The organism is Nocardia sp. NPDC004278 (assembly GCF_053602975.1).
The window spans coordinates 228,169-285,839 of record NZ_JBSGEQ010000007.1; the positions used below are offsets into that span (position 1 = coordinate 228,169).

The following is a 57,671-nucleotide window of genomic DNA, read 5'->3' on the forward strand; positions in this document are numbered from 1 at the left end:
CGGCGGGCTGGTGTATCTGTCCACGGTGCTCGGTGGGTGGGTCGCCGACCGGCTGATCGGCATGGAGCGCACCGTCTTCTACGGCGGCGTCGTGGTGATGGCCGGACATATCGCGCTGGCGATCCTGCCGGGACTGTCCGGTGTCGGGGTCGGGTTGGTCCTGGTCGCCCTCGGCAGCGGCGGACTGAAGGCCAATGCGTCCTCGCTGCTCGGCACCCTCTACCGACCGGGTGATCCGCGCTTCGACGGCGGATTCACGCTGTTCTATCTCGGCATCAACCTCGGCGCGTTCACCGGACCGCTGCTGACCGGTCTGCTGCAGCGGCATTGGGGCTTCCACTACGGCTTCGGCGCGGCCGCGGTCGGTATGGCGGTCGGGCTCACCCAGTACGTGGTGTTCCGGCGCAACCTCGGCACCGCGGGCCGACATGTGCCCAATCCGCTGCCGCGCAGTGCCGTCGGGCCGGTCGCCGGGATCGTGGCCGGTGCGGCCATCGTGATCGCGCTGGCGCTGGTCAGCGGGCTGGTGACGCTGGACAACCTCTCCGAGGTCACCACCGGTGTCATCATCGCGGCCGCGCTCGCCTACTTCGTGATCATGCTGACCAGCGCCAGGGTTACGCCGATCGAGCGCAGTCGGGTTCGCGCGTTCATTCCGCTGTTCATCGCGAACGCGGTCTTCTGGTCGCTGTTCCAGCAGATCTTCACCGTGCTCGCGGTCTACTCCGACGAGCGGATGAACTGGCGCATCTTCGGCTGGACCCCGCCGTCGAACTGGATCGGCTCGGTCGAGCCGGTGTGGATCATCTGCCTGTCGCCGCTGTTCGCGCTGATGTGGACCAAACTCGGCAATCGCGCGCCGAGCACACCGCGCAAATTCGCCCTCGGCGTCATCGGCATGGGCCTGGCGTTCTGGTTGTTCGTGCTGTTCTCGGGCAGCAGCGGAAAATCCGTCCCGGCGCTCGCGGTGCTGCTCATCATGGGTGCTTTCGCGGTTTCGGAGCTGCTGCTCTCACCGATCGGCCTCTCGGTGACCACCCAGCTGGCCCCCGGGGCGTTTCGCGCGCAGATGATGGCCCTGTACTTCTTCTCTGTTGGCATCGGCACATCCATGTCCGGTACCTTGGCTCGGTTCTATGACGCGGAACACGAATTCGCTTACTTCGGTATCACCGGAGCTGTGGCGATCTGTGCCGGTTCGATCGTCGTCGCACTCACACCATGGGTGAGCAGACATATGGCCGGTGTGCACTGAACAAATCGGCGGAGAACCCGTCATTCGACAAGCAAGGAGATAGTGTGGCGACCCCAGGAACTCGATGGGGCGGTCTGTTCCGCACCAAATCGGTCGAGCAGTCCATCCGGGACACCGACGAACCCGATTTGAAACTGCGCAAGGACCTGACCGCCTGGGATCTCACCATCTTCGGTGTCGCCGTGGTCGTCGGCGCTGGCATCTTCACGCTCACCGCGCGCACCGCGGGCAATGTGGCCGGACCCTCGGTCTCCCTCGCGTTCGTCTTCGCCGCCGTCGCCTGCGGTTTGACCGCGCTGTGCTACGCCGAATTCGCCTCTACCGTGCCGGTCGCGGGCAGCGCGTACACCTTCTCCTATGCCACCTTCGGTGAGCTCGTCGCCTGGATCATCGGCTGGGACCTGATCCTGGAGTTCGCGCTCGCGGTTTCGGTGGTCGCCAAGGGCTGGTCGCAATACCTCGGTGAGGTGATGGGGTCGCATTCGCCGATCCTGCATCTGGGGCCGATCGACTTCGACTGGGGTGCGGTACTCCTCATCGCCGCGCTCGCGGTGCTGCTCGCGGTCGGCACCAAGGTGTCTTCGCGCGTTTCGGCGGTGGCCGTTGCCATCAAGCTGAGCGTTATCGCGTTGGTGCTCGTGGTCGGCGCCACCTATTTCGACAAGTCGAATCTGACGCCATATATCCCGCCGTCGCAGCAGGGGGCGGAAGGCGAGGGGCTGCGGCAGTCGCTGCTGTCCTACTTCACCGGTGCCGGGCACAGCACGTTCGGCTGGTACGGCCTGCTTGCCGCGGCCAGCCTGGTGTTCTTCGCGTTCATCGGCTTCGATGTGGTCGCGACCACCGCGGAGGAGACCAAGGATCCGCAGCGCGCATTGCCCCGTGGCATCCTCGGCTCACTGCTCATCGTCACCATTCTCTACGTCGCGGTATCGCTGATCCTCACCGGAATGGTGCCCTACACCGCGCTGTCGGGCGATAAGGCAACGCTGGCAACGGCTTTCGCACTGCACGGCGCCACCTGGACCAAGAACATCATCTCCATCGGCGCGCTCGCCGGACTCACCACGGTCGTCATGGTGATGTTCCTCGGGCAGACCCGCGTGCTGTTCGCGATGTCGCGCGATGGGCTGTTGCCGCGGCGCCTCGCGCACACCGGCAAGCACGGCACACCGGTCCGGCTCACCGTGATCGTCGGGATCGTCTGCGCCCTGCTCGCCGGTTTCGTGGACTTCGGCACCCTCGAAGAGATGGTCAATATCGGCACCCTCTTCGCCTTCGTGCTGGTCTCCATCGGCGTGCTGATCCTGCGTCGCACCCGCCCCGAACTACCGCGCGGCTTCCGTGTCCCATTGGTCCCGCTGATCCCGATCCTCGGCGTCCTGGCCTGCCTGTGGCTGATGCTCAACCTCTCGGTCGAAACCTGGCTGCGCTTCGTGATCTGGATGGGACTGGGCCTGGTCGTCTACTTCGCCTACGGCCGCCGACACTCCGTTCTCGCAAACGCCCCCGAGCCGGATCCGGCCGACTGCCCGCCGCCGTCCAGCTCGGTCACCACGCGGGAGTAGCTGCCTCCCGAGAGATCTGTGCCCCGAGCGGCCACAGGACCAATCATCTATCCGCCCCGCCGCGAACACTCTGATGACACCGGATATGGACTTGCCTGCAGCGGGAATTCCGGTACGCCAGTACGAGTCGGTACGCTAGCCGGGCGCCCCTATAGCCCAATTGGCAGAGGCAGCAGACTTAAAATCTGCAAAGTGTCGGTTCGAGTCCGACTGGGGGCACGAGATGTCTCCGGCATGCACGCAGGTCGAAATGGATTTCGGCGGTGTCGCCAGCTGCGTCGACCAGCAGCAGATCGATCGGCAGCCAGTCCGGGATGATGGCGAAGGCCAGGGGCGTGCCGGTCGTGCATCCCCGGCGAGCGATGACCAGTGTCACGACGGTTGCTGGCGCGGCGGTGAGCAGCAGCCAGCCGAGGACCCGTAATGCCGAAGAGTGCCGGATGCATCGCCGGCAAACCGGTCAGTTTCCGCGCCGGACGTGGAATCTGCTGACCTGGCTGTTCGGCTGCCGTCGAGTTCCTCGCACGCGCTGTTCGGCCGCCTCATCGGTGCCGCCATCGCCGCACTGGGTTAGGGCGACGGCGACGTCCGGTGTGCTGCGCGCCGTCCTCGGCAATTGCCCGCGCCCCACGACATGCATTCGCGTAGGTCGATCCGGAGGGGCGTGCCCTGACCCGGGTGAAAGCCGATAGCGACGTCGACTCGGAGCTTCTTCCGCCAGGTTTCGCGGCACCTCACTCGAGTCAGCCGCGTTGCCGACGTTCGCGAAAGTATTCGTGGTCGGCCGGTTTGCGTGTCGAGGATGTGGGGTGGGAGGGTAGCCGCGGCGCGGACCGTTCCGGGCTCGTCCATAGCCGTAAACGGGGATTTAGCAGCGTAAATTCCGTGGCTCCCGGCGCCGCGAAAATCCTGCGGTTTCCCGGTGTTGTCAGGTCAAAAACTGAGCACAGTTAACTGCTAGCATTACTCTGGTTCGAGAATCTCAACGGCGGGTTGGAACCCTGGATCTCCCGCCGGATGCGATGTCTACCTGGTGTTGGAGTATTCGGAGCGGGTCGCGCAGTTGTTCGGATTTCAAGGACGATTGTGGGGTGATGGAACTGTCGGTAGCTTAATCTGACTGATCATGGTAAGTATTAGCCAATGTGTTGCCGATCTACTGACCTGAAGTGCTCCTTCGAGCTCTGATGACATGTCCAACCGCGTTATAGCTACCCTGACAGCGCGGCGAGCGTCTGCGCTGCATTTGCTGCTGGATGCCGAATCGTACTCGAAACTTGTGACTTTAGTCCCTGGGATTGTGCCACGGGCGACTTCACGATGGACGGATGACCGAGAGGTCCGACCGGTTGGAGCGTCGCGCATGCGTCGGCGAAATCGGGTGCCGATGTCACGCCGACGCTTCCCTGGGCATGCAGTCTGGTTGTCGTCACTATGTTGCAAAACTTCAACAAGCTGATATCGGCAACTTCACGGCAATAGCTGAGCTTCTGCAATGAGTGGTATCAGCGGAGGTCGAAATGGACCAATCGAAGAGCGGCGACGATGGCAGTCCGGACTCGTCGAAATCGTTGCAAACCGGCCCATTCAGTTTTTCCGGAAACCCGGATTCGGGTAACGGTTCCAGCGCGCGCTCCAATGGTGATGGGTCCGCGCGACGGCCGTCATTCGTGCTTCCGCTGACCGCTGCACAGCGGGGAATCTGGTTTGCCCAGCACCTCGCGGAATCGTCGCCGATATCGGTGGCCCAATACGTCGAGATCACCGGCGAGTTGGACACGGAGTTGCTTGCCGAGGCCTGCAGAACCGCCGGTCGCGAGTTCGGATCCGGACATATGCACCTGATCGAGGTCGACGGAGAGCCACGTCAGTTCGTCGACGAGGACCACGGCGGTCAGGTGTCGGTCCTGGACTTGCGCCGGCACGCCGATCCGGTTGCGACTGCGCACAGACTTATGGTTCAGGATTATTCTGCTCCGCTGGACCTGCTGCATGACGACCTGATGACGAGCATTGTGTTCCAGGTCGGCGAGGGTCATTTCCTGTGGTACCAACGCGCGCACCATATCGCGCTCGACGGATTTGCCGCGGTAACCATGGTGCACCGGATAACCGAGCTGTACAACGCTTGGGTGCGGTCCGAGGACGCGGCGCCGTGCACGGCGCAGGACCTGGGGGACATCGTCGAGCAAGATCTGGCGTACCGAGGTTCGGAGCGATTCGACAACGACCGCAAGTACTGGCTGGAGCACCTGGCAGGCGCGCCTCCCGTCGTCAGCCTGGCCGGGCGGGTGGGCAAGCCGACCATTCATCCGGCGCTGGTCAGCGCCGAACTTTCCGACGACACCGCGCAGTTGCTGGAAAGCGTCGCGGTCGAGTACGGCCCGAGCGTGACTCCGATCATCGTCGCGGCGTTCGCCGCCTATCTCGCGCGGATGACCGGAAGCGATGAAGTATTGCTGAGCCTGCCGGTTTCGGGTCGGCACTCCGCCGGGCTGCGCCGTTCCGGGGGGATGGTGGCAAATGTGGTCCCGCTGCGAGTGCAGGTCGCCGGCCGCAGCGTCGGTGAACTGATCGCCGCCGTGTCGAGCGAGCTGACGAGTGCTCTTCGGCGGCAGCGCTATCGCCAAGAGGACATATTCCATGACATGGGGATTGCGCGCGACGAGACGGCATCCTTCGGGCCGGCCGTGAACCTGATGATGATCGAGAACGAGGTTGTGCTCGGCAATACGACAGGCTGCCTGAACGTCCTCACCTCGGGCCCGACCGGCGACCTTTTCGTCAATATCTATCCGGGTGCGGGCAAAGACAGTACCCATATCGACTTCCAGGGAAATCCGAATGCCTACAGCTCCGACGAGCTCGCTGGTCACCACCGCCGGTTCCTCATGTTTCTGCGCGAGTTCCTCGCCGGGGGTAAGGGATGTCCGATCAGCAGACTGCCGCTGGTCGAAGTGCAGGAACGGTCTGCGCTGCTGCCGGTGCGGGGGCCGAGCGGGGTCGAAACACGGCTGCTTGCGGAGATTCTGACCGAGAGTGCGCACCGGAATCGTCGTGCGTGCGCGATCGCCTCGGCCGGGCAGACGATGACGTACGGCGAGCTGGACACCAGATCCTCCCAGCTGGCCCGGGATCTGATAGCTCTGGGGTGTGGCCCGGACACGGCGGTGGCGATCATGCTGCCCCGCTCGGTCGAATCGGTCGTGGCGACATGGGCGGTCGCGAAATGCGGTGCCGCCTTCGTGCAGTTGTCCCCCGAGTATCCGTCGAAGCGGATAGACCACGTGATCGCCGATAGTGGCGCAACAGTGGCGATCACGGTCGACGCCCTGCGCGGGCGACTCCCGCAGGAGATACACCGTGTGGTTCTCGACGACCCCGCGACCCGGTGGGAATCCGACACCGCGGGCGGGCCGATTTCCGACGATGACCGTATCCGCCCACTGCGGCCGTCCAACGTCGCCTACATCACCTACACCTCCGGATCCACCGGAACGCCGAAAGGCGTCCAGGTCACCCACACCGGCCTCGCGAATCTCATTGCCGACCGCGCCGCCACGTACGGCATCGACACGACATCGCGCGTGTCCTATGCCCTCTCGCCCAGTTTCGACGCCTCCCTCGAGCAGTTTCTGACCTGCTTCGCGAACGGATCCACGCTGGTGATCGTGCCGCCCGAGGTGACCGGCGGTGAGCCGCTGACGCAACTGCTGGCCGACGAGCACGTGACACACCTGACGCTGACGCCCACGGTGCTGGCAACCGTGGACCCGCATCCGATGACCGATCTGCGGGTAGTCGTGGTCGGGGGCGACGTATGTCCACCGCACGTCATCGAGCGGTGGACACCGCTGTTGTCCATGTACAACGAATACGGTCCGACCGAAACCACCGTGACCGCCGTCTCCGCCATGGTGAAACCCGGCCGCGCCCACACAGTCGGTGGCCCCATCAGCGGCGTCTCGGCGATGGTGCTGGACCGCACGCTGCAACCGGTGCCCAAGGGCACCGTGGGCGAGTTGTATCTCGCCGGACCGGGATTGGCCCGTGGATACAGCCACCTGTTCGTCGAAACCGCCGCCCGGTTCGTCGCCGATCCCTACGGTGCTACCGGCGAGCGGATGTACCGCACCGGCGATATCGCGCGCTGGGCCGGCGACAACGCCGAAATGACGCTGGAATTGATGGGGCGCAGCGACTTCCAGGTCAAGATCCGCGGATACCGGATCGAACCGGGTGAAATCGACGCCGCGCTCACCACCCACGAGGACGTGGACCTTTCGGTCACGGTGCCGGTGCAGAACAACGCCGACACGACCGTGCTGGCGTCCTATGTCGTCCCGGTCAGCGGCCACCGGATCGATCCGCTGGAACTCCAGCGCTTCGCCCGCGCTTCGCTGCCGCCGCATATGGTTCCGGCAGTGATCCTCTCGCTGGACAGCTTCCCGGTGAACGCCGTCGGCAAGCTCGATCGCAGCGCCTTGCCGAGGCCCGAGTTCGGGACCGCGCCGGTCGGTCGGGCGCCGGCCACCGCCCGGGAAAAGACGGTCGCAAGGCTGTTCGCCGAGGTGCTCGGCGTGCCTCTGGTCGGGGCGGACGACAGCTTCTTCGCCCTGGGGGGCGACAGCATTCTGTCGATCCGGCTGGTGGCGCGGGCCAAGGCCGAGGGCCTGAGTTTCTCCACACAGGATGTGTTCGTGCACAAGACCGTCGCGGGCCTGGCGGCCACGGCGACGGAAGTCCGCGATACCCCCGAATTGGCCGAGTTGCCCGGTGGCGGTGGAGGGCCGATGCCGTTGTCGCCGATCATGCACGCAATGGTCGATCGAGGTCATTACGACCGATTTGCGCAGGCCGCGCTCGTGCAGCTGCCCGAGCGGGTCGATCGAGCGGGTCTCGTGCGCGCATTGGGATCTCTGCTGGACCGTCACGACATGCTGCGTGCGGTACTGCGCGGCGGCGGTTCGGTTGAAAGGTACGTCGAGGTGCTCGATCGGGAAGCGGTCGATCCGGACGCCGCGCTCGTCGATGTTCGGCTCGATCGACGTGACGCCGTCGAAGTCGACCGGCACCTGCAGAAGGCCGCGGATCGATTGGACCCCGGCAGCGGTGTGCTCGTTCAGGCCGTCTGGATTCACGATTGCGACGGCTCGGGACCCGACCTGATGTGGCTGGTGATCCACCATCTCGCCGTCGACGCGGTGTCGTGGCGCATCATTCTCGCCGACCTCGCGCAGGCCTGGTCGCAGATTTCCGACGGCGGCGAACCGCATTTCGGCCCGGTCACCACCTCATTCCGACGGTGGGCGCACGGCCTGGTCGAGCGGGCGCCGGGCAGGCGGTCGGCGGAGCTCGACCTGTGGAAAGACGTACTCGAGCGAGGTGATCAGCCACTCGGATCGCGTCATCTGGTCCCGGATCGTGACATCGGGGCCACCGCGGGCCGGATACAGCAGCGCATCCCGGCGGCGGTTGCCCATACGGTTCTCACCGCCATTCCGGACCGCTTCCACTGCAGTGCCAACGATCCGCTGCTGGCGGCCCTGGTACTGGCGCTCGGTGAGTGGCGGCGCAGGCGCGGTACGGCGGCGGCCGCCGGAGAGCTGATCTCGGTGGAGGGACATGGTCGCGAGGAGCGGGCCGTACCCGGCGCCGATCTCAGCGCCACCGTGGGCTGGTTCACCACACGCTTCCCGGTCCGGATCGAATGGGAGAGTGTCGACCTCGATGACGCACTGTCCGGCGGCATCAGCGCGGGACTGGCGATAAAGCAGGTGAAGGAGCAGCTGCGCGCGGTGCCCGGTAACGGCATCGGCTATCAGATGCTGCGTCATCTAGATCCCCGGGGGAGCGCCGAGCTCGCCGACCTGCCCGAACCCGAGATCAGTTTCAACTACCTCGGGCGGGTGGGTGTCGGTGAACGCTCGGGGCCCTGGGCACCCACCACCGAATTCACCGCACTGACCGCGACGAGCGATCCGGGGATGGCGCTGGCCGCCGCGCTCGATATCAACGCGATAGCCGAGGAAGGTCGCGACGGCCTCGAAATCCACGCGACCTGGGAGTTCGCCTCACAGGTGTTGCGTGGCGAGGAGGTCGACGAACTCGCCGGGCTGTGGGTTCGCGCCCTGGGGGCGCTTGCCGATCACGTCCGATCCGACACCACACCCGGCTTCACCCCATCCGACTTCCCGCTCGTCGCGGTACCGCAGGACGATATCGACAACTGGCTGCGGGAATACCCGTCGATGACCGATGTGTGGCCCCTCACCGCCCTGCAGTCCGGGCTGCTGTTCCACACGGTCTACGACCGGGACGGCGAGGACGGCTACATCGTGCAGGCGGCGCTGACATTTGCCGGGCAGGTGGATGGGGAGCGGATGCGACGGGCCGCGCAGGTGCTCATCGACCGGCACGACAGCCTGCGGACCGCGTTCGTCGAAAGTGCCGATGGGCCACGTCAGATCGTATTGCGCGACACCAGGGTCGATTGGGGCGAGTCGAGTGTCGGCGATATTAGCGATGTCGGGCAGCAGGCGCAGGCACTTCGGCGACTCGCAACGGCGGCTGCGGCTGCGTTCGATCCGGCCCGCCCGCCGCTGGTGCGTTTTCACCTCGTGCGCACCGGCGTCGAGATGTTCCAGCTGCTGGTCACCAACCACCACCTCGTGCTGGACGGCTGGTCGATGCCGCTGCTGATCCACGAATTGCTCTCGTTGTACACATCCGATGGCGATACCGCCGAGCTCGCACCCCCGCGTTCGTATCGAGAGTATCTGCAGTGGCTACAGATTCAGGATCGCGACGCCGCAACCGCCGCGTGGCGGGAGATGCTCGCCGGAATCGACAGTCCGACCCGGGTCACCAGCGGGTCCGATCGGACGATCACCGCGGACGCCGGTGCAGTCGGCCTGAATCTGGACGCCGCGACCACCGCCGCGATTCTCGATCTGGGCCGCTCGCACGGCGTCACTGCCAACACGGCCCTACAGGTGGCGTGGGCATTGCTGGTGGCCGTCCTGACCGGACGGTCGGACGTGGTGTTCGGCAATACGCTGTCGCAGCGCCCGCCGCAGCTTCCGGATGTCGAGCGCATGGTGGGGCTTCTCGTCAACACGCTGCCCGTCCGAGTCCGGCTCCAACCCGACGAAACCGTCGGCGACCTGCTCGTCCGCGTGCAATCCGAGCAGGCCGCAATGCTGGACTACCAGCACATCGGCTTGGCGGAGTTGCAACGGGCCACCGGTATCACCGATATGTTCGACACCGCGACGGTGCTCGAGTCCTATCCGCTGGACCGGGAACTGTTGGCGCGCAATCTGTCCGACGCCGGATTGCGGCTCGTCGGGATCGACGCCCACGATGCCACGCCGTATCCGCTGAGTTTGCAAGTGACCCCGCCGCGGTCGAGTCGCGACGGCCGAGCCGATGCCGACGAGCCCGGCACCTTCACGGTGACGGTGAAATTCGCCACCGATCGATTCGAACCGGACGATGCCCGCACGCTGCTCGAACGATTCGAGCTGCTGCTCACCCAGATCGTCAATGATCCCGCCAGGAAGGTCGCCGCGATCTCCTCCTGCTGGAATTCCGAACGGGCGGAACTACTTTCGGTTGGCAGCGAGGATGCGGCCGCGGAGTTCGTGCTCCGCGACATCCTGTGGGGGACCGCGCGCAGGTATCCGGATGCCGTGGCTGTCCGGTGCGATGACACCGCGTGGACCTATCGTGAGCTGGAGCGTCGCGCCGACGGGTTGGCTCGCCTGCTGTCCGACCACGGTGCCCACGCCGAGTCGATCGTCGCATTGGCCGTTCCCCGTTCGGCCGAACTGATCGTTGCGATCTGGGCGGTCGCGAAGACAGGTGCCGCCTTCCTGCCATTGGATCCCGGTAACCCCGCCGTGCGGATCGCGGAGTTGTTGTCCGACTCGCGGACCGGTCTGGGCGTAACGACCAGCGCTGTGGCACCGCAGCTTCCGGATACTGTCGACTGGTTGATCCTGGACGCTTCGGATTCGGACGCTCGGGAGGGTCTACCTCGTCCGTCCGATATCCCGGCCGAGGCCGACCGGCTGTCGGCCGACAATGCGGCATACGTGATCTATACCTCCGGATCGACCGGCAAACCGAAGGCGGTCCAGCTCAGCCATCGCGGTCTGGCCGACCTGGTCGCCGCGCAAGTCGACGCCTTCGGTGTGGATACGAATTCGGTGGTGTTGCAGGTCGCTTCGCCAGGATTCGACGCCTGCCTGTCGGAGTTGCTGTTGGCGCACAGCAATGGCGCCTGTCTCGTCGTGGCGCCACCGGAGGTGTATGCCGGGGCCGACCTCGAGGAATTGCTCGGGTCGCAGCAGGTTTCACACGCGATCATCACCCCGTCCGTGCTGAACACCCTGGATCCGTCCCGGACGCCGTCATTGACATCGCTGGCGGTCGTCGGCGAAGCGACCGGGCCGGACACCGTCGAGCGGTGGGGCCGCGGGCGACGGCTGATGAATCACTACGGACCGACCGAGTGCACGATCTGGGCCACGGGGTCGGATGTCCTGGTACCCGGCGAGCCGGTGACGATCGGTGGCCCGATCCGAGGCGCGTCCGCGGTGGTTCTCGATATGTGGCTGCGACCGGTGCCGATCGGTGTCGCGGGCGAACTCTATATCGGTGGGCCCGGACTTGCCCGCGGGTACGTCGATCGACCGGGCGTGACGGCGTCGCGCTTTGTTGCGGATCCGCGATCCACCCGCGGCGAGCGGATCTACCGCACCGGTGATTCCGTGCGCTGGGTGCGCGGACGCGCCGGGTTGGCCCTGGAATATTTGGGCCGCTGCGATCAGCAGGTCAAGATTCACGGCCTGCGGATCGAGCCGGGGGAAGTCGATGCCCATATCGCGCGACATCCGGGGGTGGCGAGCGTCGCCACTGTTGCGGTGAAAGCGCCTGCGGGCGAACCGGTTCTGGTGTCCTATGTCGTCTTCGCGCCGGGCGCTGCCGTCGATGTGGCGGCACTCGGCGACGATCTCGCGGGCAGGCTACCCCGCTATATGAATCCCGCGGCGATCGTGCGGCTCGATGAGATGCCGCGCACGCCTACCGGAAAGATCGATCGGAAAGCATTGCAGCGGCGCACCTTCGATTCCGACACCGCGGGCGGCAGACCGCCGTCGACGCAGCTGGAGCAGGTCGTGGCGAAGCTCTTCGCCGATGTGCTGCATATCGACACGGTGTCTGCCGATAGCAACTTCTTCGCGCTGGGCGGGGACAGCATCGTCTCGATGCGGCTGGTGGCGCTGGCGAGATCCGCCGGGCTGACGCTCACGCCGCGAGATGTATTCGAAGGCAAGACAGTTGCCGCCCTCGCCGAACTGGCGGGCGGCGACGCGCCTGCCGCGACCATCGAGGAACCCCCTCGACTCCCGACGGCCGATCGCGCCGCGGATCTTCCGCTCGTCGCACTCACCCAACAGGACATCGATCGGCTCGAGCGGCAGTACCGTGGCCTGTCCGACGTATGGCCGTTGTCGCCCACGCAATCCGGGATGCACTTCCACTCGACGTTCGACCCGGATGCCGGGGACAACTACACCGTCCAGACGATGATCGGATTTTCCGGTGCGGTCGACGCCGAGCGCCTGCGACGTGCGGCTCAGGCCGTGGTCGACCGGCACGATATCCTGCGGGCCGCCTTTGTGCAGACCTCGGCCGGGCCGTGCCAGATCGTGCTGGACCATGCCGAGATCCCGTTCCGGGAGATCGATCTCGCCGGTGGTGGCAATGCGGAACCCCCGGCCGATCCGGAATCGATTGCCGCAGCGGACGCGGCGGCGGGGTTCGACCTATCGGCTCCTCCGCTCCTGCGCTTCACGCTGATCCGCCTCGATGCGGTGTCCTTCCGGCTGCTCGTCACGAATCACCATGTGATCCTGGATGGCTGGTCGATGCCGTTGCTGATGCGGGAACTGCTCGACTACTACGGATCTCCCGCACATATCGACTCCGCCGGATCTGCTCCCTCCTACCGCGACTATCTGTCCTGGCTGGGTCGGCAGGACGGCGCCGCATCCAAAGCGGCATGGGCGCAAGCCTTTTCGGATGTCGACGCACCCACCCGGGTGTCCCGCGCGGCTGGCGCGGCGGGTTCCGTATCCGCCGCCGAGGTGGTGGCCGAGCTGACCGCCGATCGTTTCGGAGAACTCCGTCGAATGGCGGCGGAGGCTGCCGTCACCATCAATACCGCGGTCACCGCGGCCTGGGCCCTGAATCTACGGCTACTGACCGGTGATACCGATGTGATCTTCGGCTCCTCGGTGTCGGGCCGACCCCCGGAGTTGCCGCTGGTCGATCAGACGCTCGGCATGTTCCTGAATACGATTCCCGTGCGAGTCCCGCTCGAACCCACAATGACGGTACGCGCATTGCTGACCCGCATTCAGGCGCAGCACGCCCGCATGCTGGAGCATCACCATATCGGCCTATCCGAGATTCACCGCAGCGTCGGCCTGCCCGAACTCTTCGACACCGCCATTACCTTCCAGTCGTTCCCCGTCGACCGGGCGGCACTGCAGCAACTCGTCGATTCGGCGGGCCTGCAGGTGGACGAACTCAGCGGTGTGGACGCAACGCCATACCCGCTGAGCCTGGCCGTGGAACCGACACAGTCCGAGGACGGCGACGCACAGGGACTGCGGATCACCCTCCGATTCCACGACCACGCGTTCGACACCGCGTCGGCGCGCCGCATCCTCGACCGCTTCGTCGAGTTGCTGTGCCGAATCGGCGCAAACGCCGACCTGCGGCTGGTCGAGCTGCCGCTCGACGAGGAAGCGGGACCCACATGGCCGGTTTCGGGTGCGGAAGCCACGATCCCGGACACGTTGGACCGGATACTCACCGCTTCCGTTGTCGCCGACCCCGACGCGATCGCCGTGCGGTGCGGTACCGCCGCGATGACCTATCGGCAGCTCGACGAGCGATCCGCTCGTCTGGCTCGGGTCCTGCTGCGGCACGGCGCTCGGCGGGGACAGGTCGTTGCCGCCGTGCTTCCGCGATCCCTGGCGGCGACGGTCACCGTGTGGGCCGTGGCGAAGACCGGTGCCGCATTCCTGCCGATCGATCCGACCCTGCCATCGGAGCGGATCGAATTTCTGCTGTCGGACTCGGAAACCGTGCTCGGGCTGACCGATACGTCCGCCAGGAAGCATCTTCCCGACGGCATCGACTGGCTGGTCCTCGACGAGGAGCAAACGCTCGACGCCGTGGACTCGGTTCCGGCCACGCCGATCACCGATGCCGAACGCGGCGGACCGATCCGGCGGGATCAGATCGCCTACGTGAGCTACACCTCCGGATCGACCGGAACGCCCAAGGGCGTACTCGTCAGCCATCGTGGCCTGGCCGATATCGTCGCGGCGCAGCGGCGAATACTCGGTATCGACCCGATGTCGGTGGTGCTGCAGGTCGCCTCGCCGAGTTTCGACGCCTCGGTATTCGAGTTATTGATGGCGCACGGCTCGGGCGGTCGGCTGGTCGTATCGTCGGCCGATGTCTACGCCGGACCCGAGCTGGCGGATCTGATCGGGCGCGAACATATTTCGCATGCCGTGGTGACCCCGTCGGTGCTGGCGACAGTCCCGTGCGACGGTCTCGACGAGCTGCGCGTGCTGGCAACAGCCGGTGAGTCGGTCGGGCCGGAACTGGTCGATCGGTGGGCGCCGCATCGCACCATGGTCAATCTCTATGGGCCGAGCGAAGGCACCATCTGGGCTACCGCCGGTGATGCACTGGTACCCGGTGCCGCGATCACGATCGGCAGGCCGGTCGGCCCCGTCGCGGCCGTGGTGCTGGATACCTGGTTGCGGCCCGTGCCATACGGTGTCGCGGGCGAGCTCTACCTGTTCGGAGCCGGGCTGGCCGATGGGTACATCGCCAAGATGGGGTTGACCGCGGCGCGGTTCGTCGCATACCCGTTCGGGGAGCCGGGGCAGCGCATGTACCGCACCGGTGATGTGGTGCGCCGCAGCGCCGATGGTGAGATGGAGTTCTTGGGGCGCAACGATTTTCAGGTGAAGGTGCACGGCACCAGAGTCGAGCTGGGCGAGATCGATGCGCTGCTGGGTGCGCGTGCGGATGTGGCATATGCGGTCACCGTGCCGCGCCGCGATGGCGGGCGACCGGTGCTGCTGGTGTCCTATGTCGTGCCCGCTACCGGGATACAGGTATCGGGCGAGGAGTTGCGTGCGGCACTGGTCGAGGTGCTGCCCCGGTACATGGTGCCGTCCGCGGTGATGGTGCTGGACGAGGTGCCGCTGACCGCCAACGGGAAGCTGGATCGCGAGCGGCTGCCCGAGCCGGTTGCCCTCGCCAGCGAATTCCGGGCGCCATCGCCAGGATTGGAAGAGCTGGTCGCGCGGACATTCGAGCAAGTCCTCCAGGTGGACCGGGTGGGAGTCGACGACGACTTCTTCGCGCTGGGCGGCGATTCGCTGAGCGCCGCGCTGGTGGTGGCGCGCATAGGCGCGGCCATGGACCTGCGAGTGCCGGTGCGGTCGGTATTCGAGGCGCCGACCGTCGGCGAATTGGCCGCGCGCGCAGGGTCGCTCAGCGGTGCGGGCCGGTTGCCCCTGCTGCCCGGAGTGCACCCCGACCCGGTACCGCTGTCGCTGGCACAGCAGCGCATGTGGTTCCTGAACCGGTTCGAGCCGGACTCTGCGGCATACAACATTCCGGTGCTGCTGCGGTTGTCGGGACGGCTGGATACCGCAGCGTTGGCGGCCGCGCTCGCAGATGTGATGGCACGTCACGAGGTACTGCGGACGATATATCCGGACGTCTCGGGTGAGCCGCGGCAGGTCGTTCTCGACGAGCCCGCGGTGTCGGTGGAGCCGGTGCGGGTGTCGGCGGATTCGGTCCCGGATGTGGTGGGCGAGTTCGTGCGGCGCGGATTCGATGTGACCGTCCGAGTGCCGATGCGGGTGGGATTGTTCGAGCTCGACAGTGACACCGGAGAATTCCTGCTGGTGCTGGTGGTCCATCACATCGCCGGTGACGGTCAGTCGATGGGGCCGCTGGCCCGTGACGTAATGACTGCGTATGCCGCGCGACTGGCCGGACACCCGCCGGAATGGGAGCCGCTCGCTGTGCAGTACGCGGATTTCGCGTGGTGGCAGCGGCAGATGCTGGGGGCCGCAGACGATCCGGCATCGCTGATGTCCGCGCAGTTGGAGTTCTGGCGCTCGACGCTCGCGGGCGCTCCGGACCGGCTGGAACTACCGGCAGATCGACCACGCCCGGCCGTCGCATCACTATCGGGAGGCCGGGTACCGGTGGAGATCGGTGCGAGGCTGCACGAGCGGCTGCTCGCGCTGGCACACTCGCGGGGGTCGTCGCTGTTCATGGTGATGCATGCCGCGCTGGCAACGGTATTGGGGCGGCTCAGTGGCAGCGATGACGTAGTGATCGGCACCCCGGTCGCGGGGCGGGGCGAGCCCGGTCTGGACGATCTGGTCGGGATGTTCGTGAACACCCTCGTATTGCGGACCCGGGTGGATACGGGCGAGCCGTTCGCCGAGTTGCTGATGCGGACCCGGGAGACGGACCTGTTGGCGTTCGAGCACGCGGACGTGCCGTTCGAGCGGGTCGTGGAAGAGTTGAACCCGGAGCGGTCGGCGGCGCGGCATCCGTTGTTCCAGGTGGCCCTGGCGTTCCAGAACGTGTCGACGGTCGACGTGGCGCTGCCCGGCGTCCGGGTTGCCCGGGCGGATGTGGATACCGGGGCGAGCCAGTTCGACCTGCAACTGGTGCTGTCCGATTCTTTCGGCAATGCCGGTGTGGCGCAAGGTATCTCGGGAATGATGACCTATGCGTCGGAGCTGTTCGACGAGGCGACCGCGGCGGGAATTGTCCGACGGCTGGTGCGGGTGCTGGAAGCCGTCGCCGACGACCCGGCCGTCGTGGTCGGAGATATCGACTGGCTGGAAGCCGACGAGCGCGCGGCGCTCACGTCACGGGTAGGGGCGTCACGGGTAGGGGCACACACCGTGGCGGCGCTGGAGCCGTCCGGATTGCTGCCGGAGGTGTTCGCCTCGGCCGTCCGCGACAACAGCGACGGTATCGCCGTTGTCGCGGGGGATGCCACATTGTCGTATGCACAGCTGGACGAACGATCGAACCGACTGGCGAGACTACTGATCCGCCGTGGTGCCGGACCGGAGACTCCGGTGCTGGTTGCGGCGGCGCGGTCGATGGAGTCCGTCGTCGCGTGGTGGGCGGTGGTGAAGTCGGGTGCGGCACACGTGCCGGTGGACCCCGGCTATCCCGAGGGCCGGATCGCGCAGATGGTGTCGGATTCCGATGCGACGCTGGGGGTTACGGTGTCGTCGGCGCGTGCCCAGGTGCCCGATTCGGTGGACTGGATCGTGCTCGACGACCCGGCCGTCGCCGCGCAGATCGACGCGGCGGCGAGCGGCCCGATCGGCGACGACGAGCGGACGCGGCCACTGCGGGCCTCGGATATCGCCTACGTGATCTTCACCTCCGGATCCACCGGGGTTCCGAAGGGCGTCGCCAGCACACATGCCGGCATTGCCGACTTCATCTCGGGGTGGCGCGCCGACCGCGAACTCCGGCGCACGTCCAGGGTGTTGCATTTCGCGTCGCCGTCGTTCGACGCCGCGCTGATGGAGATCCTGATTGCGGTCAGCCGGGCCGGCGCACTGGTCGTGGCGCCGACCGGAATCTACGGCGGCGGTGAGCTGGCCGAGTTCCTGCGCGTGCAGCGGATCACCCACGCCTTCATGACCCCGGCCGCCCTCGCGTCGGTGGATCCGGCCGGGCTGGACGAGTTGCGGCTGGTGATGTCCGGTGGTGAGGAGGTCCCGGCGGATCTGGTGCGCCGATGGGCGGGCACCGATATCGCAGGCGCCCGGAAGTTCCAGGTGCTGTACGGGCCGACCGAGGCCACGATAGTCGCCACGGCGACGGGTGCACTGCAACCGGATGACCGGCTGACGATCGGTGCGCCGCTGCCGGGAATACAGGCGCTGGTCCTGGATGCCCGGCTGCAGCCGGTGCCGGTGGGGGTGGCCGGAGAGCTGTATCTGGCGGGCCCGGCGCTGGCGCGCGGATATCTGAACAAGGCGGTTACCAATGCAGCGCGGTTCGTGGCGCATCCGTTCGCAGCACCGGGACGCCGCATGTACCGCACCGGTGATGTGGTGCGCTGGAATACCGAGGATGCCCTGGAGTTCCTGGGGCGCAACGATTTCCAGGTGAAGATCCGTGGTTACCGGGTCGAGCTGGGCGAGATCGATGCGGTGCTGAGCGCGCGGGCGGAGGTGGCATACGCGGTCACGGTGCCGTGGCATGCGGGCACGGGTCCGGCGCAGTTGGTGTCCTATGCGGTGCCCGAAAACGGGGCGAGCCTATCGGGTGAACAGTTGCGGGCGGCGTTGGCCGAGGTGTTGCCGTCATACCTGGTGCCCGCCGCGGTAGTGATCCTCGATGCGGTCCCACTGTCGCCGAATGGCAAGCTCAACCGCGCGGCCCTGCCCGCACCCGTCGTCCAGGCCAAGCGATTCCGGGCCCCGGCGTCACCGGTGGAGGAAATAGTTGCCGGTGTATTCGCCGACGTCCTCGGCATCGACGGTCCGGTAGGCGTCGACGACGATTTCTTCGAACTGGGTGGCAACAGCCTGGTGGCCACCCGCGTAGCCGCGCGGATCGGTGCCGCGCTCGACGCGACCATCCCGGCATCGATGATTTTCGAGGCGCCGACGGTTGCCAGGTTGGCCGCGCGCGCCGAATCGCAGGCCGCCACCGGTCGGGTGGCACTGACCGCACAGCCACGGCCGCAGCGAATTCCGCTGTCGTACGCACAGCAGCGGATGTGGTTCCTGAACCGCCTCGAACCCGGCTCGGCCGCCTACAGCATTCCGATCGTGCTACGGCTATCCGGAAAGCTGAATCTCGACGCGCTGCGTGCGGCCATCGATGACGTGCTGAACCGGCACGAGGTACTGCGGACTGTATACCCGTATGCCGAGGGCGAGCCGTTGCAGGTTGTCCTTCCCGTCGCCGAGGCACTTGCACCGATATCGGTGACCTCGGTCACGGAACCGGAGCTGGCCGAGTCGTTGTCGGCGTTCGTCTCGACGGCGTTCGATGTGACGGTCGACGCGCCGGTGCGGATTCGGTTGTTCGAACTCGGGCCGAACGAGTGGGTCCTGGCCGTGGTGGTGCACCACATTTCCTGCGACGGATCGTCGCTCGGCCCGCTGGCACGGGACATGATGACCGCGTACACCGCGCACCGGCTCGGGGAGACGCCGAACTGGCCGCTGCTGCCGGTGCAGTACGCCGACTACGCGATCTGGCAGCGGACGGTGCTGGGCACCGAAGACGATCCCGAATCGCTGCTACGCGCCCAGATCGACTACTGGACACTCGAATTGGCGGGGCTACCGGTGCTGCTGGAGCTGCCGACCGACCGACCGCGTCCACCCGTGCAGACCTATGCGGGCGCGAGCGTACCGATAACTCTCGATGCCGATCTGCACGCGGGATTGCAGCGGATCGCGCGGGCACACAACACGACGCTGTTCATGGTCTTCCACGCTGTGCTCGCGGCCACGCTGGCCCGGCTGGCCGGTAGCGACGATATAGCGATCGGCACTCCATACGCTGGACGCGGCGAACCCGAACTCGACGATCTGGTCGGGATGTTCGTCAATACCCTGGTGCTGCGGACCCGGTTGACCCCGGGGATGACCTTCACCCAGCTGCTCGAGCACGTGCGCGGGACGGATCTGGCCGCGTTCGGGCACGCCGATGTTCCGTTCGAGCGGCTGGTGCAGGAGCTGAATCCGGTGCGGTCGCATGCCCATCATCCACTGTTCCAGGTGATGCTGGCATTCCAGAACGTCGGCACGGCCGAGTTCGAACTTCCGGGGCTCTCGGCGTCGGCCGTGACCGCCGACGCCGACACCGCACTTTTCGATCTGCAGATCACGGTGTCGGATTCCTACGACTCCACCGGTGCCCCGGCCGGTATCGGCGGCGCGGTGACCTACGCGAGCGACCTCTTCGACGCGATGACGGTGACCACGATCGTCGATCGCCTGCTGCGGTTGCTCGGCGCACTGGTGACCGATGCGGCACAGCCGGTGCACGAGGTGGACCTGCTCGGCGCCGATGAACGGGAAGCCGTTCTGACGCAGTGGAATTCGACCGACCGCAGGCTCCCGCCCGGCGAGACGCTCACCTCGGTCTTCGCCCACTCCGTGCATTCGTATGCGGACCGGCCCGCGGTGATATTCGGCGAACAGTCGCTGACCTATGCGGAATTCGCGTCTCGCGTATACCGGTTGGCGCGGTGGTTGATCTCGCGCGGAGTGGGGCCGGAGTCGTTGGTGGCGCTACGGATGGGGCGTTCAGTGGACCAGGTCACCGCCATGTACGCGGTGCACGCCGCTGGCGGTGGGTACGTGCCGGTCGATCCGGACCTTCCGGATGACCGCATCGCGTACATGTTGTCGATCGCCGCACCGGTGCTCGAGCTGTCGTCCCTCGATGGACTGGAGCTGTCCGGATTCGATGATGCGCCGGTCACCGACGCCGATCGGGTCGCACCGCTGCGGCCGCACAATGTCGCTTATGTGCTCTTCACTTCCGGGTCGACCGGGCGGCCGAAAGGCGTTGCGGTATCGCATTGTTCGGCGGTCAACCAGGTGCGGTGGCTCAGCGGGACCTACGCGCTGACGCCGAATGACGTCATAATGCTGAAGTCCCCGGCCACGTTCGACATGTCGGTGTGGGAGCTGTTCGCAACACTGGCGGTGGGGGCGCGGCTGGTGATCGCGCGAGCCGACGGGCATACCGACCCCGCCTATCTCGCCGAAACCATTGCCGCCCAGCGGGTCACGATCACCGCGTTGGTGCCGTCGATGCTGGCGGTATTTGCGGACGCGGCGCCTGCGGGGTCGCTGGAGTCGGTGCGGACGCTCCTGGTGGGCGGTGAGGCATTCGGCCCCGAGGTGGTGGCCGCGGTGCGGCGAATAGTGCCCGGGGTCGAGTTGCACAATCTGTACGGGCCGACCGAGTTCACCGTGTGCGCGACCGCGCATCGGGTGACCGAAGCCGACAGCGGGAGCATGCCGATGGGCACACCGGTTTGGAACACGCGGGCATACGTACTCGACAACCGGTTGCGTCCGGTGCCGCCCGGTGTCGCCGGGGAGTTGTACTTGGCGGGCGCCCAGCTCGCGCGCGGCTATCGGTCACGTCCAGGCCTCACCGCGGAACGGTTCGTACCCGACCCGTACGGTGACGGCCGACGCATGTACCGCACCGGCGACTTGGTGCGCTGGCGCCACGATGGCGAATTGGAATACCTGGGCCGCACCGATTTCCAGGTGAAGCTGCGCGGCCTGCGCATCGAACTCGGTGAAATCGAGGCGGTACTTGCCGAGCATCCCAGCATCGCCCGGGCGATCGCGGTGGTGCACTCGACCGGTGCGGTGGACCACCTCGTCGGCTACCTCGTGCCTGCTGCGGGCGCCACGGTAGACACCGCAGCGGTCTCGGCGCACGCGGCAACCAAACTGCCCGACTACATGGTGCCCGCCACGATGATGGTGCTCGACACGGTGCCCCTCACCGCGTCGGGGAAGCTGGACCGCACGCGGTTACCGGAGCCGATGCTCGCAGTAGGGGAGTTCAGGGAGCCCTCGTCGTGGCTGGAAGGGGAGGTCGCCCGGGCCTTCGGAACGGTACTCGGCGTGGATCGGGTTGGCGCCGATGACGACTTCTACGCGTTGGGTGGTAACTCGCTGAAGTCGGTGCAAGTGGTCAGCGAGTTGCGCAAGGAACTCGACTACGAGATTCCGATCAGCTGGATGCTGTCGGATCATTGTCCGGCCGACCTGGCAAAGCGGATCGAATCCGGAATGCGCTCGGCTCCGGCGGTCGACCGGACCGATGACGGTTTCGACGTGCTGCTGCCGATCCGGACCGGCGGTGAGCGAGCGCCACTGTTCTGTATCCACCCGGCGGTGGGCCTGTCGTGGTGTTACCGCACACTCGACCGTTACCTCGCCGACGGTCGACCGATCTACGGCCTGCAGGCGCCACAAATCGGCGGCGAGATCCCCGGTCCCACGTCGATCGAAGAAATGGCCGAACGCTACTTCGACGAGATTCGCGCGGTTCAGCCACACGGCCCCTATCACCTCCTCGGCTGGTCGCTGGGTGGTGTGATCGCCCATGCCATTGCCGTCGAGATGCGCGCCGCCGGTGAACAGGTTGAGCTGCTGGCGCTGTTGGACGCCGAGGTGGACGGTGTCGACGAGTCGACGCTGCGCGCCGTCACGCCCGGAGAACTGATCGGCAATCTCGGCCCGGTCATGGGCGTCGACTTCGTGAGCCCCGATGCGACTGCCGAGGAGGCCGCCGACCTGATCGAACGGCACCTGGGAGGCAGCCTCGGTATCGACGCCGCACGGATCGAGCGCCTGACCGACGCTTACAACCTAGCGGTCCGGGCAGCCGGTGCGTGGCGGCCCGCGGTCCTGGACAGCGACATGCTCTACTTCGCCGCGACATGTGAAAGGCGATCCGATGCTGCGGGTCACGAGGGATGGGCGCGGGTGGTCCGGGGTCAGATCTCGGTTTTCGACATCGATGCGACCCACCTCGCAATGACCGAACCGGATGCGATTGCCCAGATCGCCCGGATTCTCAATGCACGACTGGATCGATGATTGCGTCTATTTCGGTGAGGTGTGGGCGAACCGAATCCATCGGTTCGCCCGTCCGCTCACGGGAGGGGCGTGGTGATGCCCACTACCACCCCGACCGACGCCCCGAGTGCCCCACCGAGCACGGCGGCAGGTCCGGCAATAGCGGCGGCGCCGACGGCCGCGCCGAGGAGCGGGCCGGCAATCAAGCCGGTCGGCATGAACGGGATACCGGCGACGAACCCGGCGGCCGCGCCGACCGCGCCAGCGGCCACCGCTACGGGTGCGAACACTCCCGCGGCGAGGCCGGCACCGATTGCCGCACCGACGCTCGCGTCCACGGCGGTGATGGAGCATCGGCGGGGATCTACCGGGACGTGCTCGCAGAACGCCTGGATCGGCTCCTGATCCACGGCCGGCGGCGCGTCCGGCACGTCCACCGCCGCGATTCGGGTCCAGCTGTCGGCGGCGAGCGGATTCACTGTGCCGAGGACACGATCGATGCGGTGCGTACCGACCGGCGACTGGCCGAGTAGAGCGAGCAGGGTCGGCGACGGGAAAGGATCTTGCCCGTGCTCATGGCGCGTCAGCGATAGCCGGTCCGCTGTCGTCGGTGGCGTGGCAGGTGCCTGCGCGGTGCCATACGGGGATGCGCTGGCTACTCCGGTGCCGAGAACGACCGCAATCGGCAACATGCTCGCAATCAATATCGGACGCGATCGGCACCAACGACCGGCTTCCGGCATTCCGCACCTCCTGGACGTCTATCCCGACCTCGAGTATTTGTCGCACGTTGCGGCGCAGTCAGCTTAAGCGGCCGGGGCCGTCAGGGTAGGGAGAAATGCCGAATTCTGCGGGCATCTGGCAAATCTGTGGCTATGTCGAGTTTGTCGCGCTATCCAAATGCGCCGGATCGGTACCCCGCCGTGCTGGCCGGCCCGCCGTGCGCTGACGTCAGCCCGCCGAGTGCACGGTAGCGTCCGGAGCTTCCAGTCCTGTCGGCGCAGGGAAGACGTCGGCGATGGACAGCGAGCGCGCATGGGCCTCTAGGGGTGTCGATGATGATGTCTTCGAGCGCGACGGCTCTGCCCTGCCGGGCCGGGGCGCGAATATCAACCTCGTCATTGTCAACCATTACGCACAACTTCGAGATCGGTTGTGGGTCAAGATATCCCGCACAATGAGAACGTCCAGTGGCAAACGCAGTGCGGATTCGGTGGTTTTGCTCGGCGCTGGACTCCTGGGCGGCCCGGATCGGGCGCACGGCCGCTTCGCTTCTATTGAATATTGCAATTAGCGCTATTATTTACGCATCCATCTTCGCATCGGCGAATCGCGTGCAACTGTATCGCCGTTAACGTAATTTCGAAGGTGTTCCACGATCGTTGCTGCGAAAGTCGCGGAATCTTATCCCATCATTCAGCGCTACCTTGGTGTTGTTTATCGCAACCCAAAGGTGCTGGTTAAAGCACATCAAGGGTTGTGGATTACTGCCCGGCTTCGCCAATAAAGTTCATGGCACGCCTCGATACATTCCGGCGTCGAGCCCATTTACCCGTGAACCCATATAGGAGAAGTTCTATGGCTATTCAACGTTGTAGCAACTGCGCTGCAATGGCGCGTGCGTCCGAGCGAGTCGTCTTCGGCAGGCGTGGGGTCTTGAAATGAATCGTTCGTTGATCATCGCTCGGGTACTTCCGCACGCTGCTTCCCGCGTTGCCGAGATCTTCGCCGAATCCGACGCTACGGATCTGCCGCAGATCGCAGGCGTCGCCCGGCGAGAGCTCTACGTCCTGGGTGATCTCTATGTGCACTTGCTGGAGACTGCGGAACCCGGCGCGGCCGCAATCGGCACGGCTCAGCAGCATCCGGAGTTCGCGCGCGTGAGCTCCCGGCTGGGTGAATTCATTTCACCCTACCTTGCGACATGGCAATCCCCGGCGGATGCGCGCGCCCACATGTTCTACAGCTGGACACCGCAAACCGGTCCCACGCTGGATATTCCGAACCGACCGGAGTCGGATGCCGACACAAAATGGAATGAGGAGAAGTAAGTGTCCGCAACATTCACCATTGAAACCCTCCGCGCGATCCTGGACAAGCACGTCGGGGTCGATATCAGCCCGCACGAGTTGCAGTCGGCAGACAGTTCGACAATGGCGGAACTCGGCGTAGATTCGCTTGCCGTCTTCGAGATCCAGAGTGTTGTGGAACGCGACTTCGACATCAGGTTGCCCGCCGAGCTGATCGATATGACCGGTGGCGAATTGGTCCGGTACGTCGAGCGTGCAGTGAACCTGGAGGTCGCGTGATGTCCGGCCACACAGAAAACACGATCCACATCGACGCCCCCCTCGACGTGGTGTGGAACTCGACCAACGACGTGCGAACCTGGCCGGAGCTGTTCTCCGAATACGCCGCCGTCGACGTTCTCGCACAGCACGGCGACACCGTCCGATTCCGGCTCACGATGCACCCGGACGAGGCGGGTCGAGTATGGAGCTGGGTCAGCGAACGAACCGTTGACCCGATCAATCGAACCGTTAACGCACATCGCGTGGAGACCGGACCGTTCGAGTACATGCGCATCCGCTGGCACTATGCCGAGTCCGGAGCGGGCACCCAAATGACCTGGGTCCAGGACTTTCACATGCGACCAGGTGCACCGCTCGACGACGCTGGCATGACCGACCGAATCAATACCAACAGCGTGATCCAGATGCAGCTCATCAAGGAAAAGGTCGAACGGCGCCACGCCGTGGAATCCGGCGCCCAAGCTGCACCGCCGCAGCACCTATCGGGCGAATCCGTCAGCGCGCCGAGCGTTCGACCCGGCCGCGTCGATGCTTCAGACCTTCCCGCCGACCGCCGCCGGGGAGGTGAGATCAGGACTGTGCTGAGCCCGAAAACCGTCGGCAGCACGTCCGGGTTCACCGGCGTTGCCACATTGGCGGCGGGCGAGCGCATCGCCGAGCACTACCACCCGTATTCGGAGGAGTTTCTGTACTGCGTACAGGGGGACCTCGCCGTCGACCTCGACGGCGAGGAGTGGTCGGTGACAGCGGGGCAGGGACTGTTCATCCCGATCGGCGTCCGGCACCGGTTGCGCAATGTCGGGACCGAGACCGCGAGCGTCGTCTTCCATCTCGGACCACTCGCTCCACGACCCGAACTCGGCCACGTGGACACCGAACCGTCGGAGCGTGCCCCGGTGACAGCGGAGAGAGCTCGATGACCCGGGTCGCCGTCACGGGGATCGGGGTCGTCGCTCCAGGCGGAATCGGACGCAGGTCGTTCTGGGACTGTTTGTCGTCCGGGCGAACAGCGACCCGTCGGATCAGTTCCTTTGATCCGACGGGGTTTCGCTCCCAGGTGGCGGCGGAATGCGATTTCGATCCGCAGGCATACGGGTTGTCGCCCAGGCAGGCGCGCCGCTGTGATCGGATGACCCAGTTCGCGCTCGTTGCCGCCCGCGAGGCGATGGCGGACAGCGGCCTGGAGTTGTCCGACGCCGCGCGTGAGGTGTTCGGGGTGTCGCTGGGCTCGGCGGTCGGAGCGACCATCACCCTGGAGAACGAGTACGTGATCGCCAGTGACGGTGGCCGGGAATGGCTGGTCGACGAGGGGTCCGTGCTGCCACACATGTATCAGGCCCTCATCCCCAGCAGCATGGCCGCCGAGGTTTCGGCATTGTACGAGTTGCACGGTCCGGCAGCGGTCATCTCGACGGGCTGCACATCCGGGATCGACTCGATCGGTTACGGACTTCACATGATCGAAGACGGTGACGCCGACTTCGTTCTTGCCGGCGCATCGGACGCACCTATCTCACCGATCTCCGTCGCGGCGTTCGACGCGATTCGGGCGACCACCGATGACAACGATGATCCCGCGCACGCGTCCCGCCCCTTCGATATGACGCGGGCCGGATTCGTGCTCGGGGAAGGTGCGGCGGTGCTGATGTTGGAGAAGCTCGAACACGCCCTGGATCGGGGTGCCCACATCTACTGCGAGATCGGCGGGTATGCCTCGCGCTGCAATGGCTTCCACATGACCGGACTCCGCCCGGACGGGCTCGAGATGAGCATTGCCATCAGGGCCGCGATGGACCAAGCCCGGCTCGATCCCGATGCGATCGGATACATCAGCGCACACGGTTCGGGCACGAAGCAAAATGACCGCCATGAAACGGCCGCCTTCAAAAAGGCGCTCGGTGCGGCCGCCTATGAGGTGCCGATCAGCTCGATCAAGTCGATGGTCGGGCATTCGCTCGGGGCGATCGGCTCGATCGAAATGGCGGCCTGCGCATTGGCGATCGACACCGGCGTGATACCGCCGACCGCCAACTGGAGTAACCGAGACCCCGAGTGCGACCTGGACTACGTCCCGAACATCGCGCGCAACGCTGCCGTCGACACGGCGTTGTCGGTCGGCAGTGGGTTCGGCGGTTTCCAGTCCGCGATGGTCTTCACGCGTCCGGAGGAGTTGCGATGACCCGCCGAGCGGTGATCACCGGGATCGGCGTTGTCGCCCCGAGCGGCACGTCGGCGAGCGAGCACTGGAAAACCGTTATGGCGGGTGAGAACCGGATCGCACCGATCACCCACTTCGACGCCTCCGGGTATTCGACCACGCTGGCCGGAGAGGTGCGCGACTTCGTGCCGGAGCTACACATGGACCGCCGTCTGATCGTGCAGACCGACCGGTGGACGTGGATGTCGATGGCGGCGACAACGCAGGCCTTGGCGGATGCGGAGCTCGATCCGTCCAGCCTGGATCCGTACCAGATGTCGGTCGCGTTGGCGAGCTCGTCCGGCGGAAATCACTTCGGCCAGCAGGAGCTGCAGCGGCTGTGGTCAGGAGAGAAACGCACCGTCGGCACCTATCAATCGATCGCCTGGTTTTATGCGGCAAGCGTTGGGCAAACTTCGATTCTGCATCAGATGAAGGGTCCGTCGAGCGTCCTCGTCTCGGAAGCGGCGGGCGGCCTGGACAGCCTCGGATACGCAGCTCGTGCCATCCGTCGCGGAACCGACGTCGTCCTGGCCGGCGGCACCGAGGCGCCGCTGGGTCCCTACGCGCTTACCTGCTTGCAGCGCAGCGGATGGTTGAGCCGGCAAAAGGACCCCGCACGCGGATATCTCCCCTTCGATGTCGCTGCCGCCGGATATGTCCCCGGCGAGGGCGGTGCCATCTTCGTCGTGGAGGAAGAGCAGCACGCGCTGCGGCGCGGCGCACCGTATGTGTACGCGGAGGTCGCAGGGTATGCCGCCAACCACGACGGACGTACCTCCCACCCCTGCGGCGACATGACCGGCGAGCAGCCATCGAATTACCTTGCCGCCGCATTACGGGGAGCACTGCGGCGTGCGCAGACCTCGCCGGGGCGAACAGATGTCCTGTTCGCCGACTCAGCCGGTGTGCCTGCTGCCGACCGGGCCGAAGCCAACGCGATCCGCGCCGTCTTCCCCGACGGGGTGCCGGTCACCGGTCAGAAAGGACTGCTGGGCAGAGCAGCCCATGGCAGTTCCGCGCTCGACGTTGCGACCGCCGTGCTGGCAATGCGGGAGCAAACCTTGCCGGCGTTCGGGGCGTTGGTCAACCCGGCCCCGGGATGCGAACTCGATTTCATCGCTGCTCCACAACGAGCGGCCGTCCATGTCGCCGCCGTCGCAGCACGCGGATACGACGGCTTCAACAGCGCGTTGATTCTGCGCCGACCCGAAGGAGTCCGACAGTGAACGACAACGAGAACACCCGCGCCAGTCGGCTCGGATGCGCTGCTCTGCGACAGCGCGAGCATCCGACAACCGACACCCCCCCAGCCGTGCAGCAGACGCAGCTGAACCTGCGACTGACCGGCAAGACCGCGATCGTCACCGGCGGCACCCGCGGCATCGGCCTTGGCATCGTCCGCGCGTTGGCCGCACAAGGCGCACAAGTGACAGCGATCGGCAGCAAACCCAGTGACGCCGCCGCCGATCTCGCACGCGAACTGGACGAGGCCACCGCACCCGGCCGCGTGTGCTTCGCGAACGTCGCCGACCCTGCGGAAGTCGCCGCCATCGTCGAGACTGCCCCGGCCACCGTCGACATCGTCGTCAACAACGCAGGGGTCGTGTCGAATACGCCACTGCTGAAGATGGATCCGGCTGAATGGCACCGCGTCGTCGACACCAATTTGACCGGGATGTACCTGATGGTGCGCGCGCTGCTGCCCCGCCTCGGCGAGTCCGCGTCGATCATCAACATCTCCTCCGCCGTCGCGAATGTCGGAATGCCCAACCGGACGCACTACACCGCGTCCAAAGCCGGCGTGCACGGCCTCACTCGCTCGCTGTGCAAGGAATTGGGTCCACAGGGCATCCGCGTCAATACCGTCGCCCCGGGAATCATCGAAACCGACCAGATCATCGGTCTGACCGAACCTCAGAAACAGCGCTACGCAGCCCTGGCGGCCCTCGGCCGTCTCGGTCGCCCCGGCGACGTCGCCGGCGCCGTGCTGTTCCTCGCCAGCGACCTCGCAGAGTTCGTCAACGGCATCTGCCTCAACGTCGACGGAGGAATCTGACATGACCGTCTTGCGCGCCACCATTACCATGACCGTCGCCAGAAGCGACGCTACCCGCCTGCTCGCGGGCCTACGGCCGGTGTTCGCCTTGGCCGCACAGTCCCCGGGTTTCGTCCAGCAGTGCATCACCCGAGCCGTATCCGCGGACCCGGACATGTGTGTTTTCGTCGTCACCAGCGACTGGGCCGATGAGGGCTGCTTCCATGCCTTCGAACGCAGCCGCAAACAGGACGTCGCTACCGCTGCGTTGCGTGCCGTCCGCACCAGCAGCGACATGCAACTGAGCACGGTGAACGAACCGGCCCGTACCGGCCAGGTGATCGCATGACCGCGCGAGTGATGGTCCGAGCCCGCATACGGGTGGGCGAGGAAGCCGCATTCGAAGCCGCATATGCGCAGGTCACTGCGCGGGTGGCGGGTACGCCAGGCCATATTCGTGACGAGTTGCTGCGGCCGTGCGCCGACGACGACCACTACATCCTGCTGTCCGAATGGACCGACGAAGAGGCGTTCCTCGCCTGGGAAGACGCCCCGATCCATCGGCAGACCACCACCCCCATGCGTCCGTACTGGGCGGGGCGAGTCCGCCGCGACATCCACATCGTCGCGCACTCCAGCACCGCAAACACCCCCTCGCCCACGAAAACCGCCACGCCGGCGCCGGAGGGAGAACTCCGGTGACCGCGAACGCCCCACCCAACACACTCATCGAAACCGCCGCCCCGGACTCCTCCGACCCCCGCCCATCGACCTTCTCTGTGCTGCGCATCCTCGTCCGCGCACTGCAGTGGTTTCTCGACGGCTTATGCATTTACGGGCTCTCGCTGCACGGCTACAGCCGCGAGCAGGTCTCGGCCGCCGACCACAGCACCGGGGTCGCGTCATCGTTTTGATCACGGTCCCGGTGGCACGCCATGACGAATTCCTCGCCGCCGCCGACAACATCCCCGCCCCATCACACCAGTAACCCGACCCTGATTGGAGAAAAAGTGAGCACCACGCGCAACGACAACGATTCCTGGGACATCAAGACCAGCGTCGGCGCCACGGCGCTGTTCGTCGCAGCAGCCCGCGGCTTGGCGGCTCGGCACCCGCAGGCACTGGCCGTCGACGAGTTCGCCGAAGTGTTCTGTCGCGCCGCAGGCGACGAATGGGCCGAGCTGTTCACCGCCGACCCGGAACTGACGAAGCAACATCCGCTGCGCTCGGCCGACTTCGGATCGCTGTTTCAAGCTTTCCAAGCCGGACGCACCCGGTACTTCGACGATTATCTGCGCTCCGCCACCGAGGCGGGTGTGCGTCAAGTCGTGGTCCTCGCTGCCGGACTCGACTCCCGCGCGTACCGGCTGCCCTGGCCGGACGGCACGGTCATCTATGAACTCGACCGCCAGCCAGTACTCGAATTCAAACGCGCCGTGCTCGACGACGCCGACGCGACGACAACCGCCGAACGTCACGAAGTCGCCGTCGATCTGCGCGACGACTGGGCAACTGCTTTGCGCGACAACGGCTTCGACCCATCGCTGCCGACCGCATGGCTGGTCGAAGGTCTCGTCATCTACCTCACCCCCGCCGCCCAAGATCAACTGTTCGACACCCTGAACGAACTGTCCGCCCCCGGCAGCTGGCTGGGCATCGAGGAAATGGGCACGATCGAGTCTGGCGTCTTTTCCGCCATGACCACGCCATCCACCGATCCGGACAGCTACGACCGCGGTGCGGGCGCACACTGGGCCGGGCTCATCTACAACGATCGCAAAACCCAAGCGGTGCAATCGTTCACACCGCAGGGCTGGACCGGCGCCGCTATCGGCCTGGTCGACTACCTGCAATCCCACGGCCGCACCGTCCCCGGCGGCGGCGCGGCGGTGGGGCACTTCAACCCGTCCCTGATGAGCCTCGCGACCATGCGGAAGCCGACGTCGGCCAACGCTCGGCCCTGACCGAAACCATCTGGGCTACTGCACTTTCAATGATGGGAGGGCCATAGATGGTGTGGCAGTGGAGTTGTCCGCCGATATCCAAGCGGCGTTCGACGTCGCAGGAGCGCCGACGCTGGATCGCGCTCGTCGTCGTCCTCGTCGCGGGGTTCATGGACCTGCTCGACACCACCATCGTCAACGTCGCGGTACCGAGTATCCAACGTGACCTTCGGGCGCAATATGCACAGCTGGAATGGATCGTCGCGGGATACGTGCTGGCGTTCGCCGTAGTCCTCATCACCAGTGGCCGGCTCGGCGATATCTACGGCCGCCGCCGGTTGTTCCTGATCGGAGTCGCCGGGTTCACCATCGCCTCAGCGCTGTGCGGCATCGCCGGCAGCCCGGGCATACTCATCGTCTCGCGGTTTCTCCAGGGCGGCACCGCCGGACTGATGGTGCCGCAGATCCTCGCATTCATCCACGTCACCTTCCCGCCCAACGAGCGGGGCAGGGTTCTCGGCATCTTCGGCGCCATCGTCGGATCGGCGGCGGTCGTCGGGCCGACCTTCGGTGGTGTCCTCGTCGACTGGAATGCGTTCGGCCTCGACTGGCGGCCGATCTTTCTGGTCAATGTCCCGGTCGGTATCGGCGCTTTCGCCGCGGCCCTGTTCGCAATGCGCGAATCGAAGTCCGCGACCGCTGCGAAGCTCGACCTCGTCGGCGCCGGGCTCGTCACGGCCGCGATCGCGATGCTGGTCTACCCGCTCCTGGAAGGCCGCCGATTCGGGTGGCCGGCATGGACTTTCGCGATGATGGCCGGTGCGGTTGCAGTGCTTGCTGTCCTTGTGGTCTACGAACATCGACGCGCCCGGACGATCGGTTCTCCGCTGATAGTTCTCGGATTGTTTCGGGTGCGATCATTCACGATCGGTTGCGTGCTCTGGCTGATCTTTTGGATCGCGCTCGGCGGATTCTTCCTCGTCTGGACGCTCTACATGCAGCTCGGCCTCGGCTGGTCGCCACTGCGGGCCGGTCTGACCGCTGGCGCCTTCGCCGTCGGCGCTGCCGCGGCGGCGGCCATATCTGTGGAGGTGCTGATACCCCGGTACGGGCGGCAAGTGCTGATGGCCGGAGCACTGCTGAACGCGGCGGGCTTCGCCAGCTGTGTATGGGCCGCCGGGCGGTACGGCCCGGCGATCACGTCGTGGCAGTTGATTGCACCGCTTGCCATTTCGGGGCTCGGCTTCGGCCTGATCGTCTCGCCGACCATCGACTTCGTACTGGCTGCGGTCCCCAAAGACGATGCGGGGTCGGCGTCCGGCCTGCTGAACACCGCTCAGCAACTCGGCGTCGCGCTCGGCGTCGCGCTCGCCGGGGTGATCTTCTTCACCCAGCTCGACAGCGGTTCCGATCGCGGCGTCGATACGGTCATACCCCGGGTCCGCACCGAACTCGCCGTGGCGGGCCTGGATGAGCAGGCGCAGGCGCGGATCATCTCTGGCTTGCGAGTTTGTGTGCAGGACAGATCGGCCAGCACCAACCCCACCGAGACGCCCATGAGCTGCCGGGGCGTCCAGGGCCAGGCCACACAGCCCGGCGGGCGTGATCGGGTCACCGAAATCCTCAGCGAAGCGGGCGAAATGGCCAACGCGGAGAATTTCTCCCGCACGTTCGGGCGCACGCTGTGGTGGGCCGTGGGAATTCTCGCCGCCGTCTTTGCGGGATTGTTCGCGGTCCCTCGACGCGTAGGACAGCACAGTCCGTATCGGCCCGGGTTCGATGCGCACTGTGGCGCCCGTCCAGTCGACCAGAGCATCTGCGGGGCGGCACGCGTCGATGCCTGGTCGGGGCGGATGTCCTCATAGTTTCGTCGGAAGACGGATCGGCTAGGTATCGCTCGGGGGGAGCGGGGTTCGGCGATAGCCGGGGTGGACGCCCGGTTTCAGGTGCTGCTGGTCGGCGATGCGATTGAGCAGGGTTGCCAATTGTTCGTATTCGGCGTCGTTGAGGCTTGCGCAGATATCGGCTTCGTGTGCCTGGCCGAGCTGCCATACCTGGCCCATCAGCTGCTGTGCCTTCGGGGTGAGGTGCAGTTCGTGATTGCGGCGGTCGGTGGCGCCGCGGCGGCGTTCTACCAGGCCCTTGCGGTCGAGGTGGTCGATCAGGGTGACGACGCGGCTCGGGACGACGCCGAGTTCGGCGGACAGTGACCGCTGACTGCGTCCGGGCTGGGTGGCGATCATGCGCAGCAGTCCGACATCGGGCGGGGACAGGTCCAGATCGCTGATGAGTTCGGCGAATCGCTGTGCCGCGTGCGCGCCCAACTGTGTGAGCAGGTAGGTCACTGCCCGTGTGCGTGGCGGGTGCTGCGCATCCCCTTGCTCGGCTTCGCTCACCACGCTATCGTACACAGCGCAGCATCGTTCACTATGGTGAACGATTCACCTAAGAGAATTGAGTTGATCGTGCATGCCGAGCTGATCGAGAAGCTGATCCGGTTCCAGCGGCCCGAGCGGGCGTTGCCGTATGTGAACGGGCTCGACGACATCCGCACCGCGGGCCTGTTCGGCCTGGATCCGGCCGAGTACAAGCGACTGTGCGCCGGATTCGACGAACAGACCCGAGCTGCGGCCACCGAACTCCTGGCCGATGCCGAAGTGGTCGATGCGGTGGACCGGCTCCCATTCGAGCCGGGGCAGCACGTCGTCGCCATCGGGGAGAGCACGACGGCGGATCGGCTGTCCTGGTTCGAGATACTGCGGGCGCTGCTCGCCATCCGCCGTCCGGAGGACGGCATCCGACTCAGCAATCTGGCCGTATCCGGTTGCACCACCACACAGGCGCTCACCGGACTGGCCATGCTGGTCGGTCAGCGACCCGACTGGGTGCTGTGCCAACTCGGCGCGAACGATGCCCAGCGTCTCGGCGGGCTCGACGGACCCCGGCTGGTGAGCATGTCGGAAACGACCCGCAACCTGCTACTACTGCGCGAATCGACGGTGCGTGCCACCGGTGCGCGCTGGTTGTGGCTCACACCGGCCGCGGTGGACGAGGGCAGGTCGGCCGCGTTCCCGCACTTTCAGCGGGCCGGAATCGGTTGGCGCACTTCCGATATGGCCGAGGCCGCCCAGACGCTCATCGATCAGCCGGAACCGACCGTGGATGTGTTCGCGATAACCGCTCCCGCCTCGGGCTTCGACGGGCACCTCGATGACGGTGTCCACCTGACCATCTCCGGCCAACAGGAGATCGGTGCGGCGGTCGTCGTCACGCTGGCCCAGCTGTCCTGAACCGATATCCCGGCATCGCATCACACTAGAAAAGGTCAAGCATGCGCGTCACCACATTCATCCTCACCTGCACACTCGCCGCCGTCACTGCCGTGGGCACCGCCACCGCCCAAACCCCGGAAGAGATCGATGGCGTTGCCTTCACCGCACGCGCGGTCGACGGCGCCAGTGTGATCGACATCGACTCGGGAACACTGACATCGGACAACGATGTCTTCGAGATCAGAGCCGCCGACGGTACGGTGGTCGCCGCGATGCCCTTGCGGCTGCGGCTCGACGATTTCGAATTCCCCATCGCGGCAGCGATTTCCGAGCACAGCGCGACCCTGGTACCGCAATTCGATATGGCGCGCGCGGTCTATCGGCCGGTGGCGCTGCCCTTCGAGGATCAGGCGCCGTTTCGATCGGAATACGAGCGCGAGGTCGCGGCGTGGAATCGGATGAGCAGCACCATCGCCATGGGGGCCCTTGTCGGCACGGTGGTCGGTGGCCTCGGCGGCGCGGCCGTGGGCTGTGTGCTCGGCGGGGCGGCCGGTGCGGCGGCCGCCAGCGCCACCATTATCGGGCTCTTCGGTCCGATCCTGCCCGCCGCCGCGGTCGGCTGTGTCGGTGGCGTCATCGCGGTCGGGGCGCTCGGCACCATCGCGGGTCAGCTCTTGGTCACCGCCCCGGTGATCGTCGCGGCCGCGATCCAGTACTTCACCACGATCAGTTCCCCACTCCCGGGGCGATGATCGGGTATCGGGGGTTCAGAACTCGACGCTCCCGCGGCCGCACCGTCACCTCGTGGAGGCAACCCGGGGCAAATTGCCAGCACCGACCAGCGCACGGAAAGGGTGGTGGTGAGGTGGCCGAATGCCGTTGTAGCGCTATCATTTACGCATTCGCGTTGCCCGCACCGGTCGAACGAGGCCGGGGCGGGGGACATCCCATATCGCCAGCGTATTTCCGCCGGACGGCAGGAAAGGCTTGTTACGATGATCGACGGTATCGAGGGAGGTGCGGTGTCGGACGTCAAGCGGGTACCGGCGGGCGTCGATCCATCGAAGCCGAACTCGGCTCGGGTGTACAACTACCTGCTGGGCGGCAAGGACAATTATGAGGTGGACCAGATGCTGGCCCACCGCATGTTGCAGATAGCACCGGATACCAAAACGCTGGCCTGGCTGGTCCGCAAGTTCATGCTCCAGGGCGCGCAGCTGGCGGCCGAGGCGGGCGTGCGTCAGTTCATCGATATCGGTGCCGGGATTCCGGCCTCACCCAGCCTGCACGAGGCGGTGCAGGCGATCGATGCGTCGTCGAAGGTGGTGGCCGTCGACTACGACGCGGTCGTGTTCGCGCACAACAACGCGCTGCTGGCCCAGCTGCCCGGGGTAACTCCGATGCTGGCCGATATGCGCCGCCCGGACGACATCATCAAGCGGGTGCAATCCGAGGCGCAGATAGATTTCTCGCAACCGGTCGCCATCGTGCTGGTCGGCGTGCTGCATTACATCATGGACGACGAAAATCCGGCCGAGATCATCGCACGTTTCCACGAGACACTGGCGCCGGGCAGCTATTTCATCTTCACCCACGGGTCCGATGAAAGCGATCCGGATTTCATCGCGCAGTCGACCGCGCAAGCCGCCGGTAGCACGGCTCAGGTCCATTACCGGTCGCGGGCCGAAGTGTCCAAGTACTTCGATGGTTTCGAAATGCTCGGGCCCGGCCTGGCACCGGTACAGGAGTGGCTCGACGGTGATACGCCAAAAACCGGGTTGGTGCTCATCGGCGGCGTCGGCCGCAAGAAGTAGTCCGGATTTTCCAGGGCCGCAACGGTATTCGGGGCGGCCCGGTCACTCCGCCCCGGCGATGGCATCGGCGCGTGCCACCATCGCGTCGGCGGTCTCCCGAGGTCTGCGGCCGAGTCCGCAGGCACTGGCGACGCCGTCGACCGGTCGGCCGAGTGCACTTTCTATCATGTGCAGCGTCTGCACCTGCTGCGCTTCGGTCGGAATATCGTGCACCAGACCGGCATAGAAGGCGGTGCCATCGCCCAGCCGCAGATCTTGCAGCGGCGCATAGAATTCCGGAAGTGTCGAAGGCGGCACATCACCCGCGGCGAGCGGTCCGTGCACGAACTCCAGCGCGCGTCCCGACGGCCATTGCCGCGCAATGGAATTGGCCAGATCGACCAGCGGCCGAGTATCGTGCATACTGGCGCGGGATCTATTGTTCATGCTGCCGAGGCACAGGTGTACCCCGAATCGGGTGCCCGCCGGTGCCGCGGCGGCCAGCGCGGCAATGCCACGGCCGAGTCCGAGCGCCGCCTCGAACTGGCGGTGTACCGGTTGCGTTTTCGCCAGCAGCACCAGTTCGGCGGTCGCCTCCAATTGAATGACGACGTCGTCGCCGACCAGTTCGCGGATCGCCGCGATATCGCGCACGGTGGCGTCGGTGAATGCCTGCTTATGTGATCGCAGGCCGGTCGGACCGAGGGCGATGAACGTCAGTGTGAAATCGGTCGGCATGCCCATTTGCAGTGAGAGGCCGGGCAGATCGCGTGCCTCGCGCAACTTCTGGAAGACCGGCAGTGCCTCCCGCGTCTCGCGGAGATAGCCGAGATCCATCATGTCGCCGGTGAATTCGGCGCCGTGGGCGACGCGGTGGATGGTGCGTTCCTGGCTGGTACGCCAGCTGCCGGGCTTGCGCACCTCCAATGCGCCCTGGGACACCAGATCCGTGATGATCGGCTGGACATAGAACTCGTAGCGGCTGGTCTCGCCGGTCGGCAGCGTACGGAGCCGGGCTCCCGCTCCGTCCAACATCGCCCGCATCGCATCGTCGGTACTCTCAGCCGGGTAGCTTCCAACAAAATGCACAGCTCGCGCGCTCACCTCCGGATTGTAGATCGCAAACGTCCCGCATTCGGTCTTACGTCCGGCATGTCCGTTGCGTCGGATCTGTCGCCGACGTCGGATCCTGCCGTTTCGCAGCAAACGAATCGCCTTGCGCGGTATCGGGATTCGCTAGAAAGTGGCGCAAGGATGGCACTGTCTTCTCGATTGCCGGCTGAGACACCGTGGATGATCCGGCCAACGCCATGCGCCGCCGATAGCGAATACGGCATGCCAGCCTGGTCGAGCTCGAGTGCCGCACGGGTAGGCGGGGCGATCGGTACTGATCTTGTACCGCAATGGAATCGGGGGTGCCGCCCGCCATTTTCCATGATGCGTGCAGCAATTCTTGCGCGGCGGCGAGCTCGCGCTATAGCCTGCCTCACTGGACGGCTGATCAGCATGCCAGGCCGGCGATTTTCACATATCACCAAAGGGGGCGCGTCCCGTGCGAAGCTCGGTTCGGTCCATTGCCGCATTCGCGGCCGCAGCACTGCTCTGCCTCGCGCCGGGGGTAGCCGATGCCGACGATACCGCGGCGCCGGACGGTTGCCAGGCGGTCTCGTTCCCGGTGCCACAGGGCAATCTGGCCGGCACGCTGTGCCTGCCGCAACAGCCGACCGATGTCGTCATGGTGCTGATGTCGGGCTCCAACTACAACGCCACCTATTGGGACTTCGCCTACCAGCCGGAGACCTACAGCTTCCGGCGGGCAATGAACCGTGCCGGTTTCGCGACGCTGACCATGGACCGGCTCGGCAATGGCGATAGCAGCCACCCCCCGGCCATGACGCTGACCGCCACCGCCACTGCGGACGCCCTGCACGAAATAGTCCAGTCGCTGCGGCGCGGGTTCGCTGGCGCGCAGCCCTTCGGCAAGGTCGTCACCGTGGGTCACTCGCTGACCTCGGGTACCTCCGTCATCGAGGCGACCGCGCACAACGATGTCGACGGCGTATTGCTCACCGGCTATTCGCACACCCTCAATATGGCCGAGGTGCTCGGCGTTATCGCCACCTACTACCAGGCCATCCACGATCCCGTATTCGCCGGTCGCGGACTGGATTCGGGCTATCTCACGACCAGGCCCGGCACCCGGGCCAAGGACTTCTTCGGCCCGGATGCCGACCCGAAGGTGGTCGAGCTGGACGAGAAGACCAAGGAGGTCTTCTCGCTCTCCGAATATCCGGACGGCCTGACCTCCACGCTGCCGGGGATGTCCAGCCTCATCAAGGCGCCCGTAATGATCGCCAATGGCAGTGTGGACCGGTTGTCCTGCGGCCCTGCGTATTCGATCTGCCGGGACGCCACCACCCTGCTGGCCGCGGAGACCCCGTTCTTCGCCCCGGCGGCGAAGCTGCACACCTTCGTGCTGCCCGGCAGCGGACATTCGGTGAATCTCGCACCGAATACCACTGCCTACCAGCGTGCTGTTGTCGACTGGATGAATACGACCGTCAAGTGATGGTCGGCCCGAGTCGGGTTGTCAGGCAGCGATTTTCGCGCGATATGGCTGCGGCGCCGCGACCACGCGCACTGCGCTGATCGGCCGTTTGCGCAGTCCCATGGCGGCGGCGGCCAGCGCGGCGCCGAATGCGGAGAACGCGCCGAGCGTCGCGCCGAGGTCGATTCCGGCACTGGCGATTCGATGTTCACCCATCCCGAGGTTCGAACTCATGTCATTGCCGAAGAGCCAGCTGAAAAGTCCGGCATGAGCGGCGGATTCGGTGAGTCCGCGCAGTTCCGGCGCCTTGCTGTTGAGGTACAGCAGGGTGATGAGTACGAAGATCGCGGCCGCGCCGCTGGTGACCATGACCAGGCGGGACAGCGCCTGGCTACGCACCCGGAAATACAGCACGACCGAGAAGACCGTGCCAGCGACCGCCATGGTGGTGAGGACGGCCCAGGCGCCGCTGATGCTCACCATGTCCCGCCCGTCCGATTGCCAACTGCTGCTGGTGAAGCCGTCGATGCGGCCGAAGGCATTGGCGCTGACCGTGCCGTTCGGTCCGGTTGCCGAAACCCAGGGCTGGAACAGTAGTAGGAAGGTCAGCAGACTCAGGCCCGCTGCGCACAGGTAGCCCCAGTCGGATCGTAGATCAAAACGTTGCGCGGTCAGTTCGCGAATGCGGTAGCGACTGTTCTCGGACCGGCCGAGCTGAACTTCATTGACTTGCCAAGGCGTTGCGTATGCCATTTCTAACCACACCTGCTGCGCCACTTCCTGATCGAGGGAGCGGGCACTGCGGGGCATGTCCTCCTGCGGGACCGAATAAAAGGAATTGGTCAGGACGACATCGTCCTGTTAACAGGAAGTTACGTTATGCCCCAACGCTCCGAAGGGGCAACGTGATCCCATGCACAGACAACGGCGCGAACTCGGCATCAAAAGCCCCGGTCCGAGCGCCGAACGGCCGCGTGGTTCCGGTGAATCCCGCTCTCTCGTAGGCGTTTTCGTGGTGGTTGCGCGACCTCGCAAACCGAGCCGATGCGGCGCTGGTCAGTACGGCATCGGCGCACCGGTTGTGACCCGATCAACAGCTCCGGCAAGGGATTCCGCTACTGACTACTGGGTAGTAACTGGAATCGGCCCTCGAGTCCGTCCAATAGCGATTCGAGACCGACCTCGAATGCGACCTGATCGATGCGCTGCTGTCGGTCGGCGAGTAGGTGCGCCTCGTTCAGGTGTGGATATTCGTCGGCGTAGACCTCGGCATCGGCGGGGAAGCCGGCGGCAAATGAGCCGAGAGATGAGCCGGTGAGGAAGTAGCGCATCAGCGTGCCGACGGTTGTCGCCTCCCGGCGCGGCCAGTTCGCCGCAACCAGGCCGCCGAAGACGGCATCGGCCATGCGCAGCGCGTTGGGTCGATGGCCGGGTCCGCTCGCCAATGCCGGAACGATGTGCGGATGCGCGGCGACGGCGGTCCGATACGAATGGGCCCAGCGTCGCAATGCCGATCGCCAGTCCGGATTGTCGGCCGACAGCTCGCCGAACATCGACGTGTCCACCTCGCCGAGCACGGAATCGACCACGGCGTCGATGAGTTCGTCCTTGGTGCCGACATGGTTGTACAGCGAGGGGCCCTGTACGCCGAGTTCGGCGGCGAGGCGGCGGGTCGAGAGGGCCGCCAGACCTTCCGCGTCGACAAGGGCCAGCGCGGTCTCGACGATGCGCTCGTGGCTGAGCAGTGGTCGGCGGGGTCGGGCCATGTATCGCATTCTTGCAGGAGCTGTTCGAAAAACTTGCGCTGCTAGTTTTGGTGCCTTATTGTCGGGTTTAAACTTGCGCTGCTAGTTTTTGGAGAGCGATGACGAGATTCACCGGGCGAGCGTTATGAACGCGACCCTGTCCCTGGCGAGCATCCTGTCCGAACAGGCGCGAAGGCGACCGGAGCGGATCGCACTGATCGAGGGCGCGGAGCGGATCACCTTCGCCGAGCTCTGGGAACGGGCGCGGCGTCAGGCCGCCGCCCTGATCGAGCTCGGTGTGCGCCCCGGCGACCGAGTGGCGCTCATGTGCCCCAATACCGCCGAATTTCCGGCCGCCTACTATGCGATTCTCGCCGCCGGGGCGGTGGTGGTTCCGGTGCATCTGCTGCTGACGGCGGGTGAGGTCGAACATGTGCTGCGCGACAGCGATGCTCGCCTGCTGGTGTGTCATCCATGGTTCGCGCAGGTGGGCGCGACGGCCGCCGCGGCGGCGCAGATACCCGATGTCGAACCGAATTCCCTTGCCGGACAACCCATTGCGACCTTCGTAACGCGGCGGCCCGAGGATCCGGCGGTGGTGTTCTATACGAGTGGGACGACCGGTCGGCCGAAGGGCGCCGAGCTCAGTCACCTGAATATGGTGATGAACGCGACGGTGAATGCCTTCGACGCCAACGATGTGCGTAGCGATGATGTCGCGCTCGGCGCGCTACCGCTGTTCCACGTCTTCGGTCAGTCGGTCTCGATGAACGCCACCTGGCGTGCCGGAGCGACCCTCGTGCTGCTGCCCCGATTCGATGCGGCCGAGGCCATTCGGCTGATGAAAGCCAAGGGCGTCAATACATTTCACGGCGTGCCGACGATGTATGTCGGTCTGATCGCCGCGGCGCGCGAGTCGGCGGAACCGCCGCGACTGCGACTGTGCATCTCGGGTGGCGCATCGCTGCCGCAGCCGGTGCTGGAGGCGTTCGAGGAGGTCTTCGGTGCGCCGGTCCTGGAAGGTTACGGGTTGTCGGAGACCTCCCCGACAGCGGCGGTGAACCAGCCCGATTTCGGGGCGCGGCCGGGTACGGTCGGACATTCGATCTGGGGTGTCGAGGTGGAGATCGCCGATCCGTCCGAATCGCAACGGATTGCACTGCTGCCCACCGGTGCACTCGGCGAGGTGGTCATTCGCGGCCACAACGTCTTCAACGGATATCTCGGGAAGCCGGAGATCACGGCCGCCGCCGTGGTCGACGGCTGGTTTCGCACCGGTGACCTGGGGGTCAAGGATGTCGACGGATATCTCACGATCGTCGACCGGATCAAGGACATGATCATCCGCGGCGGGTTCAATGTGTACCCGACCGAGGTCGAAGAGGCGCTACTGCGTCATCCCGATATTGCCGCGGTCGCGGTCATCGGTCTGCCGGACGACGCCTACGGCGAAGAGGTCTGCGCGGTCGTCGTACCAGCCGGGCCGGTGACCGCCGAAGCGGTGATCGCCTACGGGCGTGCGCATCTGGCCAAGCACAAGTATCCGCGGCGCGTCGAATTCGTCAGCGAACTTCCGCTCGGTCCCAGCCATAAGGTCCTCAAGCGCGAGCTCGTGCGGCAGTTCAGCTGACGATCGTCGCGCGCTCCACGCCCAACAGCTGTGCGGTGCGCCGCGGTCGCATTGCACGCACTCGACCTGGATTCCGCGCCGAATCCTGGCGTTGGCTCGACACCGCCTCGAGGGCATCGAAAAGGATCCCGAGGTGTGACGTTGCCGCGCAGCACCTTTCACAGGCGGGTGGCACGGCATCTGCCGCGCCACCCCTGCGTCGGGCGAATCAAGTTGTGGGCTAGAGCTTTCCGCCGCCACCAGGTTCGCCTGGCCGCGGTCCAGTGCCGATCGCGCCAACAATCCCGGGCGACTATGCGGCCCAGCTGTGTGGGACCACGAAGGCGGGGCGGCGTTCGGGGCGTAGCCACTGCACCGATGCCGGGCCGGGCGCGGGGGTGGGGCCGGCTCCGGCGATGACGGCGAGCAGGACGGTGGTGAGCGCGGCGAGTTCTTCGTCGGTCGGGTTGCCGCGCTCGATTTTCAGGAAGGTGGTCATCCGGGCTGCTCCTACTGGGGTGGATTGCCGTGCTTGCGCATCGGGAGATCGGCATGCTTGCTGCCGAGCATGGCCAGTGCGGCGATCAATGCGGGGCGGGTATCGGCGGGGTCGATGACGTCGTCGACGAGACCGCGTTCGGCCGCGTAGTACGGGTGGATCAGTTCGGTGCGGTATTCCTTGATCTTCTGGCGGCGGGCGGCGTCGGGATCGTCGGCGGCGGCGATCTCGCGCCGGAAGATGACATTCGCCGCGCCCTCGGCGCCCATGACCGCGATCTCATTGGTCGGCCAGGCCAGGGCCAGGTCGGCGCCGATCGAGCGCGAGTCCATGACGATGTACGCGCCGCCGTACGCCTTGCGAAGCACGACCGAGATCCGCGCAACGGTGGCGTTGCAGTAGGCGTACAACAATTTCGCGCCGTGTCGGATGATGCCCTCGTGTTCCTGTGCGACGCCGGGCAGGAAGCCGGGCACATCCACCAGCGTCACGATCGGGATATTGAACGCATCGCACAGCTGCACGAAGCGCGCCGCCTTCTCCGATGCTTCGATATCGAGCACACCGGCCAGGACGCTGGGTTGGTTGGCGACGATCCCGACCACTCGACCGCCCAAACGCGCCAGCGCGCACACGATATTGGCCGCCCAGTGCTCGTGCACCTCGAACAGCACGCCGTCATCGACGATTTCCTCGATCACCGCGCGCATGTCGTAGGGCCGGTTGCTATCGGTCGGCACCAGGTCGTAGAGCGATTCGCTGCGCCGGTCGGCCGGATCCTTACTGGCTTGCACCGGTGGCTGTTCGCGATTGTTCGATGGCAGCAGCGATAGCAGGAACCGCACGTCGTTCAGGCAGTTCGCCTCGTCGTCGTACAGGAAATGCGCGACCCCGGAGGTCTGCGCGTGCACATCGGCACCGCCGAGATCCTCCATGGTGATGGTCTCGCCGGTCACCGCGGTCACCACCTCGGGTCCGGTGATGAACATCTGGGCGGTGCCGCGCACCATGAAGACGAAATCGGTCAGCGCCGGACTGTAGGCGGCACCGCCCGCGCACGGTCCGAGCATCACACTGATCTGCGGGATGATGCCGGACGCGCGAGTATTGCGCCGAAAGATACCGCCGTATCCGGCCAGCGCGGTCACCCCCTCCTGAATCCGCGCGCCCGCACCGTCATTGAGGCTGACCAGGGGCGCGCCCGCCGTGACCGCCAGATCCATCACCTTGTGGATCTTGTGCGCGTGCGCCTCGCCGAGGGATCCGCCGAAGATCCGGAAGTCGTGCGCGTAGACGAAGACGCGGCGCCCCTCCACGGTGCCCCACCCCGTGACGACGCCGTCCCCCGGCGGGTGCTTGCGATCCATGCCGAAGCCGGTGGCCCGGTGCGTGCGCAGGCCCTCGATTTCGACGAAGGAATTCGGATCGAGCAGGGTCTCGATCCGCTCATAGGCGGTCTGTTTACCGCGTGCGTGCTGGCGTTCGGTCGCCGCCGGATCGGATCCGATCACGGCGGCGCGTTTGCGTTCGGCGAGTTCTTCGACGTGACCGCGCATCGAATTGATGCTCGGCGCCCGGGTGCCGACAGGGTCGGCGTCCGGTGCGTCGGCGGCGTTCGGTGGTTCGCTGATCATCAACTGCTCTCGCCTTGTTTGTGCGGCTTCTGCATAGTTGATCGCGATCCGGCGTCGAAACGTTTTCGCACACCGATCGCACTGAGCTCAAAACTCAGTGCGGAGCCAGGCTCACCAGCGCGAGTGCGATCAGACGGGGCATGACCGTCGCGCCCTCGACCGTCCGCGGCTCGTGCAGATGTTCGGCGGGGGTGAGGTGCACCTGGCCGTGCCGCATGGCCCAGGTCAGCGGGGCGATCTCGCGGACAGCCTGGGATGAGGATGCGGTCGCGTTGTGCGTCGGCGACGAGTTCGCAGAAGTACGCGGCGCAGTCGTCGGCCGTGTCCAGCACCTGGCTAGCGGCCTGAATTTGGTAGTCGCCGAATTCGAGCCGGTTATCGGCGATTACGGGGTTCGAATGGAATGCGATCTGTCACCGTGGCCGCGGCGTGCGTGGTCGTTGCGCGGTCCGACGGGGGCGCCTCGCTGCTTCCTTCCGGACCTCATCGATCTGGTCCCTGGGAACGAATCCGATGATGTCTTCTCGTGAAGTAATTGTCAGTTTCTGAAAGATCGCGGCCATTTGCGCGTCGATGGTCCGGCCGGAATTGCCTCGACGGGCCGCGATCGCGCTGTTCGTCCATCCCGCAGCGGCCAAGGTCGCGACCTGCTCCTCGGCTGCCGACAGTTCGCCCCAGCGTGCTGGGGTGTTCTTCCGGGCGGGATGATCCACCGCCAGCCTGCCGATGGACAGCGTCCCCAGCGCCAAACGCTGCACCTCGCGCAGGTCGGGACGCAGCAGGGAGCCCTGCCTATAGGCGGCGGCGAACGCCTCGGGCGCCAACACGCTGCGGGCGACGTCGATCGCCTTTTTCGTTTCATCGGCGTAGAGCCCCAGATCGCCGAAATAGATACCCGACCCCGCTCGCAGCGTGGTGACCCCGCCGGCGAGTTGAGCGGTCTCGGTGGCCAATGCCCTGAGTTCGGCATGGTCGGTGCCACCGGCCGCGATCGAATTCGTAATCGACTGTGCCAGTGACCATATCCGGATGAACACAGCCAACGCCGCCCCCCAGTGGTCGCTCGCGGCTTGCTGGTGTGCCAGTGTTGCGCGCCCGAGAGCCAATGCCTCGGTGGGATCACCGTGTTTGGTCAACGCGATCGCCCACGTCATCTCTGCCCAGGAGATCGTCCACCGGTCTCCGGACGCGGTGGCATGATCGAGACCACGTCGGTTGATCTCCAGGGCCTGCTGAGCCGATCCTACGAAGCTCGCCGCCAATGCCTCGTGCCACTCGCTCCTCGCCTCGCCACCGAGATCGCCCAGGGCATGGAACTTTTCGCGGGCCCGGGCCAATACCGTGATAGCGCTCGGGTCTCGGTGGGCCGCCATCAGTTCCACCCCCCACAAGACTTCGACATGCGCGGGGAGACCGATGTCGGCTTCCGGGGCCTGCCGCCAATTCTGTCGGATCTCCGGGTCATCGATGCAGGCGGCGACGCACTCCTCGAGCATTCGTTCGGCGTCGTCGTTTCTGCCCTGGAGCAAGGCGAGCCACCCGCTCAGGGCCATCGCCATGATTTGGAGTTCGGTCGGTTCCGGGGTCAGCGTGCGGGTGGCCCGCAGCATGCGTTCGGACCACCGGCGTATTTCTCGGGGTGAACCTTTGTAGATGGGCAGGGCGATCAGACCCGTGCAGATTTCCAAACCGAGTGTCGGCTCGCCGGAGGCGAGGCTGGTCTCGATCGCGGTCACAATGTTGTCCCACGCCGCGCGCGCCCAGGCCAGCAGATCCCGATCCGCGGGACTGAACCAATTGAGTTGCGCCGCAACGACTTTGTTCCGATAGTAGCGGAGATGTCGCTGTGCGAGCCGCGCCGGTTCGTCCACCTCGTCGGTCGAGCGTTCTTCCAGCCGCTGCTGGGCGAATACTCGAATGCTTTCCAGCAGTGAGTACCGCACCGCGGTCGGCGTGATGTGCCGGGTTACCAGCGACTGGTCGGCGAGACTCTCGAGCAAGCCCTCGACCTCCTCGGTTGCCACGCTCACTATGGTCTCGCCGTTTCCACCGTCGTGTCCGGGTGCCGGATCGTCGGCGCAGACCACTTCGATGGCTTCCAGATCGGCACCGACATCCCGGGCCGAGATGATGTCGTCCTCGGGGTTGGTGTCGTAACCCGCCGCGAAGACCGACATTCGGTCCAGCAGCAGCCGCTTCTTGTCCTGGGCCAGGTCGTAGGACCAGGCGATGACATCACGAACCCCCTGATGCCGCGCCTCGGCCCCCATCCGAGGCCCATGCGCCCACCGCATCCGTCTGTCGGTCGCCTCACCGCTCAGTTCGGAAAGGACGACAGCCAACGGCCGCCGTGACAGCTGCGCCGCCGCCAACCGGATATACAGCGGATGGTTGTGCACATGACGACAAATCAGGCCGGCCGCAGCCAGCTGATCGGCGTCGGTGTCGATGATCGGATGATCGGTGAGTACGGCGCGCTGCCGGAACAGCGTCAGAGCTTGCTGTTGTGTCAGCGGGGGGACCACGACGAGATGTTCGTCGACCCACCCGATCGCCTCGCGGCTGGTCGCCAGGACGGTCAATCCCGGAACCGCCTCCAGCAACTCCGTGATCAACTGTCCGGCGCCCGCGAGGACGTGCTCGCAATTGTCCATCACCAGCACCGTCTGCAGATTTCGTCCCACCGCGTCGGTCCTGGTCAACGTGTCGATCAGCGCATCCCACCCAGATCGTCCGGAGAAGTCGGCACCGACCACCGATTGCGCGGCCTCGTCCAGGACCGCGGCCGCATCCGAGTTCTTGGCCAGCCGCGCCAGCCGCACCCAATACACCGGCGTGGGCCCGGCCTTGCCGAATCGGCGCAGGACCTCGGTCGCGAGTCGTGTTTTCCCAATTCCGCCCGAGCCGATCAACGTGACCAGCCGAGCCGAACCCAGCAGCAAGCTGCTGATCTTGCCCAGCTCCGGATCACGACCAACGAAATCACCCGTTGCCGCCACCAGATCCTCGGCGTGTTCTCGGCGCGTCGCCGACATAATGCCGAGCGTAGTCGCCCGAACACGCAGCTGGTCGCCCGATCACCGCAGATAGCCGCGGAGCTGGGCATCAGCGATCAGGCTGGCACACCGCTCGATGATCGGGCTCGGGGGTGTTGCTGATGGTTCACGCCCATAGTCTGCGACACGGCAGGGGCGGCCAACTGTCGCTGAGGTTGGAGTCGATCGTGACGGTCGCCCCCACCTTGTGCGCGGCAGCGGCGAACCGGTCGGCCACCGCCCGGATGTCCTGGAAGTCCAACTCCAACGCCGGACACACGAACCGAACCCGAATGTGGCACAGGTCCCACTGCCAGGAGCCCATCCCGTTCATCGACATGTCATTTCCAGTCGCGTCCGCTGGCCGGGCAGCCCGACCCGAGTCGGCGCGGATCGGACATCTCGTACTCGGTGGCCGGCCACTACCCCGAGCACGTGTCATGGTGATGGTCACTGTGTTGGCGTCGATCCTTCCGGCCATGAAACCCACAACCTGTTGATAAGCAATGCTCGGCGATTAGGCGCGACGCCACGCATCAGCAGATACCTACGGATCTACCTATAGCGGCTACCTAGACAGGGGGCTGGCGACGCTCACGACGGCATGATCGATTAGAAGAGCTGTGGTCCCGGGGCCGGGACGCCTGGGAGGAAGCTCGAGATGACCAGGCGTGACTACGAGTACGACCCGAACGCACCCGAGCCGAACAGTTTGGTTCCCGCTGCCTCCGTGGTCGTCGTGAACGATTCGGGGCAGGTTCTATTACAGCGCCGGGTCGATAACGGGATGTGGGCTCTGCCCTGATTCGCCGACTACCCGCGATAGCGTTATCTCTCAAGCGTTTTCAATACGGCTGCCGAGTCGCGGGTCGACGATCAGCACGTCGCTGCATCGGCGTAGGGCGTCCAGGACCAGGTGTACGGCGGCGCGTGGGGGCGCGCCGCGGCGGATGACGGCGGTGATCGTGCGGGTTACGGGGGTGGCGAGTTCCCGGGTGGTGAGGCGATAGCGTGGGTCGACGGCCAGGCCGGGCAGTAGGGCGATCGAGAGTCCGGCTTCGACATGTTGCAGCGTCATCATGTAGTTGCTGAAGCGGCAGACCACGCGCGGTTCGAAACCGGATTCGCGGCAGAGCCGCGTCGCCAGATTCGCCATATAGGACTTCGGCATATCGAAGGCCCACGGCTCGTCGGCGTAGGCGGCGAGGTCGGCGGGTCCGCGGGCGGACCGGCCGGGTGGCAGCACGAGCACGATCGGGTCGGTGGCCAGCGGCACGATATCGACATCCGCGCCGAGCGGATGTTCGACGAAATCGGTTGTCGTAATGATGATGTCGGCATCACCGACCCGCAGCGCGGGCATGCTCGCATGCGGTTCCAGCTCGACCAGTTCGATGTCGAGGTGCGGATGCGTATGTGCCAGCTGTGTCACCGCGGGCACACACAGCGAGTGGATGGCGCTCTGGAACGCGCCGAGCCGGACCTGTCCGACCGGTTCGTCACCGAGGCTGCGCAGTTCGGCCTCGACGCCGTCCATTTGATCGAGGATCGCCCTGGCGCGGCGGGCCAGCATCAGCCCGGCGGGGGTGAGCCGGACCCGGCGACCCGTGCGCTCCAGCAGCCGGGTCTTGGTTTCGGCCTCGAGCACGGCGAGTTGCTGCGACACGCTGGACGCGCTGAGGTTGGCCGCCTGCGCGACCGCGCGGACGGTGCCGAGGGAGTCGAGTTGGCTGAGCAGCCGCAGCCGCCAGGGGTTCAGCATGCCCTCATTCTTGTGCGGCTCAGCCGAACAGTACAGCCGGAATTGTGAGATGGACATGACGCTCGGACCGGCCCTACCGTCACAGATATGGCTGCTCCCACCACCGCATCACTGTCCACCGACGACTTCTGGGCCGACGCCGACCGGCATCTCGTGCGCTACGCGGGTGCGGGCGAGTTCACCCGCGAGATCATCGCCCGCGCCGAGGGCAGCTTCCTGTACACCGAAAGCGGCAGGGAGATACTGGATTTCACCTCGGGTCAGATGAGTGCGATTCTCGGACACGGACATCCGGATATCGTCGCCACCGTGCGCCGCCAGATCGGTGAGCTGGACCATCTGTTCAGCGGCATGCTGAGCCGCCCGGTCGTCGACCTCGCCCGCCGCCTGGCCGAGACCCTGCCCGAACCGCTCGCGAAGGTGCTGCTGCTGACCACCGGGGCCGAGTCGAATGAGGCCGCGATCCGAATGGCCAAGCTGGTCACCGGAAAACACGAGATCGTCTCGTTCGCCCGCTCCTGGCACGGTATGACGCAGGCGGCCGCGAGTGCCACCTACAGTGCGGGCCGCAAGGGCTATGGCCCCGCCGCGCCGGGCAATTTCGCCATCCCGGTACCCAATTCCTATCGCCCCGACTTCACCACCGCCGATGGCGAACTCGACTGGCGTCGCCAACTCGATTTCGCCTTCGACCTGATCGATGCCCAGTCGGTCGGCAGCCTGGCCGCCTGCCTGGTCGAGCCGATCCTCAGCTCCGGCGGTGTCGTCGAACCGCCGCCGGGCTACTTCGCCGCGCTGCGGGACAAGTGTCGCGAACGCGGCATGCTGCTCATCCTCGATGAGGCACAGACCGGCCTGTGCCGTACCGGATCCTGGTACGCCTTCGAGCGCGACGGCGTCGTGCCCGACATCCTCACCCTGTCCAAGACGCTCGGCGCCGGGCTGCCGCTCGCGGCGGTGATCACCAGCGCCGAGATCGAGCAGCGGGCACATGAGCGTGGCTTCCTGTTCTTCACCACCCACGTATCGGACCCGCTGGTCGCCGCGGTCGGCAATACGGTGCTGGATGTGCTCATTCGTGACGGTCTCGCCGAGCGTGCCGCCGCGCTCGGCGCCTACCTGCGCGGTGGTCTCGAGCGAATCGGCGAGCGGCACAGCGTCGTTGGCGATATCAGGGGCCGTGGTCTACTCGTCGGACTGGAACTCGTTCTCGATCGCGAAACCAAGGAGGGCTCCGATGAACTCGGCGCGCTCGTCACCCGCCGCTGCCTGGAACTCGGCCTGCATATGAATATCGTCCAGCTCCCCGGCATGGGCGGCGTCTTCCGCATCGCCCCGCCGCTGACCGCCACCGAAGACGAACTCGCCCTCGGACTGTCCATCCTGGACGCGGCGATCGGCGACGTCGTCGCGCGGGGCTGATGCCGGATCAGCTGCCGTTGACGCTGGTGGTGAGCCGGACCACGACCTTGTCGCTGGTGACCTCCGGCACCGTCACGCTGAGACCGTCGGCGGGTTGGGTCTGCCCGGCCGGGATGCTGACCTCCTGGCCGCCCACCTTCAGCGTGACCGTATTGCCGTTCACCGCAACGAGTTCGGCATCGATGCCGAGCACATTGGCCTTGGCATTGACGCCGCGGGTGAAGGTGACCGTACAACCGCTGACCTCGCACTCGGACTTATAGCCGGGCCCCGAGGATGAGCACGCCGTCGCGGCGAGCGGTGTGAGCAGGGCGAACGTGGACAGGGCGAGCATCCGTTGCACAGGCATGCGGCCCAGTGTAGGGGCCGTCACATCGGCCGCACGTCGCTCGCGGTCCGTGGGATGGCGCGAATCATGGCGCGGACTATCGTGGAGACGTGGGCGTTATCGGTGAACTGTTCCCGGGTCAGAAGCTGACCGACGAGGGGAGCGAGGACAGCGATGGTCAGACGCACCGGCCACGCGTCGAGATCGATCTCGACGCGGGTGTCGTGCGCCTCGGGCCCATCGCGCCCTCGACCACGGACGAACCGAGTGAATAGCGCTGTCCCGCAGCTCAATTGCGCGCAGGCAGCGCACATCCGTCCGGACCGCAGACCTCGGCCCCGCCGATCGTCGCGATAACGGGTTCGCGATCCGCCCAGGCCTTGTCCAGAACTTGGGCGAACACCTCGGACGGCTGGGCACCCGAGACGCCGTATTTGCGATCGAAGACGAAGAACGGAACGCCGGTCGCCCCGAGTTGGGCGGCCTCTCGCTCGTCGGCGCGCACCGCATCGGCGTAGGCATTTGGATCGGCGAGCACGGCACGCACCGCCGACTCGTCGAACCTGGCCGCGACGGCGATCCGCACCAGTCGCTCGTGATCGGCGAACAGTGACTGCTCTTCGGCGAAATTCGCACGGTAGAGGGCATCGAGCAGGTCGTCCTGCCTGCCCTCGGCCAGCGCGAAGTGCAGTAGCCGGTGCATATCGAAGGAGTTGCCGTAGTCGCGACCTTCGGTCAGATAGGGCAGTCCGATTTCGGCGGCTTGCGCGCCGATGCCGCGCTCATTGGCCGCCGCCTGCGCCTCGCTGATGCCGTATTTGCGGGCGATCTTCGCGATGACCGGACCGGATTCATCGGTGGGCAGGGTCGGATCCAATTCGAACGAGCGGTGCACCACCTCGACCTCGGAGCGGTGCGGGAAATCGGTCAAAGCCTGCTCGAACCGCTGCTTGCCCAGGTAGCAGAATGGGCAGTTGATATCGGTCCAGATCTCGACCCGCACGGTCATCCTCGCTCTCGTTCGAACCCCCGGGTTTGGCAACACCTCGGCTATTGCATCTGTTCCCAGTCAGCGGGTCATCGGCGCCAACGATCGCATCGATAACTCCGGTGCCGTAGTCGAACGGCGGCGTCACCACCGACCGAGGTTCCCACTGGAGGTGAGTTCGCGCCGAGTCCCAACGATCTTCGACACCTAAGCTGAGCTCATGGAGCAGCCGAACTCCTCCAGAGCCATCGCATCTCGACGCGCAGCCGCTCTGGTGAGACCGACGCAAGGCCGCGCCGCGGAGCTGATCGAGCTCCGGGCGCAGCTCGGACCGCTTCGATGTTATTGGGGCTACATAGTCGCCGCGATCGGCAGCACGGTGACCCTCATCCTGCTGTTCCAGTCGTGGATCACCGCACAGGGGCCCGACGGCACGGTCGCCGCCAATGCCTTCGGCCGACTCGAAATAACCAGCAACTACCTGAACATCTGGTCGCAAGCGAAGCCCAAAACCCCGCCGCTCACCGGCCTCTGGGCCATCCTCGCCGGCGCCGCCATCATCATCGCGCTCTGCGCCATCGTGCTGAACATCCGCCTTCGCAACGAGATTCTCGCCCGCCTGACCACGTTTTCACTGGCGTGTGCCGCGCTTTTCGTGATCCTCTGTTTGATCTATCTCAATGGCAAAGGCGCCGAACTCAAGGCCATGACCGGTCGGACCTATGACCTGGGTGGCAGCGTCGGACAGATATTGAACTGGGCTACCGGTAGAGGCAAACTCGTCGTCCCGGGCACCGGTACCTCCAACTACACATCCGCCGGACTCACGCACTGGGGATATCTCGCGGTAGTGACCTCGCTCGTTTCGACTATGGCGGCCGTCGCCCAATGGCTGCTCATGCGTCGCGCGGCCGACAATCCGGTCCGTCTGTCGTTGCGTATGCCCATTGTCATTTCGCGGGCGCCATCGGACCGTGACATCACCACGTGACGCAATTCGCTACCTGGTGAATGCCTTCCGCAGCGCCGTCGCGGCATCGAGTCGTGCTCGCTTGCTGGCGTCGAAGGGGTGCCGGACGAATTCGTGGATCATCCCCGGATAACGGGTGACGGTGACCGCGACCCCGGCCTCGTCGAGCTGCTGACCGTACTGTTCGCCCTCATCGCGCAGCGCGTCGTATTCGGCGGTGATGATGAGCGCCGCGGGGAGGTCGGCCAGGTCGGTGGCCAGCAGCGGGGAGACCTTCGGGTCGAGTTTCTCCGCATCGCTGTTGAGGTAGCTGTCCATGAACCAGAACTGGGCATCGCGACTGATATTGCCGTACTTGCCCGCGTACTCGCGGATGCTGAAATTCGTTCTGCGGAAATCGAGATCGGGATAGATCAGCAGTTGGAAGACCAGTGCCGGACCGCTGTCGCGTGCCATCCGCGCGACGACGGCCGCCAGATTTCCCCCGGCGCTATCGCCGCCGACGGCGATCCGGGTGGCATCGACGCCGATGCTGGCCGCGTGTTCGGCGACCCACTGGGTCGCGCCGAAGCAGGCGTCGGGTGCCGCGGGAAACTTGTGTTCCGGCGCCCGCGGATAGTCGACGGAGACCACGACGCATTCGGCGCCATTGGCCAGACTGCGGCACAGGCCGTCGTGGGTGTCCAGATCGCCGAGCATGAAGCCGCCGCCGTGGAAGAACACCAATGCCGGGAAGGGGCCTTCGCCGTTCGGGGTGTAGATGCGGATCGGTATCGGTCCGTTCGCGCTCGGGATCGTCCGGTCCTCGACCTGGGCAATGGGCTCCGGTTCGCCGAGTAGGGCGATCTGGCGCCGCCACCCTTCGCGCGCCTGCTCCGGGGTGAAGGTGTGCACCGAGCCGAAATCGGCGCGGGCGAGTCGGTCCAAGTAGGCCTGAACCTGGGGGTCCAAGGCGATCTGGTCTTCTTTTGTTTCGTTCATGCGTCTATCGTCTGACTTGAAGTCCGCTTCAAGTCAAGGAGTAGCTGTGATGGAGCTCGATATCGGGGAAGTGGCCGCGCGGTCCGGGCTGGCGGCGTCGGCGCTGCGGTACTACGAGAAGCGCGGTCTCATCGAATCCGCGGGCCGAAACGGTTTGCGGCGCACCTACCGTCCAGAGGTGCTCGACCGGTTGACGCTCGTATCCTGTGCTCGCGCAGCGGGTTTCACGCTCGCGCAGATCGCACGATTTCTCGTTGCCACGCCCGCGGACACCGAGCTGCGCGGCTATATGGCTGCGAAGGCCATGGAGCTGGATGCCGATATCGCCCGCCTCACCCGCATGCGCGACAGCCTCCGCCATGCCGCCACCTGCACGCATCGACCGTTGGTCGAGTGTCCCGACTTCAAGCAGACCTTCGGCGACACCCGATCCGAACCGGCCCTGGCCGGCCGCGGGGGCGGGTCGTAACCGATACGCCGAGCGCGCGTATGTGCGGCGATACGATGTCGCCGACGATCCGCCTGTCGCGCGAGCCGCGCGAAAGCCGTACTTCACCAAGCACTTTCGGCATTCTCGTTGGTGAGAACAGGGTCCGGCGAGTGGTACTCGCCGGACCCTGTTTCGGCGCGACGTCAGGTGGCGCCGACCCCTCCGCGGCGCCAACCGCCGTTACGCGGCCGGTGTGGTCGGTACCGCGATGCGGCAGTTGGCTCCGGACTGGCGCCGGTCGCGTTCGAGGATGCGGGCGTGCAGCAGGACGACCGCCTGGGCCAGTTCGAGGCCGAGATCGGCGGCGCGCATGGCCGCGATTTCCATGGCCAGCAGGTAATCCTCGGGATCCGGATCGCTCAGGGTCTCGTCGAGCACCATGCCGGTGATGGCCTGCGCACGGGTGAGCAGTCGGCCCGGCAGCCAGCTGAGGATCCAGCCGTCGCCGGTGTAGCGGGCGGTCTCGGGGGTGATGTCACTGGTGATCAACCAGTCGGTCGGTTCGAGCGTCATGACCCCTCCCTTGGTCGATCGAAACCACCTGTCCCGGAAGAGGTTCCGAATCAGAGGTGGCGCTGACAACAATGCTATGGATCGCCACTTCGGGATGTCAACTAAGCATAGATGCTATCCAATGATATCTTTCAATCAATATTGCTTAGATTCAAGCAGATTGGGTGAAATGTGTCCGAGTTATGTTGTTTGAGAGCGAGGTTGAGTGACGTAATGCCATTGCGGATGAAATTGCACCGGCGATACTGAGGCTGCCATGCGCAATATCCGTCCGTGCGTACGGTTTCCAGCGACCGCTCAGGAAACATCCATTGTTCGAATCGGCGTCCGGCTTCGTAACGTGACTATGATGACGACGGATGACACATCGTGGGCATTAGGATTCGAGCGCAGGATGGAGGCGCGACATGGCTGGCTCAGGGCCGGACGGTGAGCAGGTAGGGGATCTGGTCCGTCGGCTCCGCACCGAACGCGGGTTCACCCAGGCCGCGCTCGCGGCCAAGGCGGGTTGTTCGCGCAGCCTGATCCAGCAGATCGAGAACGGAACGCGGGTGCCGCCGCTACCGCTGCGTGAACGTCTGAGCCTCGCGCTCGGCCAGGAATTGCCGACCACCGACGGTGTCACCGATGATCTGGCCGGCGGCGCGTACCACGATCTGCGCATGCGATTCAATGTCCTACTCGGCAAGGACCCTGAACTGGTCGAGCGGGCAATCGGTATCGCGGGCAGCCTGATCGATGCGACCGGTGCGCGGGAGGAGATCGAACCGCTGCGCATGATCGCGGATCGGCAGTTGGAGCGGGCCGAGGAGATCCTGGCCCAGATCCCCTCGCGCAGCGCGACGGTGTGGGAATGGAATACCGTGAGCGACTGGTTGATGATCCTCGAACAGGCCAAACAGTCCGTTCGGGCGATCCACACCGCCGACCTGGGCACCATCGGCGGCGATGTCGGCGATGACTATCACGCCGCGATCCTGCGGCTGGCCGACAACACCCATCCGCCCCGAATCGATGTGAGACGCATGTATGTCCTCGACACGATCGATGACGTATGGCCCTATGACGACAAACTATGGAAGCAGGCGCGTTCGGGAGTGGAGAGCGTGCTGGTCAAGCGCGAGCATGCACGCAATGCGCAGAGCATGCTGGTAGTGGACGAAAAGTATGTCGCCGTAGGTGAATACGACTATTCCCGGCAGGCCCGCGTCGCAACCCGGTTCTCGGCCTTGAAGCACGATGTCGCGTTCGCGGTGCGAAGGTTCGAGCGCCTCTACGAACTCAAGGTCGCCGGTTCGGGCATCGTCGTCAACGACATTGTCGCCGCACCGGCGCTGGCCGCCTTCGAACGCCTGACCGATGGCGACTGCCGCAGGCTGTTTCGTGCGGCGCTGGAGCAGAGTTGGCGCGAGATGGTCGCGCCGGGGGAGTCGCCCGTCGAAGGTGAGGTGCCGTGACGCGGCTGGCTGCCATCGATGGGCTGCCATGGCAGCACCTGGCGCCGAGTCTCGCCGCTCGCACCAACCGCTCGGAGGTGCGCAAGCGGGAAGTGCGTCGACACCTGGGCGCACGGCCACAGTTCGCGGGTGCGGGCGACCGGATGTATTCGGATGTCATCGACGCCTATCACGGTGAGACCGGTCTCGCGCTGGCCGAAAACGCCCTCACTGCATTGGATCTGGCTTGGCGCGAGCTGCTGCACACGCAGCCGCCGGATGAGTACACCGACGGCACGCTGTATCACAAGCGGCAGCCGCTGGTACTGCGAGAGTTGGCGGCGCACAAGCTGTTCGGGCGGTTGTCGGAGCCGGTCGACGGTGTGCCCGGAGTGCGGGTATCGCCCGAGGAGGTCATTGTCTGCGCATACTCGAGCACCATGCTGCTCGAGGAGGCGGTCGCGACCCTGGCCCGTCCCGGTGGTGTCATTGTGTATCCGGAAGGCCTGTACAAGAGTTCGGGCATCCACGTGGAGAAGTACGGTCTGCGGATGCAGGCTTGCCCGGTCGCACCGGATGACTCCTTCAAGATCGACCCCGAGCTGCTGGCAGCGTGCCTCGACTACTTCGCCGAGCGCGGCGAGCTGTGCGGGGTGCTGCTCACGCTGCCCGGAAATCCGGTATTCACCGAGTATTCGGCCGAGGAACTGCTGGCGATCGGCCGAGTGCTGCTGGCGCATGGAGTGCCGGTGATCTGCGATATGGCCTTCGATTGCATGGTGGCGCAGCATATTCCGATCGCCGCGCTCGAGATACCCACCGCCGATGGCGTGCGGCGGCTCTACGACCAAGTGCTGACCATCACCGGGAACTCCAAGGGCTACAACGCTTTCGGTCCGTGCAAATTGGGCGCTGCGTGCTCGGGCAATGCCGAATGGCTTGCCGAGGTTCGGGAGCGGCTCACCATTTCCTTCCAGCGCGAGTCCACGCATCTGGCACGAGCGATCGTCGAGCACACGCCAGCGGATTATTTCGCGCGCAATCGCGTGCGCATGCTCGAACAACTCGACCGTGCGCACGGCCATATCGCGGCCATCAACGCTCGATTCGGTGCGAAACTAATGCGGCCACTGGGCAGTCGGCAGGGCATGTTCCTGACCGTGGTCTTCGACGACGCGCTGCTCGACCAGGTGTGTGTCGCGACGAGCGCGGAGCTGGAGGATCTGCTGCTCGCCGGTGCCGGGATCGATACCGTCGCACTGGACCGGACCGGATCCGAGCGACTCGGCGTGCGGTTCAATGTGCTGGCGCCGCGCAAGGCGCCGGGCCGTGAGTCGGCCGATCTGGTCGACGAGCTGTTCGACCGGCTCGAGCAGTTGATCCAGGAGATCCGGGAGGGGCTGACCTATCCCAAGGTACTGGCGGAGCGTGGTCTACCGATTCTGGAAGGCACTCCCGCACAATGATTATCGGAGTGCTGCGCGAGACGGCGGTCGAGGAGCGGCGCGTCGCACTGATCCCCGACGATGTGCGCGGGCTCGCGAGTGTGGATGTCCTTGTCGAGCGTGACGCGGGCCGATCGATCGGGTTCAGTGATGCG

Annotated in this window: 42 protein-coding genes, 1 tRNA gene and 1 pseudogene (2 of these 44 only partly in view); 29 read left to right on the forward strand and 15 right to left on the reverse strand. The window is 65.7% G+C overall.

Annotation, left to right across the window (positions count from 1 at the left end; translation table 11 throughout):
• The 5 genes and pseudogenes from ACWEO2_RS13795 to ACWEO2_RS13815 form a co-directional block, all read left to right on the forward strand.
• A protein-coding gene (locus ACWEO2_RS13795; RefSeq protein WP_452405604.1) for a peptide MFS transporter crosses the window boundary here: on the forward strand, nucleotides 1–1,255 show its 3' portion. The gene continues 212 nt to the left of window position 1, outside the view; the window shows 1,255 of its 1,467 coding nt (coding positions 213–1,467); the start codon falls outside the window, past its left edge; it ends in the stop codon at nucleotides 1,253–1,255.
• A gap of 44 nt (nucleotides 1,256–1,299) precedes the next feature.
• Complete coding sequence (locus ACWEO2_RS13800; RefSeq protein WP_452405605.1) at nucleotides 1,300–2,823, forward strand: amino acid permease; 1,524 nt, start codon at nucleotides 1,300–1,302, stop codon at nucleotides 2,821–2,823.
• 145 nt (nucleotides 2,824–2,968) lie between these two features.
• Nucleotides 2,969–3,042 (forward strand) — tRNA-Leu (locus ACWEO2_RS13805).
• Nucleotides 3,043–3,302: 260 nt separating this feature from the next.
• Nucleotides 3,303–3,394 (forward strand): annotated as a pseudogene (locus ACWEO2_RS13810) (inorganic phosphate transporter); the annotation flags it as partial.
• Between the two features lie 949 nt (nucleotides 3,395–4,343).
• Nucleotides 4,344–22,577 carry an amino acid adenylation domain-containing protein gene (locus ACWEO2_RS13815; RefSeq protein ID WP_452405606.1) on the forward strand — a complete coding sequence of 6,078 codons (18,234 nt, stop codon included), beginning with the start codon at nucleotides 4,344–4,346 and terminating at the stop codon, nucleotides 22,575–22,577.
• 56 nt (nucleotides 22,578–22,633) lie between these two features.
• On the opposite strand, the gene ACWEO2_RS13820 is transcribed toward ACWEO2_RS13815, so the two are convergent.
• On the reverse strand, nucleotides 22,634–23,248 hold the full coding sequence (locus ACWEO2_RS13820; protein ID WP_452405607.1) for a hypothetical protein: 615 nt from the start codon (nucleotides 23,246–23,248) through the stop codon (nucleotides 22,634–22,636).
• 969 nt (nucleotides 23,249–24,217) lie between these two features.
• Between ACWEO2_RS13820 and ACWEO2_RS13825 the strand changes: the two genes are divergently transcribed.
• The 11 genes from ACWEO2_RS13825 to ACWEO2_RS13875 all read left to right on the forward strand — a co-directional run bounded on the left by ACWEO2_RS13825 (nucleotide 24,218) and on the right by ACWEO2_RS13875 (nucleotide 32,911).
• A complete protein-coding gene (locus tag ACWEO2_RS13825) occupies nucleotides 24,218–24,607 on the forward strand; it encodes a TcmI family type II polyketide cyclase (protein WP_452405608.1) in 390 nt (129 codons plus the stop codon).
• Nucleotides 24,608–24,865, forward strand: a complete 258-nt coding sequence (locus tag ACWEO2_RS13830) for an acyl carrier protein (protein WP_354951411.1) — start codon at nucleotides 24,608–24,610, stop codon at nucleotides 24,863–24,865. It abuts the gene before it with no gap.
• Nucleotides 24,865–25,788 (forward strand): cupin domain-containing protein, encoded by a 924-nt coding sequence (locus tag ACWEO2_RS13835; RefSeq protein ID WP_452405609.1) that lies wholly within the window; start codon nucleotides 24,865–24,867, stop codon nucleotides 25,786–25,788. The genes ACWEO2_RS13830 and ACWEO2_RS13835 overlap by 1 nt, the downstream gene beginning before the upstream one ends.
• Nucleotides 25,785–27,047: a beta-ketoacyl-[acyl-carrier-protein] synthase family protein gene (locus tag ACWEO2_RS13840; protein ID WP_354951415.1), complete on the forward strand. Its 1,263-nt coding sequence runs from the start codon at nucleotides 25,785–25,787 to the stop codon at nucleotides 27,045–27,047. The genes ACWEO2_RS13835 and ACWEO2_RS13840 overlap by 4 nt, the downstream gene beginning before the upstream one ends.
• A complete protein-coding gene (locus ACWEO2_RS13845; RefSeq protein WP_452405610.1) occupies nucleotides 27,044–28,294 on the forward strand; it encodes a beta-ketoacyl synthase N-terminal-like domain-containing protein in 1,251 nt (416 codons plus the stop codon). Before ACWEO2_RS13840 ends, ACWEO2_RS13845 begins: the two co-directional genes overlap by 4 nt.
• Nucleotides 28,291–29,124: an SDR family NAD(P)-dependent oxidoreductase gene (locus ACWEO2_RS13850; RefSeq protein ID WP_452405611.1), complete on the forward strand. Its 834-nt coding sequence runs from the start codon at nucleotides 28,291–28,293 to the stop codon at nucleotides 29,122–29,124. The genes ACWEO2_RS13845 and ACWEO2_RS13850 overlap by 4 nt, the downstream gene beginning before the upstream one ends.
• Before the next feature lies 1 nt (nucleotide 29,125).
• A complete protein-coding gene (locus ACWEO2_RS13855; RefSeq protein WP_452405612.1) occupies nucleotides 29,126–29,452 on the forward strand; it encodes a hypothetical protein in 327 nt (108 codons plus the stop codon).
• Complete coding sequence (locus ACWEO2_RS13860) at nucleotides 29,449–29,805, forward strand: antibiotic biosynthesis monooxygenase family protein (RefSeq protein WP_452405613.1); 357 nt, start codon at nucleotides 29,449–29,451, stop codon at nucleotides 29,803–29,805. The genes ACWEO2_RS13855 and ACWEO2_RS13860 overlap by 4 nt, the downstream gene beginning before the upstream one ends.
• Nucleotides 29,802–30,017 carry a hypothetical protein gene (locus tag ACWEO2_RS13865; protein WP_452405614.1) on the forward strand — a complete coding sequence of 72 codons (216 nt, stop codon included), beginning with the start codon at nucleotides 29,802–29,804 and terminating at the stop codon, nucleotides 30,015–30,017. The genes ACWEO2_RS13860 and ACWEO2_RS13865 overlap by 4 nt, the downstream gene beginning before the upstream one ends.
• A gap of 96 nt (nucleotides 30,018–30,113) precedes the next feature.
• Nucleotides 30,114–31,067: an SAM-dependent methyltransferase gene (locus ACWEO2_RS13870; protein ID WP_452405615.1), complete on the forward strand. Its 954-nt coding sequence runs from the start codon at nucleotides 30,114–30,116 to the stop codon at nucleotides 31,065–31,067.
• Nucleotides 31,068–31,114: 47 nt separating this feature from the next.
• Nucleotides 31,115–32,911 (forward strand): MFS transporter, encoded by a 1,797-nt coding sequence (locus ACWEO2_RS13875; RefSeq protein ID WP_452405616.1) that lies wholly within the window; start codon nucleotides 31,115–31,117, stop codon nucleotides 32,909–32,911.
• A gap of 21 nt (nucleotides 32,912–32,932) precedes the next feature.
• On the opposite strand, the gene ACWEO2_RS13880 is transcribed toward ACWEO2_RS13875, so the two are convergent.
• Entirely contained in the window at nucleotides 32,933–33,442 is a 510-nt protein-coding gene (locus tag ACWEO2_RS13880) for a MarR family winged helix-turn-helix transcriptional regulator (RefSeq protein WP_452405617.1), read from the reverse strand.
• Nucleotides 33,443–33,511: 69 nt separating this feature from the next.
• On the opposite strand from ACWEO2_RS13880, the gene ACWEO2_RS13885 reads away from it, so the two are divergent.
• The 3 genes from ACWEO2_RS13885 (at nucleotide 33,512) to ACWEO2_RS13895 (ending at nucleotide 36,132) form a co-directional block, all read left to right on the forward strand.
• Entirely contained in the window at nucleotides 33,512–34,336 is an 825-nt protein-coding gene (locus ACWEO2_RS13885) for an SGNH/GDSL hydrolase family protein (protein WP_452405699.1), read from the forward strand.
• Between the two features lie 41 nt (nucleotides 34,337–34,377).
• Complete coding sequence (locus ACWEO2_RS13890; protein WP_452405618.1) at nucleotides 34,378–35,070, forward strand: hypothetical protein; 693 nt, start codon at nucleotides 34,378–34,380, stop codon at nucleotides 35,068–35,070.
• 243 nt (nucleotides 35,071–35,313) lie between these two features.
• Entirely contained in the window at nucleotides 35,314–36,132 is an 819-nt protein-coding gene (locus ACWEO2_RS13895) for an SAM-dependent methyltransferase (RefSeq protein ID WP_452405619.1), read from the forward strand.
• A 42-nt stretch (nucleotides 36,133–36,174) separates the two neighbouring features.
• Here the strand turns inward: ACWEO2_RS13895 and ACWEO2_RS13900 are convergent, their stop codons facing one another.
• A complete protein-coding gene (locus tag ACWEO2_RS13900) occupies nucleotides 36,175–37,155 on the reverse strand; it encodes a hypothetical protein (protein ID WP_452405620.1) in 981 nt (326 codons plus the stop codon).
• Nucleotides 37,156–37,663: 508 nt separating this feature from the next.
• Here ACWEO2_RS13900 and ACWEO2_RS13905 point away from each other — a divergent pair.
• Nucleotides 37,664–38,680 (forward strand): alpha/beta hydrolase, encoded by a 1,017-nt coding sequence (locus tag ACWEO2_RS13905; RefSeq protein WP_452405621.1) that lies wholly within the window; start codon nucleotides 37,664–37,666, stop codon nucleotides 38,678–38,680.
• Between the two features lie 21 nt (nucleotides 38,681–38,701).
• Here the strand turns inward: ACWEO2_RS13905 and ACWEO2_RS13910 are convergent, their stop codons facing one another.
• The gene (locus tag ACWEO2_RS13910; protein ID WP_452405622.1) at nucleotides 38,702–39,412 is read right to left on the reverse strand and encodes a hypothetical protein; all 711 of its coding nucleotides are present in this window, start codon (nucleotides 39,410–39,412) and stop codon (nucleotides 38,702–38,704) included.
• A 362-nt stretch (nucleotides 39,413–39,774) separates the two neighbouring features.
• Nucleotides 39,775–40,425, reverse strand: a complete 651-nt coding sequence (locus ACWEO2_RS13915; protein ID WP_452405623.1) for a TetR/AcrR family transcriptional regulator — start codon at nucleotides 40,423–40,425, stop codon at nucleotides 39,775–39,777.
• Between the two features lie 124 nt (nucleotides 40,426–40,549).
• Here ACWEO2_RS13915 and ACWEO2_RS13920 point away from each other — a divergent pair, with 124 nt between their 5' ends.
• Nucleotides 40,550–42,034: a long-chain-fatty-acid--CoA ligase gene (locus ACWEO2_RS13920; RefSeq protein WP_452405624.1), complete on the forward strand. Its 1,485-nt coding sequence runs from the start codon at nucleotides 40,550–40,552 to the stop codon at nucleotides 42,032–42,034.
• A gap of 292 nt (nucleotides 42,035–42,326) precedes the next feature.
• Here ACWEO2_RS13920 and ACWEO2_RS13925 read toward each other — a convergent pair whose 3' ends face one another.
• From ACWEO2_RS13925 to ACWEO2_RS13945, 5 genes are all read right to left on the reverse strand, one after another.
• Nucleotides 42,327–42,512, reverse strand: coding sequence for an acyl-CoA carboxylase subunit epsilon (locus ACWEO2_RS13925; protein WP_452405625.1), 186 nt, complete (start codon nucleotides 42,510–42,512; stop codon nucleotides 42,327–42,329).
• Between the two features lie 11 nt (nucleotides 42,513–42,523).
• Nucleotides 42,524–44,146, reverse strand: a complete 1,623-nt coding sequence (locus ACWEO2_RS13930; RefSeq protein WP_452405626.1) for an acyl-CoA carboxylase subunit beta — start codon at nucleotides 44,144–44,146, stop codon at nucleotides 42,524–42,526.
• A 94-nt stretch (nucleotides 44,147–44,240) separates the two neighbouring features.
• Nucleotides 44,241–44,363 (reverse strand): hypothetical protein, encoded by a 123-nt coding sequence (locus ACWEO2_RS13935; protein ID WP_452405627.1) that lies wholly within the window; start codon nucleotides 44,361–44,363, stop codon nucleotides 44,241–44,243.
• Nucleotides 44,364–44,559: 196 nt separating this feature from the next.
• The gene (locus ACWEO2_RS13940; protein ID WP_452405628.1) at nucleotides 44,560–47,181 is read right to left on the reverse strand and encodes an ATP-binding protein; all 2,622 of its coding nucleotides are present in this window, start codon (nucleotides 47,179–47,181) and stop codon (nucleotides 44,560–44,562) included.
• 127 nt (nucleotides 47,182–47,308) lie between these two features.
• Nucleotides 47,309–47,521: a hypothetical protein gene (locus tag ACWEO2_RS13945; protein ID WP_355176704.1), complete on the reverse strand. Its 213-nt coding sequence runs from the start codon at nucleotides 47,519–47,521 to the stop codon at nucleotides 47,309–47,311.
• A gap of 321 nt (nucleotides 47,522–47,842) precedes the next feature.
• Here ACWEO2_RS13945 and ACWEO2_RS13950 point away from each other — a divergent pair, with 321 nt between their 5' ends.
• Nucleotides 47,843–47,986, forward strand: a complete 144-nt coding sequence (locus ACWEO2_RS13950) for a hypothetical protein (protein ID WP_452405629.1) — start codon at nucleotides 47,843–47,845, stop codon at nucleotides 47,984–47,986.
• A 30-nt stretch (nucleotides 47,987–48,016) separates the two neighbouring features.
• On the opposite strand, the gene ACWEO2_RS13955 is transcribed toward ACWEO2_RS13950, so the two are convergent.
• Nucleotides 48,017–48,943 carry a LysR family transcriptional regulator gene (locus ACWEO2_RS13955; RefSeq protein ID WP_452405630.1) on the reverse strand — a complete coding sequence of 309 codons (927 nt, stop codon included), beginning with the start codon at nucleotides 48,941–48,943 and terminating at the stop codon, nucleotides 48,017–48,019.
• An 87-nt stretch (nucleotides 48,944–49,030) separates the two neighbouring features.
• On the opposite strand from ACWEO2_RS13955, the gene ACWEO2_RS13960 reads away from it, so the two are divergent.
• Nucleotides 49,031–50,365: an aspartate aminotransferase family protein gene (locus ACWEO2_RS13960; protein ID WP_452405631.1), complete on the forward strand. Its 1,335-nt coding sequence runs from the start codon at nucleotides 49,031–49,033 to the stop codon at nucleotides 50,363–50,365.
• A gap of 7 nt (nucleotides 50,366–50,372) precedes the next feature.
• Here ACWEO2_RS13960 and ACWEO2_RS13965 read toward each other — a convergent pair whose 3' ends face one another.
• Nucleotides 50,373–50,714 carry a hypothetical protein gene (locus ACWEO2_RS13965; RefSeq protein WP_452405632.1) on the reverse strand — a complete coding sequence of 114 codons (342 nt, stop codon included), beginning with the start codon at nucleotides 50,712–50,714 and terminating at the stop codon, nucleotides 50,373–50,375.
• A gap of 89 nt (nucleotides 50,715–50,803) precedes the next feature.
• Here ACWEO2_RS13965 and ACWEO2_RS13970 point away from each other — a divergent pair, with 89 nt between their 5' ends.
• A complete protein-coding gene (locus ACWEO2_RS13970; protein ID WP_354951459.1) occupies nucleotides 50,804–50,968 on the forward strand; it encodes a hypothetical protein in 165 nt (54 codons plus the stop codon).
• Nucleotides 50,969–50,982: 14 nt separating this feature from the next.
• Here the strand turns inward: ACWEO2_RS13970 and ACWEO2_RS13975 are convergent, their stop codons facing one another.
• Nucleotides 50,983–51,702, reverse strand: a complete 720-nt coding sequence (locus ACWEO2_RS13975; RefSeq protein ID WP_452405633.1) for a DsbA family oxidoreductase — start codon at nucleotides 51,700–51,702, stop codon at nucleotides 50,983–50,985.
• 253 nt (nucleotides 51,703–51,955) lie between these two features.
• Between ACWEO2_RS13975 and ACWEO2_RS13980 the strand changes: the two genes are divergently transcribed.
• The gene (locus ACWEO2_RS13980) at nucleotides 51,956–52,672 is read left to right on the forward strand and encodes a hypothetical protein (RefSeq protein ID WP_452405634.1); all 717 of its coding nucleotides are present in this window, start codon (nucleotides 51,956–51,958) and stop codon (nucleotides 52,670–52,672) included.
• Between the two features lie 9 nt (nucleotides 52,673–52,681).
• On the opposite strand, the gene ACWEO2_RS13985 is transcribed toward ACWEO2_RS13980, so the two are convergent.
• The gene (locus ACWEO2_RS13985) at nucleotides 52,682–53,632 is read right to left on the reverse strand and encodes an alpha/beta hydrolase (protein WP_452405635.1); all 951 of its coding nucleotides are present in this window, start codon (nucleotides 53,630–53,632) and stop codon (nucleotides 52,682–52,684) included.
• Nucleotides 53,633–53,681: 49 nt separating this feature from the next.
• Between ACWEO2_RS13985 and ACWEO2_RS13990 the strand changes: the two genes are divergently transcribed.
• Nucleotides 53,682–54,101 (forward strand): MerR family transcriptional regulator, encoded by a 420-nt coding sequence (locus ACWEO2_RS13990; protein WP_452405636.1) that lies wholly within the window; start codon nucleotides 53,682–53,684, stop codon nucleotides 54,099–54,101.
• Nucleotides 54,102–54,302: 201 nt separating this feature from the next.
• On the opposite strand, the gene ACWEO2_RS13995 is transcribed toward ACWEO2_RS13990, so the two are convergent.
• Nucleotides 54,303–54,635 carry a hypothetical protein gene (locus tag ACWEO2_RS13995; protein ID WP_452405637.1) on the reverse strand — a complete coding sequence of 111 codons (333 nt, stop codon included), beginning with the start codon at nucleotides 54,633–54,635 and terminating at the stop codon, nucleotides 54,303–54,305.
• A gap of 407 nt (nucleotides 54,636–55,042) precedes the next feature.
• On the opposite strand from ACWEO2_RS13995, the gene ACWEO2_RS14000 reads away from it, so the two are divergent.
• The 3 genes in view from ACWEO2_RS14000 to ACWEO2_RS14010 are tightly spaced (each overlapping or abutting the next) and all read left to right on the forward strand, a layout consistent with a single transcriptional unit that may run on beyond the window.
• Nucleotides 55,043–56,092 carry a helix-turn-helix domain-containing protein gene (locus tag ACWEO2_RS14000; RefSeq protein ID WP_355176713.1) on the forward strand — a complete coding sequence of 350 codons (1,050 nt, stop codon included), beginning with the start codon at nucleotides 55,043–55,045 and terminating at the stop codon, nucleotides 56,090–56,092.
• A complete protein-coding gene (locus ACWEO2_RS14005; protein ID WP_452405638.1) occupies nucleotides 56,089–57,537 on the forward strand; it encodes a pyridoxal phosphate-dependent aminotransferase in 1,449 nt (482 codons plus the stop codon). The genes ACWEO2_RS14000 and ACWEO2_RS14005 overlap by 4 nt, the downstream gene beginning before the upstream one ends.
• Nucleotides 57,534–57,671: the 5' portion of a hypothetical protein gene (locus tag ACWEO2_RS14010; RefSeq protein ID WP_452405639.1), read on the forward strand. 789 nt of this gene lie beyond the right edge of the window; 138 of the gene's 927 nt are visible here — the first part of the coding sequence; it begins with the start codon at nucleotides 57,534–57,536; its stop codon lies off the right edge, out of view. The genes ACWEO2_RS14005 and ACWEO2_RS14010 overlap by 4 nt, the downstream gene beginning before the upstream one ends.

What these genes read in the sequence shown, in the direction of transcription:
- ACWEO2_RS13860 (WP_452405613.1), top strand. Translation starts at nt 29,449, where the DNA reads ATGACCGCGCGAGTGATGGTCCGAGCCCGCATACGGGTGGGCGAGGAA.
- ACWEO2_RS13840 (WP_354951415.1), top strand. Translation starts at nt 25,785, where the DNA reads ATGACCCGGGTCGCCGTCACGGGGATCGGGGTCGTCGCTCCAGGCGGA.
- ACWEO2_RS13930 (WP_452405626.1), bottom strand. Translation starts at nt 44,146, where the DNA reads ATGATCAGCGAACCACCGAACGCCGCCGACGCACCGGACGCCGACCCT.
- ACWEO2_RS13910 (WP_452405622.1), bottom strand. Translation starts at nt 39,412, where the DNA reads ATGGCATACGCAACGCCTTGGCAAGTCAATGAAGTTCAGCTCGGCCGG.
- ACWEO2_RS13815 (WP_452405606.1), top strand. Translation starts at nt 4,344, where the DNA reads ATGGACCAATCGAAGAGCGGCGACGATGGCAGTCCGGACTCGTCGAAA.
- ACWEO2_RS13945 (WP_355176704.1), bottom strand. Translation starts at nt 47,521, where the DNA reads ATGTCGATGAACGGGATGGGCTCCTGGCAGTGGGACCTGTGCCACATT.
- ACWEO2_RS13985 (WP_452405635.1), bottom strand. Translation starts at nt 53,632, where the DNA reads ATGAACGAAACAAAAGAAGACCAGATCGCCTTGGACCCCCAGGTTCAG.
- ACWEO2_RS13920 (WP_452405624.1), top strand. Translation starts at nt 40,550, where the DNA reads ATGAACGCGACCCTGTCCCTGGCGAGCATCCTGTCCGAACAGGCGCGA.
- ACWEO2_RS13845 (WP_452405610.1), top strand. Translation starts at nt 27,044, where the DNA reads ATGACCCGCCGAGCGGTGATCACCGGGATCGGCGTTGTCGCCCCGAGC.
- ACWEO2_RS13940 (WP_452405628.1), bottom strand. Translation starts at nt 47,181, where the DNA reads ATGTCGGCGACGCGCCGAGAACACGCCGAGGATCTGGTGGCGGCAACG.
- ACWEO2_RS13960 (WP_452405631.1), top strand. Translation starts at nt 49,031, where the DNA reads ATGGCTGCTCCCACCACCGCATCACTGTCCACCGACGACTTCTGGGCC.
- ACWEO2_RS13895 (WP_452405619.1), top strand. Translation starts at nt 35,314, where the DNA reads ATGATCGACGGTATCGAGGGAGGTGCGGTGTCGGACGTCAAGCGGGTA.
- ACWEO2_RS13855 (WP_452405612.1), top strand. Translation starts at nt 29,126, where the DNA reads ATGACCGTCTTGCGCGCCACCATTACCATGACCGTCGCCAGAAGCGAC.
- ACWEO2_RS13835 (WP_452405609.1), top strand. Translation starts at nt 24,865, where the DNA reads ATGTCCGGCCACACAGAAAACACGATCCACATCGACGCCCCCCTCGAC.
- ACWEO2_RS13825 (WP_452405608.1), top strand. Translation starts at nt 24,218, where the DNA reads ATGAATCGTTCGTTGATCATCGCTCGGGTACTTCCGCACGCTGCTTCC.
- ACWEO2_RS13965 (WP_452405632.1), bottom strand. Translation starts at nt 50,714, where the DNA reads ATGCCTGTGCAACGGATGCTCGCCCTGTCCACGTTCGCCCTGCTCACA.
- ACWEO2_RS13975 (WP_452405633.1), bottom strand. Translation starts at nt 51,702, where the DNA reads ATGACCGTGCGGGTCGAGATCTGGACCGATATCAACTGCCCATTCTGC.
- ACWEO2_RS13995 (WP_452405637.1), bottom strand. Translation starts at nt 54,635, where the DNA reads ATGACGCTCGAACCGACCGACTGGTTGATCACCAGTGACATCACCCCC.
- ACWEO2_RS13915 (WP_452405623.1), bottom strand. Translation starts at nt 40,425, where the DNA reads ATGGCCCGACCCCGCCGACCACTGCTCAGCCACGAGCGCATCGTCGAG.
- ACWEO2_RS13950 (WP_452405629.1), top strand. Translation starts at nt 47,843, where the DNA reads ATGACCAGGCGTGACTACGAGTACGACCCGAACGCACCCGAGCCGAAC.
- ACWEO2_RS13900 (WP_452405620.1), bottom strand. Translation starts at nt 37,155, where the DNA reads ATGCGGGCGATGTTGGACGGAGCGGGAGCCCGGCTCCGTACGCTGCCG.
- ACWEO2_RS13890 (WP_452405618.1), top strand. Translation starts at nt 34,378, where the DNA reads ATGCGCGTCACCACATTCATCCTCACCTGCACACTCGCCGCCGTCACT.
- ACWEO2_RS13820 (WP_452405607.1), bottom strand. Translation starts at nt 23,248, where the DNA reads ATGTTGCCGATTGCGGTCGTTCTCGGCACCGGAGTAGCCAGCGCATCC.
- ACWEO2_RS13990 (WP_452405636.1), top strand. Translation starts at nt 53,682, where the DNA reads ATGGAGCTCGATATCGGGGAAGTGGCCGCGCGGTCCGGGCTGGCGGCG.
- ACWEO2_RS13935 (WP_452405627.1), bottom strand. Translation starts at nt 44,363, where the DNA reads ATGCGGCACGGCCAGGTGCACCTCACCCCCGCCGAACATCTGCACGAG.
- ACWEO2_RS14000 (WP_355176713.1), top strand. Translation starts at nt 55,043, where the DNA reads ATGGCTGGCTCAGGGCCGGACGGTGAGCAGGTAGGGGATCTGGTCCGT.
- ACWEO2_RS13955 (WP_452405630.1), bottom strand. Translation starts at nt 48,943, where the DNA reads ATGCTGAACCCCTGGCGGCTGCGGCTGCTCAGCCAACTCGACTCCCTC.
- ACWEO2_RS13875 (WP_452405616.1), top strand. Translation starts at nt 31,115, where the DNA reads ATGGTGTGGCAGTGGAGTTGTCCGCCGATATCCAAGCGGCGTTCGACG.
- ACWEO2_RS13925 (WP_452405625.1), bottom strand. Translation starts at nt 42,512, where the DNA reads ATGACCACCTTCCTGAAAATCGAGCGCGGCAACCCGACCGACGAAGAA.